This is a genomic window from Pseudomonadota bacterium, assembly GCA_039028155.1.
Classification (GTDB): Bacteria; Pseudomonadota; Alphaproteobacteria; order SP197; family SP197; genus JANQGO01.
In genome coordinates, this window is the sequence record JBCCIS010000041.1 from 1 (window position 1) to 46,151 (window position 46,151).

At 62.3% G+C, this 46,151-nt stretch carries 37 protein-coding genes and 3 tRNA genes; 22 read left to right on the plus strand and 18 right to left on the minus strand.

Going from position 1 to position 46,151, the window contains the following annotated elements:
- Both AAF563_18540 and AAF563_18545 read right to left on the minus strand, forming a co-directional pair.
- Nucleotides 1-676 (minus strand): ATP-binding cassette domain-containing protein (locus AAF563_18540; GenBank protein ID MEM7123287.1); only part of this gene is annotated, 676 nt, incomplete at its 3' end.
- Entirely contained in the window at nt 676-1,812 is a 1,137-nt protein-coding gene (locus AAF563_18545; GenBank protein ID MEM7123288.1) for an MlaE family lipid ABC transporter permease subunit, read from the minus strand. The genes AAF563_18545 and AAF563_18540, both read right to left, overlap by 1 nt.
- A gap of 146 nt (nt 1,813-1,958) precedes the next feature.
- Here AAF563_18545 and AAF563_18550 point away from each other — a divergent pair, with 146 nt between their 5' ends.
- Together AAF563_18550 and AAF563_18555 are read left to right on the plus strand one after the other, a co-directional pair.
- Complete coding sequence (locus tag AAF563_18550) at nt 1,959-2,387, plus strand: DUF1636 family protein (protein ID MEM7123289.1); 429 nt, start codon at nt 1,959-1,961, stop codon at nt 2,385-2,387.
- 4 nt (nt 2,388-2,391) lie between these two features.
- The gene (locus tag AAF563_18555; protein ID MEM7123290.1) at nt 2,392-3,957 is read left to right on the plus strand and encodes an FAD-binding oxidoreductase; all 1,566 of its coding nucleotides are present in this window, start codon (nt 2,392-2,394) and stop codon (nt 3,955-3,957) included.
- Between the two features lie 33 nt (nt 3,958-3,990).
- Here the strand turns inward: AAF563_18555 and AAF563_18560 are convergent, their stop codons facing one another.
- Nucleotides 3,991-4,956 (minus strand): succinylglutamate desuccinylase/aspartoacylase family protein, encoded by a 966-nt coding sequence (locus AAF563_18560; GenBank protein MEM7123291.1) that lies wholly within the window; start codon nt 4,954-4,956, stop codon nt 3,991-3,993.
- A gap of 33 nt (nt 4,957-4,989) precedes the next feature.
- Nucleotides 4,990-5,757, minus strand: a complete 768-nt coding sequence (locus AAF563_18565; GenBank protein MEM7123292.1) for an NAD kinase — start codon at nt 5,755-5,757, stop codon at nt 4,990-4,992.
- A gap of 139 nt (nt 5,758-5,896) precedes the next feature.
- On the opposite strand from AAF563_18565, the gene AAF563_18570 reads away from it, so the two are divergent.
- Together AAF563_18570 and otnI are read left to right on the plus strand one after the other, a co-directional pair.
- Entirely contained in the window at nt 5,897-6,403 is a 507-nt protein-coding gene (locus tag AAF563_18570) for a molybdopterin-guanine dinucleotide biosynthesis protein A (GenBank protein MEM7123293.1), read from the plus strand.
- Between the two features lie 3 nt (nt 6,404-6,406).
- Nucleotides 6,407-7,180 (plus strand): 2-oxo-tetronate isomerase, encoded by a 774-nt coding sequence (otnI, locus tag AAF563_18575; GenBank protein ID MEM7123294.1) that lies wholly within the window; start codon nt 6,407-6,409, stop codon nt 7,178-7,180.
- Here the strand turns inward: otnI and moaA are convergent.
- Together moaA and AAF563_18585 are read right to left on the minus strand one after the other, a co-directional pair.
- On the minus strand, nt 7,177-8,172 hold the full coding sequence (gene moaA / locus AAF563_18580; protein MEM7123295.1) for a GTP 3',8-cyclase MoaA: 996 nt from the start codon (nt 8,170-8,172) through the stop codon (nt 7,177-7,179). The genes otnI and moaA overlap by 4 nt on opposite strands.
- A 95-nt stretch (nt 8,173-8,267) precedes the next feature.
- A complete protein-coding gene (locus AAF563_18585; GenBank protein ID MEM7123296.1) occupies nt 8,268-8,903 on the minus strand; it encodes a methyltransferase domain-containing protein in 636 nt (211 codons plus the stop codon).
- 242 nt (nt 8,904-9,145) lie between these two features.
- Here AAF563_18585 and AAF563_18590 point away from each other — a divergent pair, with 242 nt between their 5' ends.
- From AAF563_18590 to AAF563_18605, 4 genes are read left to right on the plus strand one after another with little or no spacing between them, the layout of a single operon-like run.
- Complete coding sequence (locus tag AAF563_18590; GenBank protein ID MEM7123297.1) at nt 9,146-11,248, plus strand: acetate--CoA ligase family protein; 2,103 nt, start codon at nt 9,146-9,148, stop codon at nt 11,246-11,248.
- 38 nt (nt 11,249-11,286) lie between these two features.
- Nucleotides 11,287-12,162, plus strand: coding sequence for a formate dehydrogenase accessory sulfurtransferase FdhD (locus tag AAF563_18595; protein ID MEM7123298.1), 876 nt, complete (start codon nt 11,287-11,289; stop codon nt 12,160-12,162).
- The gene (gene mobA, locus AAF563_18600; GenBank protein MEM7123299.1) at nt 12,152-12,793 is read left to right on the plus strand and encodes a molybdenum cofactor guanylyltransferase MobA; all 642 of its coding nucleotides are present in this window, start codon (nt 12,152-12,154) and stop codon (nt 12,791-12,793) included. The genes AAF563_18595 and mobA overlap by 11 nt, the downstream gene beginning before the upstream one ends.
- 12 nt (nt 12,794-12,805) lie before the next feature.
- Nucleotides 12,806-13,552, plus strand: a complete 747-nt coding sequence (locus tag AAF563_18605) for a sulfite exporter TauE/SafE family protein (protein MEM7123300.1) — start codon at nt 12,806-12,808, stop codon at nt 13,550-13,552.
- Between the two features lie 13 nt (nt 13,553-13,565).
- Here the strand turns inward: AAF563_18605 and AAF563_18610 are convergent, their stop codons facing one another.
- From AAF563_18610 to AAF563_18630, 5 genes are all read right to left on the minus strand, one after another.
- A complete protein-coding gene (locus AAF563_18610; GenBank protein ID MEM7123301.1) occupies nt 13,566-14,618 on the minus strand; it encodes a hypothetical protein in 1,053 nt (350 codons plus the stop codon).
- Nucleotides 14,619-15,175: 557 nt separating this feature from the next.
- Nucleotides 15,176-15,979 carry a class I SAM-dependent methyltransferase gene (locus AAF563_18615; GenBank protein ID MEM7123302.1) on the minus strand — a complete coding sequence of 268 codons (804 nt, stop codon included), beginning with the start codon at nt 15,977-15,979 and terminating at the stop codon, nt 15,176-15,178.
- A 68-nt stretch (nt 15,980-16,047) separates the two neighbouring features.
- Nucleotides 16,048-18,816 carry a formate dehydrogenase subunit alpha gene (fdhF, locus tag AAF563_18620; protein ID MEM7123303.1) on the minus strand — a complete coding sequence of 923 codons (2,769 nt, stop codon included), beginning with the start codon at nt 18,814-18,816 and terminating at the stop codon, nt 16,048-16,050.
- Nucleotides 18,813-20,516 carry an NAD(P)H-dependent oxidoreductase subunit E gene (locus tag AAF563_18625; protein MEM7123304.1) on the minus strand — a complete coding sequence of 568 codons (1,704 nt, stop codon included), beginning with the start codon at nt 20,514-20,516 and terminating at the stop codon, nt 18,813-18,815. The genes fdhF and AAF563_18625 overlap by 4 nt, the downstream gene beginning before the upstream one ends.
- 209 nt (nt 20,517-20,725) lie before the next feature.
- Nucleotides 20,726-20,908: a DUF3553 domain-containing protein gene (locus tag AAF563_18630; protein MEM7123305.1), complete on the minus strand. Its 183-nt coding sequence runs from the start codon at nt 20,906-20,908 to the stop codon at nt 20,726-20,728.
- 138 nt (nt 20,909-21,046) lie between these two features.
- Between AAF563_18630 and AAF563_18635 the strand changes: the two genes are divergently transcribed.
- Complete coding sequence (locus tag AAF563_18635) at nt 21,047-21,619, plus strand: histidine phosphotransferase family protein (protein ID MEM7123306.1); 573 nt, start codon at nt 21,047-21,049, stop codon at nt 21,617-21,619.
- Between the two features lie 209 nt (nt 21,620-21,828).
- Here AAF563_18635 and AAF563_18640 read toward each other — a convergent pair whose 3' ends face one another.
- Nucleotides 21,829-22,536, minus strand: coding sequence for a response regulator transcription factor (locus tag AAF563_18640; GenBank protein ID MEM7123307.1), 708 nt, complete (start codon nt 22,534-22,536; stop codon nt 21,829-21,831).
- A 215-nt stretch (nt 22,537-22,751) separates the two neighbouring features.
- On the opposite strand from AAF563_18640, the gene dksA reads away from it, so the two are divergent.
- From dksA to alaS, 5 genes are all read left to right on the plus strand, one after another.
- Nucleotides 22,752-23,174 carry an RNA polymerase-binding protein DksA gene (gene dksA, locus AAF563_18645; GenBank protein MEM7123308.1) on the plus strand — a complete coding sequence of 141 codons (423 nt, stop codon included), beginning with the start codon at nt 22,752-22,754 and terminating at the stop codon, nt 23,172-23,174.
- Nucleotides 23,175-23,448: 274 nt separating this feature from the next.
- Entirely contained in the window at nt 23,449-25,539 is a 2,091-nt protein-coding gene (locus AAF563_18650) for an ATP-binding protein (GenBank protein MEM7123309.1), read from the plus strand.
- 156 nt (nt 25,540-25,695) lie between these two features.
- The gene (gene recA, locus AAF563_18655; protein MEM7123310.1) at nt 25,696-26,799 is read left to right on the plus strand and encodes a recombinase RecA; all 1,104 of its coding nucleotides are present in this window, start codon (nt 25,696-25,698) and stop codon (nt 26,797-26,799) included.
- Between the two features lie 298 nt (nt 26,800-27,097).
- The gene (locus AAF563_18660; protein ID MEM7123311.1) at nt 27,098-27,514 is read left to right on the plus strand and encodes an ester cyclase; all 417 of its coding nucleotides are present in this window, start codon (nt 27,098-27,100) and stop codon (nt 27,512-27,514) included.
- Nucleotides 27,515-27,690: 176 nt separating this feature from the next.
- Nucleotides 27,691-30,354, plus strand: coding sequence for an alanine--tRNA ligase (gene alaS / locus AAF563_18665; protein ID MEM7123312.1), 2,664 nt, complete (start codon nt 27,691-27,693; stop codon nt 30,352-30,354).
- Between the two features lie 7 nt (nt 30,355-30,361).
- Here the strand turns inward: alaS and AAF563_18670 are convergent, their stop codons facing one another.
- From AAF563_18670 to AAF563_18680, 3 genes are all read right to left on the minus strand, one after another.
- Entirely contained in the window at nt 30,362-31,204 is an 843-nt protein-coding gene (locus AAF563_18670) for an alpha/beta fold hydrolase (GenBank protein MEM7123313.1), read from the minus strand.
- A gap of 30 nt (nt 31,205-31,234) precedes the next feature.
- Nucleotides 31,235-32,449 carry an NADP-dependent isocitrate dehydrogenase gene (locus AAF563_18675; GenBank protein ID MEM7123314.1) on the minus strand — a complete coding sequence of 405 codons (1,215 nt, stop codon included), beginning with the start codon at nt 32,447-32,449 and terminating at the stop codon, nt 31,235-31,237.
- 106 nt (nt 32,450-32,555) lie between these two features.
- Entirely contained in the window at nt 32,556-33,113 is a 558-nt protein-coding gene (locus AAF563_18680) for a TIGR00730 family Rossman fold protein (protein MEM7123315.1), read from the minus strand.
- Between AAF563_18680 and AAF563_18685 the strand changes: the two genes are divergently transcribed.
- Nucleotides 33,112-33,483, plus strand: coding sequence for a hypothetical protein (locus tag AAF563_18685; GenBank protein ID MEM7123316.1), 372 nt, complete (start codon nt 33,112-33,114; stop codon nt 33,481-33,483). The two genes, AAF563_18680 and AAF563_18685, sit on opposite strands and share 2 nt — an antisense overlap.
- 93 nt (nt 33,484-33,576) lie before the next feature.
- Entirely contained in the window at nt 33,577-34,878 is a 1,302-nt protein-coding gene (locus tag AAF563_18690; GenBank protein ID MEM7123317.1) for a LysM peptidoglycan-binding domain-containing protein, read from the plus strand.
- A gap of 38 nt (nt 34,879-34,916) precedes the next feature.
- Here the strand turns inward: AAF563_18690 and AAF563_18695 are convergent, their stop codons facing one another.
- Nucleotides 34,917-37,535, minus strand: coding sequence for an AsmA family protein (locus AAF563_18695; GenBank protein MEM7123318.1), 2,619 nt, complete (start codon nt 37,533-37,535; stop codon nt 34,917-34,919).
- 424 nt (nt 37,536-37,959) lie between these two features.
- On the opposite strand from AAF563_18695, the gene AAF563_18700 reads away from it, so the two are divergent.
- The 3 genes from AAF563_18700 to AAF563_18710 all read left to right on the plus strand — a co-directional run bounded on the left by AAF563_18700 (nt 37,960) and on the right by AAF563_18710 (nt 44,465).
- Complete coding sequence (locus tag AAF563_18700; GenBank protein MEM7123319.1) at nt 37,960-39,786, plus strand: autotransporter assembly complex family protein; 1,827 nt, start codon at nt 37,960-37,962, stop codon at nt 39,784-39,786.
- Nucleotides 39,783-44,141 carry a translocation/assembly module TamB domain-containing protein gene (locus tag AAF563_18705; GenBank protein ID MEM7123320.1) on the plus strand — a complete coding sequence of 1,453 codons (4,359 nt, stop codon included), beginning with the start codon at nt 39,783-39,785 and terminating at the stop codon, nt 44,139-44,141. Before AAF563_18700 ends, AAF563_18705 begins: the two co-directional genes overlap by 4 nt.
- An 87-nt stretch (nt 44,142-44,228) precedes the next feature.
- Complete coding sequence (locus tag AAF563_18710; protein ID MEM7123321.1) at nt 44,229-44,465, plus strand: I78 family peptidase inhibitor; 237 nt, start codon at nt 44,229-44,231, stop codon at nt 44,463-44,465.
- Nucleotides 44,466-44,623: 158 nt separating this feature from the next.
- Here the strand turns inward: AAF563_18710 and AAF563_18715 are convergent.
- Both AAF563_18715 and rlmB read right to left on the minus strand, forming a co-directional pair.
- A tRNA-Thr gene (locus AAF563_18715) sits at nt 44,624-44,699 on the minus strand.
- Nucleotides 44,700-44,760: 61 nt separating this feature from the next.
- Entirely contained in the window at nt 44,761-45,561 is an 801-nt protein-coding gene (gene rlmB, locus AAF563_18720; protein MEM7123322.1) for a 23S rRNA (guanosine(2251)-2'-O)-methyltransferase RlmB, read from the minus strand.
- Between the two features lie 163 nt (nt 45,562-45,724).
- Between rlmB and AAF563_18725 the strand changes: the two genes are divergently transcribed.
- From AAF563_18725 to AAF563_18735, 3 genes are all read left to right on the plus strand, one after another.
- Nucleotides 45,725-45,809, plus strand: a tRNA-Tyr gene (locus AAF563_18725).
- 56 nt (nt 45,810-45,865) lie between these two features.
- Nucleotides 45,866-45,939, plus strand: a tRNA-Gly gene (locus tag AAF563_18730).
- A gap of 71 nt (nt 45,940-46,010) precedes the next feature.
- On the plus strand, nt 46,011-46,151 hold a 141-nt coding region (locus AAF563_18735; protein ID MEM7123323.1), incomplete at its 3' end, for a GTP-binding protein.

The following is a 46,151-nucleotide window of genomic DNA, read 5'->3' on the forward strand; positions in this document are numbered from 1 at the left end:
CGATCAGACTGTCCAGATCATGCGTGACCATAAAGACCGTCAGGCCAAGGCTTTCGCGCAAACTGCCGATTAACTGGTCGAAGTTTGCGGCGCCGATCGGATCCAGTCCTGCGGTCGGTTCGTCGAGAAAGAGAATGCCCGGATCAAGCGCCAGCGCACGGGCCAGACCGGCGCGTTTGCGCATGCCACCGGAAAGCTCGGACGGGAACTTCGCCGCCGTGTCGACCGGCAGGCCGGTCATGGTGATCTTGACGCGGGCCAGTTCGTCCATCAGCCGAGGCGACAGTTTGGTGTACTCCTTGATCGGCACCTGGATGTTCTCGGCGACGGTCAGCGAGCTGAAGAGGGCGCCGTCCTGGAAAAGTACGCCCCAATGGGCGCGCAGGGCTTTCGCTTCGCGCGCCGACAACGTTTTGGTGTCCTGGCCCAGAACTTCGATGGTGCCGGCCTGCTGCTCGCGCAGGCCGACGATCGTGCGCAGCAACACCGACTTGCCGGAGCCAGAGCCGCCAACGACGCCGAGAACTTCGCCCTCCAGCACGTCCAGATCCAGATTGTCGTGCACAACCTGTTTGCCGAACTGATTGCGCAGTCCGCGCACCCGAATGACCGGCTCGCCCTTCGGCGTATGCAGATCACTCGGGGAGTCAAACTCCTGCTCGTCTCGTAGTGCCATCAGATCCCCAAGAACGAGAAGAGGACGGAGAAGAACGCGTCAAGGACGATCACCAGGAAGATCGCCTGGACGACCGCCTTGGTCGTCATTTTGCCGACGCTCTCGGCACTGCCGGCAACCTTCAGACCGTTGTAACAGCCGATCATGGCGATGACGAAAGCAAAGAACGGCGCCTTGATGATGCCGACCCAGAACGCCCACATCGGCACGGCGCTGTTCAACTGATCGATGAAGCGCGTCAGCGAGATGTCGAGAACAATGATTGACATGATCGCGCCGCCGATCAGGCCGAGGATATCGGCATAAAAGCCCAGCAGCGGCAGCACGATCATGAGCGCGACAAGACGCGGAATGACCAGCAGCTGTATCGGGCTCAGGCCCAGCGCGCTCATCGCGTCGATCTCTTCGTTCACCTTCATGGTGCCGATCTGCGCGGTAAACGCGCTGCCGGATCTGCCGGCGACAATGATCGCTGTAATCAGGATACCGATTTCACGAAGGAAGGAGACGCCCAGCAAGTTGACGGTGAAGATCTCCGCGCCGAAACGGCGGAGCTGGTCGGCGCCCTGAAACGCAATGACGATACCGATCAGAAAGGCCAGAAGACCGACGATCGGCAGGGCGTTGAATCCGGTCTGCTGCATCTGGTTGACGACGGGTACCAGTTTGATGCGTCGCGGATGCACCAGCATGTGACCGACGGAAACACAGATCTCGCCGAAGAACGACAAGAGTTCGGCTGCCTCTTTGCCCGCCTGAACGGTCCGGTAGCCGACCTGTTCGACCATGCCCAGGATGGGATGGAACGGTCGTTTCTCCAGGTCCGGCTTTTCCTGACACGCGACGATATGGTCGAAGAGATGCTGGAACTCCGGCCTTATGTTCTCGAACGCGGTGTCGTAGCCTTCGTCAGTCAGGCGTTGACGCAGGCGGAACAGCACCCATGCGCCGGCGGTATCCAACTTCTCGATACCCGCCAGATCGATCCGCACCGTGGCTCCGCTGGGCGGGCTGATGGCGCGCACGGAATCGTCCAGGGCCTGCACCGTGGTGATATCCCAGACCCCGTCGACGGTTACGATACAGCGGCCGTCACCCCCCGAAAGGGCAAGCGTACCCTTGTGCAACACAGCCATAAGGCGCGCGTTTCCCCGTTCTGTAGCCCCTAACTCACGCCGCGGAGTATAGCGACCATCGCGATTGTCACCAGCCCCGTCATTCTCCCTTGATGTTGAGCGCTTCTGCGGCCAGCATCCCGCGCCCAATTGGTGCGGGAAGGCCGATGGACAGTGAAAGCGGCGGCAGGCGCCGCGGAAGGCGAAGCAGCCAGCCGACACTCAGGGTGTGCGTGACCTGCCGCTGGCAGGGCCTGGAGACGCTGGGCGAGCCGGATGTGCGCCCCGGTCAGCACTTGCACGACCTGGTCGTCGCCCGAGCCAGGCCCGACCAGCGCGACCGTGTTCAAGAGATTGTCTGCCTGACCCATTGCTTGAATGCTTGCAACGCGGTGGCGATGCAGCGCGGCAAAGCGCCGCTCTTGATGACTCAGATGGCGCCCGACGAGGCCTCGGCCGACGCCTTGCTCGCCATGCTGGACGCTTATGGCGAGAGTTCCGATGGCACCGTTGACGACAACGATGTGCCGGAGGCCATCCCGCTTGCCCGTCCGTTGGTGCCACCGCGCCGGCCGGGCCGGGGCGATGAGGAGTAGGCCGGTGTCGAAGCGCACCAGTGAGCATCGAAAAGCCAAGCATCGCCGGATCGAGTCCTGGTCTGGGTTCAAACATCCGGAGCTCGCGGCATTCGGTATCGCGGCGCAAGACGTCATCGATTTGGAGCACGCCGTTTATGGCCAGACCGTGCTTCCAGAAGATGTCGACTACGATCTCGCGCGCCAGGTCCATGAGCCGGCGTTCCAAAACTTTCCGCTTCTGATCGCCTATTGCGAAACGCCGGGCGATGTCCGCCACTGCCTTGCCTTTGCCAGGCGTCACGAACTGCGGGTGACCTGTCGGTCCGGTGGCCACAACACGGCTGGATATTCGGTCGGCAACGACGCCATGGTGATTGATACCAGCCGGATGCAGTACGTTCATCTATCGCACGATGACGGTGGGGACGGGCTGCCGATCGCCCATGTCGGCGCCGGCAGCCAGTGGGGCTATGTGGCCGCCGTCCTGGATAGCCACGGTTTTCATGTCCCCGGCGGCGCGTGCGAGAGTGTCTGTGTCGCCGGCTACATGCAGGGCGGCGGGTACTGCTTCACCTCGCGCATGTACGGCATGAACTGCGACAATGTCGTCGCCGTAAAGGTGATGCTGGCCGATGGCCGTATTGTAATTGCCAACGAACAACAGAATGCGCCGTTGTTCTGGGCAATTCGCGGCGGCACCGGCAACAACTTCGGCGTACTGCTGGAGATCAGTTACCAGGTCCAGCGGCCCGACCCTCTGTGGGGGTTCAGCATACGCTGGGAAATCGATGATGCGCCCCAGGCGATCGTCGCCATGCAGGACGGCTTCATGAAGACCAACCCGTCACGGCGGATCGGCTATGAGACGCAGGGCATCACGATCGACGGTCGGCAGATCCTGCAGATGCGCGGCATGATTCGCGGGTCCGAGACCGAGGCGCTGGCTGATCTCCGGCCCATGCTCGCAACACCTGGCGCCCAACTGGAGTATGGTTTTCCGAGCAGCTACTACGAGCTCAACAGGCGCCATGACATCGGTTTCCCCGGTCCCATGCCGACCGGCATCAAGGAGGACAAACAGTCGGGTTATCTGCGCGCGCCACTCACGTTCGCCGAGTGGGAGCAAGTGATCGACATGTTCAAACGCTCGCCCAATCCCTACAGCATCTTCAACATCGAGGCCTATGGCGCGGCGATCAACGATGTCGCGTTGGGCACCAACGCGTTCATGCACCGCGACGCCTATTGCGACTTCTATCTGGATGTCTTCTGGGTCGAAGAGAGCGAACGCCAGACCTCGGTCCAGTATCTCGACGACTTCATGGCCATGATGCAGCCGTTCTTCGAGCGGCCGGATGGGCGCGCGCAGTCCAATCAGAACTATCCGCGCGCAACCTTGACGAACTACATGGAGCTCTACTTCGATGGGTTTGTTCGCGATTTGGTGACGGCAAAACGCCTCTACGATCCTGAAAACCGTTTTGGCTTCGAGCAGGGCATTCCGCTTGAAGTCCCTGCGGACGCTCGCGTCGATCCGGCATCGCCCGGGTTCACCGGCAACGAAATCATCATCGCCGAAGACATCTAGGTTTGTGATTAAGTCGGCCAGACCGACCCGCACCTAGCCGCTGACCAGCCTGCCCAGACGAACGGCGGTCTTGCCCTTAACGGGTTCGCGCGCCGGCATCACCATGACGCAATTGTCATAAGGCGTCTCGACCGGATTGCCGCCGTCGGTGCCGATCAAGGTGCCGGCGTCCGGCACGATCTCGAAACCCTCGAAGATACGATCGAACACGAACTCGTCGGTCTCGATGGTGACCGGTCCCGTCACCTCGATGAAGAGCTGGTCGGGCTGTGGCGAGCGGTCGAGATGCTTGTCCCGCGTCGCGCCGTCGAGGGCGTCGTAGAAGTCGAGGAACCTGAGCGAGGTCTGGATGGCGATGTCACTGGCCTCAGGAAAGAAGTGATAGCCGCATTCGACCAGCATGGCCGCGTTGGGCAGGTCGGGGTCGTCGAACGCCGCATAATCGCGCAGCCGCTTGCCGGCGGCGTGGCCGGCGTCGATCACCACGTGGGCGGGGGCGCCGATGCCCTTGGCAAGCGCTGCGCCTTTCTTGCAGGTGCCGGCCAGCAGCATGCCCGGCTGCGGGATTTCGACCGAGTGGATGTCGAGCAGATGGTCGACCTGATCGACCACCGGCCGGAGCTCCCTGGCACGGGTGAGATCCCGGCTCTGGCGCGGACCGTCAAGCGTTTCCTCGTTCCACAATCGGTTGAAGTCTTCGTCCTGATACCTTGAAACAAAAGGATAATTCGGATCGAACTCCTCATAGGCTCCGACATTTGCGAAGGACAGTGTCAGTTTGCCTTTGGTGGCGCGGATGTCTTCGTCAAACAGGAACTTCAGCGCATGAGCGCCGCACATTTCGTTGCCATGTGTGATCGCGTTGATCATCAGGTGCGGACCCGGCTTGCCGCTGTCGAATGTGGTGACGTAGTCGACGCCGGTGTTGCCGGCCCGGTAGGGCGTGATGTCGCAGGGCATCAGGTGAACCCCGTGCGGGGCGATGGGCGATGCGGTCATGGATTCGGATCAAGCTCCAAGGGATTGGACGGATTAGTAGGAGAACTGCTCCTTCAGGATGCGCTCTTCAAGATTGTGTTCGGCGTCAAACAGGACGCGGACGCTGCGTTCGGGGTCTTCGATGATTCGTACGGCCACGACATCGCGCACCTCGGTGAAATCGGCGACGGCGCTGACCGGCCGCTTGTCGGGCTCCAGGACGGTCAGGTCGACCGTCGTGCCGAAGGGCAGCAGGGCGCCGCGCCACCGCCGCGGCCGGAAGGCGCTGATCGGCGTTAAGGCCAGAACCTTGGCGTCGATCGGCACGATCGGACCATGCGCCGAGAGGTTGTAGGCTGTGCTGCCGGCCGGGGTCGCGACCAGGACACCGTCGCAGATCAGCTCGTCGATACGCACGACGTCGTCGATGGCGATGCGGATCTTCGCCGTCTGACGGGTCTCGCGGAACATGGCGACCTCGTTGATGGCGATGGCCTCGGTCACGTTGCCGTCTTCGGCGGTGGCCATCATGCGCAGCGGGTTCAGCTTCGTCTCAACCGACTTCTCGATACGCTCGGGCAGCTTGTCGGTGTGGAACTCGTTCATCAGGAAACCGACACTGCCTCGGTTCATGCCATAGACCGGGATGCCGCGATCCATGTACGCGTGCAAGGTCTCCAGCATGAAACCGTCGCCGCCCAACGCAACGATCACATCGGCGTCTTGGGGGTCGCAGGTGCCATAGCTGGCACACAGTTCGTCCAGCGCACCTTGCGAGTTGTCAGTCGGGCTGGCCACGAAAGCGAGACGTTGCGTGGTCACGATCGGCGCTCCGGGATGGCAGGGGAGAGAATCACGCTGGCGTTACTATAGACGAGCCGGCGACGGCGCGCGATGAGGTGACATCGCCCGGCTTGGCGGGCACACTTGCGCCAGCGCGCCGCCATGGAGGTTATTGCTCATGTCACCCATTCGCCTGTTGTTTCCTGCCTTCACGGTGGCCCTTTTAGTCGCGTTCGCCGGACCGACACTTGCCCAGGACGAGGGCGAGGAAGGCGGCGACCGTCACGCCGGCTATTACTATCCCGAGCCCCAGTCGGAAGAAACCTATGTCGCGCGCGCCGTCACGCTGCCCGACAGCGATCGGTCAAGGCGCCTGGGCTTCGTGACCTTGCTGACCCAGCAGCAGCTCACCGCGCCATACTCCCCCTCGATCGCCATGTTCGCCAAGGGCGAGGAGGCCGAAAAGCTGATCATCGTCGGCCTGCGCGACGGGCCGATGGACACGATCTATCGCGCCCGCGGCGTCCTCGCCATGCTAACGGCCTCGGCGCGCACGTCCGAGCTGTTCCGCCAGTATCAGGTCCAGGACATCTTTACCTTCTTCGATCTGCTCAAGCTCCTGGGTTTCGAACGGTTGACCGTGACCAACGGCAAAGACTTCGCCCACGTGATCTACATTGAGTAGGTCATGACTCGGTTTTCGGCCAACCTGGGCTTCCTGTTCACCGAACTTCCGTTTCTCGATCGATTTGATGCGGCTGCCCGGGCCGGTTTCAAGGCGGTCGAATTTCCGTCGCCCTATGACCATGGTGCCGAGGATGTCGCGCGTGCGGCGCGCGAGGCCGCGGTCGAGGTGATTCTGATCAACCTGCCAACCGGCGATGAGGACAAGGGCGATGTCGGCCTCACCGCTGTGCCGGGCCGCGAGGCGGACTATGCCGAAAGCCTCGAAACGGCCCTGCACTATGCGGCCGTGCTCGACTGTCCGCGCCTCCACACCATGGCGGGCATCGTGCCCGATGGTCTGCGCGACGACGACTGCATGGCCGTGTTCGCCGATAACCTTGCCAAGGCATGCGCGGCGGCGGGAGAACAGGGGCGCGATATCATGATCGAGCCGATCAATCGCGTTGATCTGCCCGGCTACGTCCTCTCCTACCAGGATCAGGCGCGGCGCCTGATCGAAACGGTGAGGGCGCCCAACCTGAAGCTCCAGTTCGACGTCTATCACTGCCAGATCATGGAGGGCGACCTGGCGCGCAGCTTCAAGCGCCTGTTGCCGCTTATCGGCCACGTGCAGATCTCCGATAATCCGGGACGCCATGAGCCGGGCACCGGTGAGATTAACTACCGCTACCTGATCCCCGAAATGGCTCGGCTCGGCTATGACGGCTGGGTTGGGTGCGAATACGCACCGAAGGGCAAGACCGAAGACGGGCTGGGCTGGATAGAGGCCTTTTAGCCGCCGGTGACGCTCATGTGGCGTCCGACCGCGGGCTTGTTCTGGCGCCGGTCGATGACGAAGTCGTGGCCCTTCGGCTTGCGCGCGATGGCCTCGTGAATGGCCTCGATCAGCGGACCATTGCTCTCGCTTGAGCGCAGCGGCGTCTTCAGGTCCGCCGCGTCTTCCTGGCCCAGGCACATATAAAGCGTGCCCGTGCAGGTCAGCCTGACGCGGTTGCAGCTTTCGCAGAAGTTATGGGTCATCGGCGTGATGAACCCCAGCTTCTGGCCGGTCTCGCTAATCTCCACGTAGCGCGCTGGTCCGCCCGTGCGGTAGGGAATGTCGGTCAGTGTCCAGTTTTTCTTCAGGCGGCTTCTGACGACCGAAAGCGGTAGGTACTGGTCGGTACGATCACCGTCGATGTCGCCCAGCGGCATGGTTTCGATCAAGGTCAGGTCGAAGCCGTTGTCGCCGCACCAGGCGATCATGGTGTCGTACTCGTCCTCGTTGACCCCTTTCAGGGCGACCGCGTTGATTTTGATCGCGAGGCCCGCTGCCTTGGCCGCATGGAGCCCTTCCATGACCTTCTCGAAGCTTCCCCAGCGCGTGATCGCCTTGAACTTCGTGGGGTCGAGCGTGTCGAGGGATATGTTCACGCGTCTCACGCCAGCGGCAAAAAGTTCCTCGGCGAAACGGGGCAGCTGGGTGCCATTGGTCGTGACGGTCAACTCCTCCAGGCCGTTGCCCAGATGGCTGCCGATGCCATGGAACAGCTGCATGATCCCCTTGCGCACCAGGGGCTCGCCGCCTGTCATGCGGATCTTCTCGACGCCCAACTCGATAAAGGCCGCGGCGACCCTCTCTAGCTCCTCCAGTGTCAGCAGGTCCTTTTTCGGCAGGAACGTCATGTCTTCGGACATGCAGTAGACGCAGCGGAAGTCGCAGCGATCCGTCACCGAAATGCGGATGTACGAAACCTCACGTCCAAAAGGGTCGACCAGTCTGCTCATCTACCGCCCTGTCAGGGGATTAACGACATCGTTGGCTTTCTTATATATGCGAGCCCTTCCGGCCGCACAACCAGACTGTTTTTGGGGATTTGACCTCACGAAACCCGCCAAACCCAACAACGATGGCGGATGTGGGGTTCGGACCCGATGGATGGGAACGGTTCGCCGGCCTCGACCAGCCGCCAGCTGCCCGCCTGCTCGAGCTCAAGGTGCTTTCCGGCGAATTCCGGCGGCTCCTCATCGGCCCGCAAGGTGTAGAGGATCAGGCCACCAGGTTTTGTGATCCGCACGAGTTCGTCCAGCGACGAGGCCGGCGCATGATTGGGTGTGAAGACGCCGCATACCGTCACGGCATCATAAGTGTTGCTCGCATAGGCAAGTGACTTGCCCAGTTCCATCAACTGGCAATCCCGATAAATGCCTTTGGTCTTCGCGATCTCAAGCATGCCCTCGGAGAGATCGTTGGCGTCCATGGTCGTGAAACCCCGCTCGGCGAGCTGATCGCCCAGCATGCCGGTGCCGGCACCGGCATCGCACAAGGTGGCGGTGGGGTCGACGAGGCGGGCGACGACGTCGGCAAGCGCGAGGTGCCCGCGCCATCCGACATCGCTTTCCATCGCCGCGTCGTAAACGGTCGCGGCGTCGTCATAGCGCTCGATCAGCTGGTCCTGGTCCTCGGCGAGATAAAACCCTTTCGGATCGGCCTTGGTATGTTTCGGGCTGATGGCCATGGCGCTCTCCCGTGGCTCGGTGCGTCTGCCAACAGTTTTGGGCGCGCCATCCGTTATTGCAAATTGCTTTTGCAACCAGCTCCTGCTTAGGTTCTCCCGCCGCAAGGGCAGGGACGAGCATGACAGCGAAAAACGAGACCACGGTCGGCGGACCGCGCGCACCAGACAGCGGTTTTCTGTTCCGCCAATAGGCGGTCCCAAAACGACCCACCCCCCATATCGAGACATTACGAGACACCTGCATGTCGACCGTAAAAGACGGCACGTCCCGGCTTGATCATCACTGGATGGCGCCACTCCTGGCGCCACGCACCATCGCCATTGTCGGCGCCTCCAACCGAGCGGGCAGCGTTGGCGCCAACGTGATGGCCGCGCTGCAGTCGGGCCGCTACGACGGTCAACTTTGGCCGATCAACCCGCGCTACGAAAAAGTCGCCGAGCTCGATTGCGTGGGATCGATGGCCGACCTGCCGTCGCCGCCGGATCTCGCTGTACTGTCGGTGGCGTCCGAACGCATGGAGAGTGTGTTTGCCGATGCGATCGAGCAAGGCGCGCGGTCGCTCGTCATCTTCGATCCCTGCATGATCGAAAACGACAGCGAACCCAAATTGCTCGACCGTCTGAAAGCGCGCGCGAAAGAGGCGCGCATCCCCGTATGCGGCGGCAATGGCGTCGGTTTCTATAACTTCGTGTCTCAGACTTTCGCCTGTTTCTCGCGACCGATTGTGAACGAAGTCGGACACATCGCCGCATTTTGTCATTCCGGTTCCGTGTTCGGCATGGTCGGCAAGTTCGACCCCAGGTTTCGCTTCAACTTGCTGACGTCACAGGGCCAGGAAATCAATGGTTCGGTGGCCGAGTACATGGACTATGCGCTGGAGCTCGACTCGACGCGGGTCCTGGCGCTGTTCCTGGAATCGGTGCGCGATCCCGAGCGCTTTCTGACCGTGCTGGAAAAAGCGCGGGACAAGGACGTGCCCGTGGTCGCGACCAAGGTCGGGCGGACCGCACGCAGTGCCTTTCTGGCGACCACGCACTCCGGCGCCGTAGCCGGCAGCGACAGCGCGTTTGATGCGGTGTGCGACAAGTTCGGCGTGCTGCGAACCGATGACCTTGACGGTCTGATGGCGACCGCGCAGATCCTCGCCATGCCGCATCGCGTCGGACCAGGAGACCTGGCCGCCGTGCTTGACTCCGGCGGTCTGCGCGAACAGTTGATCGACATGGCCGGCGACATGGGCGTGCCGCTTGCCGATCTGACAGATGACACCACCAAGAAACTGCGCGGCCGGTTGCCGCACATGTTGGAGGCGGTCAACCCGGTTGACGCTGCGGGGCCGCTGCGTGACGACTATGAGGACATCATCATCGACAGCGTCGGGTTGGTTGCCGGTGATCCCAATGTCGCGATCACGGCGCACGAGATCTATATCACCGATACGATCGACGCTGATACGCCGCAGGCCGATGCGGCGCTCACCATGGCCGAACGGTTCGGCAAGCCCTTCATCGTCATCAACAGCTTTGGCACAACATCGAATGCCCAGGTGGCGAACCGGCTTATGGACGGCGCTGTGCCATTGATCAATGGCCTGCGCCCCGCGTTGACCGCTATTCGCCACGCCTTTGCCTACCGCGAGAGCAGGAATGCCGAGGATGCGCCGCCAGAAACAGTCGATGGCGCTATTGTCGCGGCATGGCGCGAAAGGCTCGGCGGCGGCGCCATCGACGAAAGCGCGGGACTTGCCATGTTGAGCGACTTCGGCGTGCCGGTCGCGCATTCGACGACGTGCGCGACATTTGATGAGGCCAAGGCGGCCGCCGCGGCAACGGGCTATCCGATTGTCATGAAGACGGCCGAGCCCGGCATCGCGCACAAGTCCGATGTCGGCGGCGTACGTTTGGGAATCTCTGATGAGGACGGACTGGCCGAAGCCTATGGCGACATCTCCGGCCGATTAGGGCCAAGCGTCACGGTCGCGGCCATGGTGCCGCGCGGCGTCGAGCTCGCGTTCGGCATGGTGCGTGATGTCCAATTCGGTCCGATCGTCATGGTCGGGGCCGGGGGTACGTTGATCGAGAGTCTCGATGACCGCTGCTTCGGCCTGCCGCCGTTTGGCGAGGCGACGGCGCGGCGTCTGCTCGGCCGGCTGAAACTGGCGCGGCTGCTTCAGGGCGTACGCGGTGCGGCGCCTGCGGACATGGATGCCCTGGCCTTCGCATTGTCGCGGTTTTCCGTTCTGGCCGCCGCGCTCGGTGATCTCGTGCCCGAGATCGACGCCAACCCGGTGATCGCCGGTCCTGATGGCGCGGTTGCCGTCGATGTCCTGGTCGAGGTTGGCTGAGCCTTGGCGTCGGCGCGACGGGCTCCCATACTCTCACGATGACCGATTATCTGGTTCGCCCCGATCCCGCCGATCCGCGCCTGACACGCCGTGTCAGCGGCCGTGACCACGAGGGCAAGGATATTGAGACCGCCGTCACCATGGAACGGCCCTTGACGCTGTTCCTGAACGGCCAGGAGATCGTCACCATGATGACGATCGGCGACTACCCGGAGTACCTCGCGGTCGGGTATCTCCTGAACCAGAACATGCTGCGGCCCGATGACGAGATCACGGCGATCGATTACGACGACGATGTCGAAACTGTGGTCGTCAGGACCGCGCGGAAGACCGATTTCGAGGACAAGCTGAAGCGCAAGACGCTGACCTCTGGCTGTGCCCAGGGAACCGTGTTCGGCGATCTGATGGAAGAATTCGACGACGTGACGCTGGACGCCGACGCGCGGATCAAGACGTCATGGCTCTACACGCTATCCAAGACGATCAACACGACGCCGAGCCTTTATCTGGAGGCCGGCGCCATCCACGGCTGCGTTCTCGCGCACCAGGACCGGCCGCTTGTTTACATGGAGGATGTCGGTCGACACAACGCGGTCGACAAGATCGCCGGCTATATGATGACCGAGAACATCGCGCCAGAAGACAAGATCTTCTACACGACCGGGCGGCTCACCAGCGAGATGGTGATCAAGACGGTCAAGATGCGCATCCCGATTCTGGTGTCGCGCTCGGGTTTTACCGCGTGGGGTGTCGATCTGGCGCGCCAAGCCGATTTGACCTTGATCGGCCGCATGAAGGGCAAGCGGTTTCTGGTGTTGTCCGGCGAGGAGAGGGTGGTCTATGACGCCGATCCCGCTAGTCTAGGCGAGGAACCATCACGTCATCGTCGCAAGGGGGCCGAAGATGACAACTGACGACGTGGCGGGCGACACACCGGAGGTGGTTGCGGTCGTGCTCGCCGGTGGCTTGTCCCGGCGCATGGGAGGCGGCGATAAGGGGCTTCTGGAACTCGACGGCCGGCCAATCCTGGATCACGTGATCGATCGTGTGGCGGCCCAAGTTCGCATGGTGGTTATCAACGCGAACGGCGATCCCGAGCGGTTCGCGCGCTGGAACCGGCCGGTCGCCGCCGATGTCCTACCCGACAATCCCGGCCCCTTGGTCGGCGTCCTAACGGGCATGGAATGGACGGTGGCAAACATCCCGGGCGTCGAATGGATCGTCACGGTGCCGACCGACTCGCCGTTTCTGCCGGGGGACCTCGTCGGACGTTTCCTCGAAGCCGTTGCGCGAGAGAAAGCCGACATGGCATGCGCGGTGTCAAACGGGCAGCGCCATCCTGTCTGCGGTCTGTGGCCTGTCAGCCTGCGCCTGAATCTAAGGCGCGCCCTGGTCACGGACGGCATACGCAAGGTCGACAAGTGGACGGGTCAGCACACGGTCGCCGACGTCGACTTTTCGACCGATCCCATCGACCCTTTCTTCAATGCCAACGAGCCGGCGGACCTCGACGAAGCCCATCGTCTGCTTGCCACAGAAGCCTGACCGGCCAGCGCCATGGCCGAGACGGCCGTCATCCTGTTCGTCACTTTCCTTCTTGCCGGCACGGTCAAGGGCGTCGTCGGCTTGGGGTTCCCGACGGTCTCGTTGGCGCTTCTGACGCTTGCGTTCGGCTTGAAGGACGCGATGGCGATGCTGATCGTGCCGTCGCTCCTCACCAACATCTGGCAAGCCGGTGTCGGTGGTCAACTTGGCGCGATACTCAAACGGTTTTGGCCGCTGCTGATCACGACCTGCATCGGCGTTTTTGCCGGCGCATGGGTCCTTGCCGGTTCCGACGCTGTCGGGCTGACCGTTCTGTTGGGCGTTCTCCTGATCGCCTACGCCGTCTACGGCCTGGCAACGCCCGTCTTCCCGTCGCCCGGACGGCATGAGACTTGGCTCTCGCCGGTGGTCGGTCTCTTGAGCGGCGTCGTGACCGGCCTTGTCGGCATCTTCCTGATGCCAAGCGTGCCTTATCTGCAGGCCATCGGTCTCAAGCGCGATCACCTGGTGCAGGCGATGGGCGTGTTCTTCACCGTCTCGACGGCGGCGCTCGGTGTCGCGTTGGGCGGTTTCGGCGTCATGACCGGCGATCTCGCCGTTTGGTCCGTAGCCGGCATTGTGCCCGGTATCCTCGGCATGGCGATCGGCCAGCGCATCCGCCAACGTCTCGACGAGAACCGGTTTCGACTGGTGTTGCTGGTCGCGATTCTGGTGATGGGCCTGGTCGTTGCCGTAAAGGCGCTTGCTTTGGAATGGTAGTCAGCACCTAGGCCTAATCTGATGCCAGTTCGAAACGTTCCGGCAAACTCTCGATCTGTTCATTCACATCTCGTTGCAGCCGGAAGAACATTAGACCAATTGCCTCGGTTATGGCCGTGGATGCCAGACCAACAATACCGCTTGCAAACATTTCTTGAGTATTGTCTGCAGAAAAAACAAAAAATAGTGTAACAACAAAAACAATCACACCAAGAAAGATGCACAAGACCCCTAACGGAAATGTCCACCTTTTATCCCTAACAACTGTTTCAGTAAGAGTCCGAACGACATTCTCTCTGAATAGTTTATCTTCTATTGCCGCTTCTCGCTCCAGGCCGGCACCGCGAACGAGGCGTTGATACTCCATTGGAATGTCGTCAATCTTTTTGTCTATGCTTCTGAACTTGAGGTAGCGATTGATTATCCAAAACATCACAGCGGCGCCATAGATAGAGCCGGCAGTTAGAAGGTAATGAGTAGGGGACTGTTGGTATGAACTTGCACCAGATTTTGCAATCGAGCTTGAATTGACAAAGGCGTACAGTAGTAGAGAAACAAAAGCGAATGCAATGATTAGGGAGTATGCCAACCACTTACTAGCATTATGTTTTTGGATCTGCAGTTTCTGAGCGGTTTCGTCAATGTACACCCTAAGAATTCGAACCATTTTCTCGGCGTCATTCTTGTCATCTGATGCAAGTATTGGCTGCATGCGAAGGTCCAAAAAATCGACGCTGTTAATGTAACCTTCTCGTGTTCGACTAAGGATTCTGTGTCTTACCAGTGAAAATACAAAACTGATTGCAAACATGTTTGTCAGAAATCTTACATTAAAGTCATTATACAAAGAAACAATTGGTTTCCCAGATACAACCAAAGGATATGCAACAAAGAAAGCATATACTATGAAGAGTATTGTGATTGACCAGGCGGCAAGAACACAATACTGCTGACGCTTAAAGCGGTGTCGCCAAATCTCTTCGCGCCTCGCTAAAAATCTCTGTGCAAGTGCGCTTGCGCTACCAGTTTCATTGGCGTCTGGGATCTCAATTTGGCCTGATACCATGGAAAGCCCCAATGACTAAATCTCTTGCAGACATGATGTAACACGCGCAAATCAACTTTCTATCGAACTCGTACTAATGACCAGCCTTTGGCTAACTTAGTCGTTTGTCGGTACTTTTCGTCGGTCAACGAGGCGATAGTTCATTTTGTATACGGAGGCGGAGTACAAAATCTTAAAGACGGAAATGACCTCCTACCCTCTCTTTTATCTTGCAAGTGTAGCGGGTCGGGATCTCGGTCGTTCGCTCCCCACATGCGTTTCATTTGGCGCAGTTACACTAAAACTGTTTGTATTTTGTAGCAAGTTTATCACGCAACGATATGTTTGTCGCCTGTGTATCGCGCATTGATTGTTGTTCTGAGTTCACAATACAAGGTAGGCGTCGCGGTCGAGCCGCGGCTCTTGACAGCGCTTGCATAGATGCGTTGTGAGGAGCCAGATTGGTCGGTTGTGTTACTTGCATCACAATGTCTAGCACCTTCGCCACGTCACACTCGGCGCCATTCTGGTGATGGGTCTCGTCGTCGCGGTAAAGGCGATCGGCTAGTCCGTCAACATCAACCGAAACGCGCCATCGTCACAACGGACTGGTAGTCGACATGCAAGACGCCATCGTCGGACGCTTGGGGGTGAAGTGCATCTTTCAGATGCGCCATGACCTCGGACTCGCTGCGCTCGCGCACGGCGACCTTGAAGTGGGAGGTCGAGCGGACGTAGCCGATGAAATCATCGACGGTGCGCCGCCACGTCCAGACGTCGACAAGCTGTCGGACGTTGCGGGCGGCGGCGTGTCGCTGTAGCTCGCCCTCGCAGTCGAAGTCGCGATAGCCGCGGTGGTAGCCGGGCGCCAGCCTTTTCAAGGCACCTTCCAGCGCGAGAGCGACCGGGCGATCCATGATGCGGTTATTGTAGAGAACCGCCAATGCGCCGTCCGGGCGCAGCACGCGGGCACACTCGTCATAAAAGGCGCTGCGATCGAACCAGTGGGCGGCCTGGCCGACTGTGATGAGATCGAGTGAACCATCCGCGACGGGCAGGCTTTCGGCGTGCGACGCGAACCACGAGAGATCCAGCTCGGCAGGGGTTGTGTCGGCCGCTGTGCGCAGCATGTCCGAACCCGGTTCGCCACCGACGATGACGGCGTCCGGAAACTGCCGACGCAACGCGCGGGTCAAGATGCCTGTGCCGCTGCCCAGATCGAGCACATAGCGCGCATTGCCGGTGTAGCTGGCTAGGGCCTGGAGGGCACCTTCGCTGTAGTGCGGTCGGAACTGATCGTAGTCGTCAGTCAGTCCGTCGAAGATCTTCCTTGGGTCGGCCCAGTGCTGCGACCAGACGTGCTTGCCATGAGGCGCGGTCACGGCGCGTTAACCGTTGCAAGAACAGGACCCGGATCATCTGCGGTGACGATCCGGCGGGCCATCGCTGCTTACTCAGCCGCCTCGGGAACGGTCGCCTTATCGACGCGCACGGCGCAGAACTTGAACTCCGGGATCTTGCCGTAGGGATCGAGCGCCTGATTGGTCAGCATGTTGGCTGCGGCTTCGGCGTAGCAGAACGGCACGAAGATCATGCCGGGCTGGATGCCGGCATCCAGACGCGCCTTGGCTTCGATGACGCCGCGCCGCGTCGAGATGCGGATCGGTTCGCCGGGTGCGATGCCGAGACGTTCCATGTCGACCGGGGCCATGGTCGCGATGGCTTCCGGTTCCAGCGAGTCCAGATAGGTCGCGCGCCGTGTCATGGCGCCGGTGTGCCAGTGCTCCAACTGACGACCGGTGGTCAGCACCATCGGATAATCCTCATCGGGCAATTCGTCCGGCGACACGATGTTCGCGGGAACCATTTTGCCGCGACCCGACGGCGTCGGGTATTCCTCGGAAAAGACGATCGGCTGACCGGGATCGTCTTCGGAGAGGCATGGATAGGTGACCGCGTCCTCGCGCTCCAGGCGCTCCCAGGTGATGCCGGTGATCGAGTGCATGGAGCGGCGCATCTCGTCATAGACGTCGGAGACGTGATCGTAGCGCCAGTCAAGACCGATGCCGCGCGCCATCTGCTGAATGATCTCCCAGTCCTGGCGCGCCTCGCCAGGCATCTCGACGGCTCTTCTGCCGCGTTGCACTTGACGGTTGGTGTTGGTCACCGTGCCGTCCTTTTCCGGCCAGGCGCTGGCCGGCAGGACGACGTCGGCATGCATCGCCGTCTCGGTCAGAAACAGGTCCTGGACGACCAGAATGTCGAGCTTGGCCAGCGCGTCGCGCGCGTGGTTGGCGTTGGGGTCCGACATCGCTGGGTTCTCGCCCATGATGTACATGCCCCGGATCGCACCCTCGTGGATCGCGCCCATGATCTCGACCACGGTCAGGCCCGGTTCCTTGTCCAGAACCGCGCCCCAGAACTCGCTGAACTTGTCATGGACTTCTTCACTCGCGACCGGCTGGTAGTCGGGATAGACCATCGGAATCAGACCGGCATCGGACGCGCCCTGCACGTTGTTCTGGCCGCGCAGGGGATGCAGACCGCTGCCCGCGCGGCCGGTCTGTCCGCACATCAGCGCAAGCGCGATCAGGCAGCGCGAGTTGTCGGTGCCGTGTACGTGCTGGCTGATGCCCATGCCCCAGAAGATCATCGCCCGTTCGGCCGTGCCGTAGAGGCGGGCGACTTCGATCAGAGTATCGGCCGGAATGCCGCAGATCTCTTCCATCGCCTCGGGTGAAAAGTCCTCAAGATGCTCTTTGAGCGCCTCGAAGCCTTCGGTCATGCCCTGAATGTACTGCTCGTCGTAGAGTTTCTCCTTCACGATCACATGCATGATCGCGTTCAACATCGAGACATCGCCGCCCGGTTTGAACTGCAGCATGTGTGTCGCGTGCTTTCTGAGCGCCTGGCCGCGGGGATCCATGACGATCAGTTTCGCGCCGTCCTTGACCGCCTGCTTAAAGAAGGTCGCTGCGACCGGATGGTTCTCGGTCGGGTTGGCGCCGATGACGATGAAGACGTCGGACTTTACAGCGTCGGTAAAGGGTGCGGTCACGGCGCCCGATCCAATCGTCTCCATCAGCGCAGCGACGGAGCTGGCATGACACAGCCGCGTGCAGTGGTCGACGTTGTTGGAGCCGAAACCGGTGCGCACCAGCTTCTGGAACAGATAAGCCTCTTCGTTCGAGCCTTTCGCCGAACCGAAACCGGCCAAGGCGCGTCCGCCATGCTCGTCGATGATCTTGCGCAGGCCGCCGGTCGCTTTGTCGAGCGCCTCGTCCCACGTCGCCTCGCGGAAATGGGTCAGCGGGTTGCCGGGGTCCATGTCGAAGTCGCCACTTTTTGGTGCGTCATCACGCCGGATCAGTGGCTTGGTCAACCGATGCGGATGGTTGATGTAGTCGAAGCCGAAGCGGCCCTTGACGCACAGGCGGCCGTGATTGGATGGGCCTTCCTTGCCCTTGACCGCGACAATACGGTTGTCCTCGATCTGATAGGTGAGCTGGCAGCCGACGCCGCAATACGGGCAGACGCTGTCGACCTCCTTCTTCGGCTTGGCCTTACCGACGCCCTTGGCGTCGACCATGGTCGCGGGCATCAGCGCGCCGGTCGGACACGACTGCACGCACTCGCCGCAGGCAACACAGGTCGATTCGCCCATGGGGTCGTCGAAGTCGAAAATGATCTTCGCGTGGTGGCCGCGATTGGCCATGCCAATGACGTCGTTGACTTGGATCTCGCGACAGGCGCGGACGCAGCGGGTGCAGTTGATACAGGCGTCGAGGTTGACCGCCATCGCCAAATGGCTGAGGTCGGGCAGGTGCGTGCCTCGCGCCGGGAAGCGGCTTTCGTGAACCCCCATCTCGTCCGACCAATGCCAGAGCTCGGACTCCTGTGTGTGCGCGACATCGCGCTCCGGCTGATCGGCGACCAAAAGCTCCAGCACCATGTTGCGTGATGCTTCCGCGCGATCCGAGCCGGTCTTGACCACCATGCCCGGATTGGGTTCGCGGATGCAGGACGCGGCCAGCGTTCGTTCGCCTTCGATCTCGACCATGCACAGTCGGCAATTGCCGTCGGCGCGGTAGTCGGCCATCTCGGTGAAACAGAGGTGAGGGATCGTCTTGCCGTGACGCTTGGCGACTTGCCAAATGGTTTCGCCCGGTTCAGCGGTCACCTCGTTTCCGTCGAGGGTGAAGGTGATCGGATCGCTCACGATACGTCCTCCGGAAAATACTTCATAACCGTCAAGATGGGGTTTGGCGCCGCCTGGCCCAAGCCGCAGATCGACGCATCGATCATCGTCGTCGACAGCTCGCCCAAAAGGGCTGCGTCCCAAGGACCTCTCGACATCAGCTTCACCGCCTTCTCGCAGCCGACCCGGCACGGCGTGCATTGGCCGCAGCTTTCGTCCTCGAAGAACTTCATGAGGTTGATCGCGGCGTCCTTCATGTTGTCCTGGTCGGACAGAATGACGACGGCGGCCGAGCCGATCAGCGCGCCGTGGGGCTGCAGCGTGTCGAAGTCGAGGGGCACGTCGCCCAGCGAGGCCGGCAGGATGCCGCCCGACGCGCCGCCGGGCAGGTAGCCCTTGAACGTATGGCCGTCGGCCATGCCGCCACAGTATTCGTCGATCAGTTCCTTCACCGTGATGCCGGCGGGCGCCAGCTTGACGCCCGGCTCCTTGACCCGGCCCGACACCGAAAAGCTGCGTAGACCAACCCGCTCATGGCGGCCGTGCTGGGTGAAACTCTCCGGGCCGTTGTTCAGGATATCGGTGACCCAATAAAGGGTCTCGACGTTATGGACCAGCGTCGGCTGGCCGAAGATGCCGATCTTGGCGACAAACGGCGGACGGTGACGGGGCAGGCCACGCTTGCCCTCGATCGATTCGATCATCGCGGACTCTTCACCGCAGATGTAGGCACCGGCGCCGCGCCGCAAATGGATCTTTGTGCGCTGATCGAGGCCCGCGTCGCACACCTTCTGGAGTTCCTTTTCTAGGATCTCCAAGACGGACGGGTACTCATCGCGCATGTAGATATAGACCGCCTCGGCCTCGACGACCCAGGCGGCGATCAGCATGCCTTCGATGAACTGGTGGGGCTTGCGCTCAAGGTAATAGCGGTCCTTGAACGTGCCGGGCTCTCCTTCGTCGCCGTTGACCGCCATCAGTCGCGGCGTCGTTTCCATGCGCACGAACTTCCACTTGCGCCCGGCCGGGAAACCGGCGCCGCCCAGGCCGCGAAGGTTGGAGGCCTCCATGGTGGCAATCAGGTCGTCGGGCTCGTGCTTGCCCGCCAGCACGTCACGCAGGAAGGCGTAGCCGCCGTCAGCGACATAGGCGTCGTAATCCTGGTAGTCGGGGATCGGCGCATCGAGGTCGCCGGCTTTAACGGCCGCTTCGATCGTCGCCCTGTCGGCGTGATCGATATCGTTGCGTCCGACTTTTGCGACCGGCGCCGTGTCGCAGCGTCCCATGCAGGGCGCGCGCACGACGCGGACATCGGGGCCGAGGTTGCCGTCAAGCGAGTCGATCAGGGTATCGGCCCCCATCATCTCGCAGGTCAGGCTGTCGCAAACCCGGATGGTGATCGGCGCGGGCGGTGTCTCGCCTTCCTTCACCACGTCAAAGTGATGATAGAACGTCGCGACCTCATAGGCCTCGGCCATCGGGATGCGCATCAACTCGGCCAACGCCTGCAGGTGACGCGCGGAGATGTGTTTGTAGCGGTCCTGGATCAGATGCAGATATTCAATCAGAAGGTCGCGGTCGCGCAGGCGGCCGTCCAGCAGCGCGCCGATTTCGGCGAGCGCCGTCGGGTCCGGTTGCCGGCCCTTGGCCGTTGTCCGGGTCTTGCGTTTGCCGGCGCCGGGATGGCGTCGTCGTCTTAGTTCGCCGGTAGCGGTCGTCATCGACCTCACTCGTCACATCATAGCTTGTACGCCAGACGGCTACGTGGCCGTGGCGGCGACCGATACAAAGTGCATGTTTTGCGCTGTGGCAATCGGAATCATGCGTTTTGCGGTTTCTCAACCAATAACAGACCAATTTTTGCCCCGAATCGTTAGGATTGGGGACGAATTGGCCCTGAAAAACCGGCGGGAACCTGCCAGACGAAACATCAAAAGTCACGCTCTGACGCGACAATCTGCAGCGTCACGATGTCGCTATTGATCAAGCGCTTGCCGGCGTTCTCGAAATTGACCGTGACACGCGCGCCGATGACGCTCTGCACCTGTCCGATACCCCAGTCCGGCTCGGCCGGATGGCGAACCAGCGTGCCGGGTGCGAGCAAGTCGTGCACATCAATCTCCCAATCAGCGTGGTGACAACAAGCGGTTAACTTGCTGCGGCGTCAAAATAGAACGATGTTGTGTGGACGACCATGGCGCTAATCGGAGGCACCCAGGCAGGTATGATGGATGACAACGACGCCTTGCGGTTGGCAGCGCTGTTGTGTTCGCGTTTGGCGCATGAACTGGCTGGTCCGGCCGGTGCGGTTGCCAACGGTCTGGAACTCAGCGCCGGAGACCATGGCATCGATGATGCCAATGATCTGACGCGCGACGCGTGTGCACAGCTTACGCGTCGGCTGACGTTTTTCCGGCGCGCCTACGGCACGGGCGAGGGAATGACGTGGCACGAGGCGCGCAAGGTCACAGCGGATTACCTGGCAGAGACCCGATATCACCTGAACTGGTCCGATTCATGTGTCGAAGGAACCAGTTCGGGCGCGCGTTTGGTGCTGAACCTAATCTTGTGCGCGATGGAAACAACCCCGGCCGGCGCTGTATTGGAGATCTTGGATACTGGCCATCCAGCGGTCGCGGCAAAGGGCGAATTGGCCGAGATTGCCCTGCCAACGGAGGGGAACATTTATCAAGCGATGAGTCCGCGCGATGTGCAGCCCGTGTTTACGGCACAGTTGGCTTGGTCAATGGGGTTGGATTTGGATGCAGAGGTGCGCGATGCCGGCCACATAGTCTGGCATGCGCGCCCGATCGAGCATGGTTGATCCGCTGCATTAGGTTCCCCGACCCGCGAAGGCACCCATCGTTTACACGCGCTGTTGCGTCGTCGCGCCCCTGAGCGCTAACCAAGGTCCAGAACACAGGTTTCCCTGCCGCATCAAGCGGACTTGGTCTCGAACTCGACCTCGACATAAAAGGGCCGGCGCATGCGGTCTGGCATGCCCGGCCCTTTGCTTAAGCTTAAACGACGCGGTCAGCTTGCCTTGCGCTCGACGTGGGCGCCTGGCTCCGGCTCACGCAGCGAGTAGCCGCGGCCCCAATCGGTCTCGATATAGTGGTCGCCGCCGGTTGCCTTGGCGATCTTACGGCGCAGCTTGCACACGAAGACGTCGATGATCTTCAGTTCCGGCTCGTCGACGCCACTGTAAAGGTGGGTCAGGAATTGGTCCTTGGTGACCGTGGTGCCCTTGCGCAATGCCAGAAGCTCGAGAACACCGAACTCCTTGCCAGTCAGCGAGACCGGCACGCCATCGACCTCGGCCCGGCGATCGGTCATCTTGATTTTCAAGCGTCCGACCTCGACCTCGGACTGGGCGTGGCCTTCCGAGCGCCTGACGATCGCATGAATGCGCGCGACCAACTCCTCGCGGTCGAAGGGCTTGGTCAGATAGTCGTCGGCGCCCTGGCCCAGACCACGCACCTTATGGTCAAGCTCCGCGAGACCCGACAGCATGAGGACAGGCGTCGTTACCCGCGCGTCGCGCAATTGGCGCAGAACACCGTGGCCCTCAACGTCCGGCAGCATGATATCCAGGATGATCAACGAGTAATCGTAGGATCGTGCCAGCCCCAGGCCTTCCTCGCCGGTCGCGGCGACGTCAACCGCGCACCCTTCCGCCTCCAAGATACGGCGGACGGTTTCGGCTTCGAGCTCGCTGTCTTCAATCAGAAGCAGTCGCATACCTTTAACCCCGACTCTGTGGGCTAAGTTTACGGGAAGTTAACCAATTCCATCAAAAGCGAACGCGACGAGATGTGACGACCGTCAACCGATTTTCCACAATTTGTGACAATTCCTGGCAACCCACCTTTGAGGGACTTGCGGAATCCCCCGCTTCCGACCTATAAGCGCGCCCGCAATCAAGGCTTTGCAACAACATCCAGCAAGAGGGGTGCATGGCCACCGAACTTGAACTCCCTGATGGTTACCGACCCACCAAGAGAGAGCCGTTCATGAACCCCGTTCAGCGGGAGTATTTTAGGAGAAAACTCCTCAATTGGCGGGAAGAACTGCTTAAAGATTCAACCGAAACAATCCGTCATCTGCAAGAAGAAACGTCGCCCGAGCCGGACCTGGCCGACCGGGCATCCACCGAGACCGACCGGGCGATTGAGCTGAGAACCCGTGATCGCGAACGGAAGTTGATCTCGAAAATCGATGCCGCGCTGCGCCGGATCGATGATGGTACTTACGGTTTCTGCGAGGAAACCGGTGAACCAATCAGCATCAAGCGCCTGGAAGCCCGCCCGATTGCCACCCTGAGCCTGGAGGCCCAGGAGCGACATGAACGTCGTGAGCGTGTGTATCGCGACGACTAAGATAGAATAGCGCGCCCGCCCGACGTCGCGGGGGCCTCGACAACCTGCCTGAGGGGTTCGGACACTGTCCGGGTCCCTTTTTTGTTGGCGGTTGGCCTTCGCGTGATCGTGTTGACGGTCACCAGAAGGGCAGCCAATTGGGGTCGCGCAAAGGCGGTAAACTGGTTTATGATACGGTCCTAAGGCATTGAAGTAGAGTTGGATTCGCGGGTTGGGTGCTACCGTCCGGGCGGGTTCTGACGACTTTTGTGCCCGGTACTTGGGGATCCCGGCCATGGCCGATGCGAAGTATGCGGCGCTTGAGGAGCGTGCCGACCGGCAACGCCGCCGCCGCCGCGCGGCCATTCAGATGGCTGTCGTCAACGGCCTCTTGTTCCTGCTGGGCGCGGCCGCTGCGTTCCTGGCGCTTCGCTCGTCGTCAGGCCAGATGGTCGCGCTGATCGCCGCCATCGTGGTCGTTGCCCTTGGCATTCTATCCGCGATCTTCATCGTCCTGAGTGCTCGGTCGCAGGCCCGCGCCCTGCCGGTCGACGTGCTGGATGCAGTGGTCGATGGTCCCGTCGGGATGTTTCATGTCGACGATCGTGGCGCCGTCACGTTCATGAACTCGAGCCTTTGCGACTGGCTCGAGGCCGACGACCGGGAGGAGTTCGCGCGCGGGCTATTCCAGCAAGCCCTGGACGGGGCGGATAGTGAGCCGCGTTTGGAGGTCAGAACCACGACTGGTCGCCTTTTGCGTTTGACCGCCAACATCATGGACATCGATGGCGGCGGGCGTATGGGGCTGGTCTGGCGCCGGCATCCGTTCCCCGCCGCGGGGCTGACGGCGCCGCCCGAGACGCTGGCGCGCCACTTTATCGATTTGCTGGACGAAACGCCGCTTGGGGCCGCCGTCGTCGATTCGACGGGCAAGCTGGTCACCGCCAACCCGGCTCTCGTCGCCATGCTCGGCGACCAGCACATCGAGGGCCGCTATCTGGCCGACTATGTCGCGGTCGAGGATCGCTGGGGACTGATCCGGCTTTTGGCCGACGCTGCCCAGTCTGGCTCCCAGCGCGGCGCCATCGAGGTGCGCCTGGCCAACGACAGCGAGCGAAGCACGACCATGATCCTGACCCCGTTGCGTCAGCCCGGCAGCGCGGTGCGCGGTATCCTGCTTCATGCGGTCGACACCACGGCAAAGCGGCACCTGGAGCAGCAGTTCGAGCAGTCCCAACGTCTCCAGGCGGTTGGCCAACTGGCCGGCGGCATCGCCCACGATTTCAACAACATCCTGACCGCCATCAAGGGCTTCTGCGATCTGCTGCTGCGCCGCCACCAGGCGGGCGACCCGTCGTTCGGCGAGATCACCCATATCCGGCGCGAAACAGACCGGGCGGCGGGGCTGGTGCGCCAGTTGCTCACCTTCTCGCGCCGCCAGACGCCTCGGCCCCAGGTGCTCTCCCTGGACCGAACGATCGATGACCTGTCGCAGCTCCTTCGGCGTCTGATCGGTGAGGACGTGACGCTTCATGTCGAGAGCGACGCCGACCAAAGCTCGGTCCGGGCCGACCAGGGGCAGCTAGAGCAGATCATCACCAATCTGGTCGTGAATGCGCGCGACGCCATGCCCCAGGGCGGCCGCATCTTGCTTCGGACATCCGAGGTGGAACTGCGCGAGCCGCACGCGACGGCTCACGGTATGGCGCCGGTGGGACCCTATGTCTGCCTGGAAGTGGTGGACGAGGGCTGCGGTATCGCTGAGGCGGATCTGGCCAAGATCTTCGAGCCTTTCTTCACCACCAAAGACGTCGGCAAGGGCACAGGACTGGGGCTGGCGACCGTCTACGGCGTGCTGCAACAAAACGACGGCTTTATCGAAGTCGAGAGCGAGGTCGGCGCGGGCACGGTCTTCCGGGTCTATCTGCCCCGCGTTCGCGCGATCGGCGTGCCGCTGGAACCGATTGCTGTGGATAACGTCGCCGAACCCGCCGTCTCGGTGCCGCGGGACAAGGGAACGGTGCTCTTGGTCGAGGACGAGGACACCGTGCGCCAGTTTGCGGTGAGGGCGCTCAGCGCCAGTGGCTACAACGTCATGTCGGCGGAATCGCCCGCCGTGGCGCTGGGTTTGTTGGACGGCTATCAGGGTCCGCTCGACCTAATCGTCAGCGATGTCGTCATGCCCGGGATGAGCGGACCTGAGTTTGTCGCCGCGGTAACCAAACAGCGCGGGCCGCTCAAGGTAATCTATATATCCGGCTATGCGGAAGACGCCGTCGGTTCAGACGCGATCGACGATGCCGCCTTTCTCGCCAAACCCTTTGATCTGGCGCAGCTTTCCGCCAAGGTCGGCGAGGTTTTGAACCAGCACGGTACGGCCGCCTGATCCGGCTCGCCAGACGTCGTCGTTAACCTTTTCACGCCCAGCGTTGTTCTAATCTCCATGGTTTGTTCTATTTTAGTTCTTGCTATGTGAGAACAAAAACGGTACCAGGATGTTTCGTTGCGCCGCCCCCGGCGCCGTGGAATAAGGAGACCGTCGATGGATTCGAGTGCTGCGTTACGGCTGGTTGAGGGAAACGGAATGGAACGGGACAAGGCTCTGGATGCGGCGCTTAGCCAGATTGAGCGGGCTTTTGGCAAGGGCTCGGTCATGCGGCTGGGCCAGCAGGACCAGGCTGTCGAGATCGAGGCGATTTCGACCGGGTCGTTGGGCCTGGATATCGGCCTCGGCATCGGCGGCCTGCCGCGCGGTCGCATCGTCGAGATCTACGGTCCCGAAAGCTCCGGCAAGACGACGCTGGCGCTCCATGTCGTCGCCGAGGCCCAGAAGGCAGGCGGTGTCGCGGCCTTCGTCGACGCCGAACACGCGCTTGATCCGATCTATGCCAGAAAGCTCGGCTGCAACATTGAAGATCTCTTGATTTCCCAGCCCGACGCCGGCGAACAGGCGCTCGAGATCGCCGACACGCTGGTGCGTTCCGGCGCTATCGACGTCCTGGTGGTCGACAGCGTCGCCGCGCTCGTGCCGCGCGCCGAGCTCGAGGGCGAGATGGGCGACACGCATGTCGGTCTGCAGGCGCGCCTGATGAGCCAGGCGCTGCGCAAGCTGACGTCCTCGATCGCCAAGTCGCGCTGTCTGGTCATCTTCATCAACCAGATCCGCATGAAGATCGGCGTCATGTTTGGCAATCCGGAAACGACCAGCGGCGGCAACGCCCTCAAGTTCTATGCCTCCGTGCGCCTCGACATCCGCCGGATCGGCCAGATCAAGGATCGCGACGAGGTGGTCGGCAACCAGACCCGGGTCAAGGTGGTCAAGAACAAGGTCGCCCCACCGTTCAAGGTCATCGAATTCGACATCATGTACGGCGAGGGCATCTCGAAGACCGGCGAGATTCTCGACCTCGGCGTCAAGGCCGGTGTTGTCGAGAAGTCGGGCTCCTGGTTCTCCCATAACGATCAGCGGATCGGGCAGGGCCGCGAGAACGCCAAGCAGTTCCTGGCCGACAACCCCGAGATCGCCAAGACCATCGAGCACGCCATCCGCTCGAACGCTGGCCTGGTCGCCGAGAACATGATGGGCGACGAGGTGGAAGAAGGCGCCGAAGACGACGAGGCGCCTGTCGCGGACAAGGCAAGCTAGAGCGGATCATGGTTAGGTGGAACCGTCTTACGGTTCCACCTAACGATGTGAATCCGCTCTTCATCTATGAATAGAGCAGATTCACCTGTCTCGTCGGAATCGCGAAGCGATTCCACCAAAACAGGATCTGCTCTAAGACAAACGTTCAGCCCGACCTCCCTGAGCGTGTCCGTCGCGCCGGTGTTCCCCACGCACCGGCGCGATGGGTGTTGCGGACGACGCATCGGCGTCAGCAACGCCTTGACGGCGCCAGGTCGATCGCGTCCCCTCATCGCCGTGGCAAGCGGGAGTAGGGGCTATGGCCGACCGAGCGACGAACGAACAGACCCTTCGCGATCTGATCGATGTCTTCTGGAACCAGCAGGCGTTTGATCAGTTTGACAGGTTCTTCCACGAAACCGCGGTCCGGCATTCCGGCATCACCGACTACCCGGGATCCGAGGGCTTGTGCGATCGTTTCGCCGTGCCCTTCGTTCAGGCGTTCCCGGACTTGAGCCACGAGATCGTGTTTCTTGTGGTCGACGGTGACGTGGCGGCCATGCGTTACCACGGAACCGGCACGCTGAAGGGCGACTACGGCGGCTTGAAAGCGGCGGAACAGAAGCTGGACTACCACGGCACCGTGATCTTCCAGATGCGCGATGGGCGCATTGCCGAAGTCTGGGGCCATTCCGACCTCGCCGACTGGGTGGCCGCCCAGGACAATAACGCCTGAGGGGCGCTGCCAAGCAGTCTTGACCGGCCGGTTTGAACCGCCACATCTCCTGGCGGGCCAGTGCCGCCTGCTGGACAGCGGCGGGGCCCGGCGTTAAAAGCGCGCGGCTCGGGCGTTTCCGGCGATTTTCGTCCGTCCGATGGTAGCCTGAGCCCTGATATCATGAGGAAAAGACCATGACCGGTGTCAACGAGGTCCGCACGACGTTCCTCGACTACTTCCGAGATAACGGGCACGAGGTTGTCGCCTCGAGCCCGCTCGTGCCGCACAACGACCCGACGTTGATGTTCACGGCAGCCGGCATGGTGCAGTTCAAGAACGTCTTCACCGGCGCCGAGACGCGGCCCTATAGCCGCGCCGTCACGGCGCAGAAATGCGTGCGCGCCGGCGGCAAGCACAACGATCTCGACAATGTCGGCTATACGGCGCGCCATCTGACGTTCTTCGAAATGCTCGGCAACTTTTCGTTCGGCGACTACTTCAAGGAAGAAGCGATCGAGCTCGCGTGGAATCTGACCACCAGGGAGTTCGGCCTGCCGGCCGACAAACTCTTGATCACCGTCCACTCGTCGGATGAGGAGGCGGCGGCGCTGTGGCGCAAGATCGCCGGTTTCAGCGACGACCGGATCATCCGCATTCCGACCTCCGACAACTTCTGGTCGGCCGGCGACACCGGGCCGTGCGGGCCGTGCTCGGAGATCTTCATCGACCGCGGCGAGGATATCCCCGGCGGACCGCCCGGCAGCGCGGACGAGGACGGCGACCGGTTCCTGGAGTTCTGGAATCTCGTCTTCATGCAGTTCGATCAGATAACGCCCGACGAACGCATCGACCTGCCGCGCCCGTCGATCGACACCGGCATGGGGCTGGAGCGCATGGCGGCGATCCTGCAGGGTGTCGACAGCCTGTTCGACACCGATCTCTTCCAGGCGCTGATCCATGCCTCCGTCGATCTGACCGGCCAGCCGGCCCATGGCGAGCACCGCGCGTCGCACAACGTCATCGCCGATCATCTTCGCGCGTCGAGTTTTCTGATGGCCGACGGCGTCTTGCCGTCGAACGAGGGCAGGGGCTATGTGCTGCGCCGCATCATGCGCCGCGCCATGCGCCATGCCCAGTTGCTCGGCGCCGAGGAGCCCTTGATGTACCGCCTGGTGCCGGCGCTGGTCAGCGAGATGGGACACGCGTTCCCCGAACTCGGCCGCGCCGAGGCGCTGATCACCGAGACTTTGAAGCTTGAGGAAACCCGTTTCCGCGAGACGCTGGCGCGCGGCCTGAAGCTGCTCGATGAAGCGACTGCCGACCTTCCGCCTGACGGCGAACTTGCGGGCGATGTCGCGTTCAAGCTTTATGACACCTATGGCTTCCCGTTCGACCTGACCGAAGACGCGCTACGCCGTGAAGGGCGCACGGTCGACCACGCCGGCTTCCAGGCTGCGATGGACGAGCAGCGCGCCAAGGCGCGCGCGGCGTGGCAGGGCTCAGGCGAGGCGGCGACGGATACGCTGTGGTTCGAAGTGCGCGAGCGCGTCGGCGCGACCGAGTTCCTGGGCTACGAGACGGTCGAGGCCCAGGGCCGCGTCGTCGCGCTGATCGTCGACGGCAAGGAAGTCGAGGAGGCGGCGACGGGAACCGAGGTTCTCGTCATCACCAACCAGACGCCGTTCTATGGCGAGTCCGGCGGTCAGGTCGGCGACGAGGGCGCGATGTTCGCACCCGACCTCGAGGTCCGCGTGACCGACACGCAAAAGCAGGTCGGCGACATGCATGTGCATGCCGCGTTGGTCAAGCACGGCACGCTTAGCGTCGGTGACGACGTGACGCTGAGTGTCGATGACGTGCGCCGCGACAAACTGCGCGCCAACCATTCGGTCACCCATCTGCTGCACGAAGCGCTGCGCCAGGAGCTTGGCGATCACGTGACGCAGAAGGGTTCGCTGGTGGCGCCCGGTCGCCTGCGCTTTGACATCAGCCATCCCAAGGCCATGACCTCAGACGAAATCGCGACGGTCGAGTTGATGGTCAACAGCGAGATCCGCGGCAATGCCGAGGTGCGCACCCGGCTGATGACCCCGGACGAGGCGATCGCCGCCGGCGCGCTCGCGCTGTTCGGCGAAAAGTACGGCGACGAAGTCCGTGTCGTCTCCATGGGCACGCCGACTGGCGACCAGACCGGTGAGGCCTATTACTCAACGGAACTGTGTGGCGGCACCCATGTGCGGCGCACCGGTGATATCGGTCTCTTCAAGATCGTTTCCGAAGGCGCGGTCGCGTCGGGCGTCCGGCGGATTGAGGCGCTCACCGGTCAGGCGGCGCTCGAGTACCTCAATCGTCAGGACACGCGCATCGAGGAACTGGCTGGCGCGCTCAAGACGACACCGGCGGATCTTGTCGACCGTGTGCAGACGCTCGCCGACGAGCGGCGCAAGCTGGAGCGTGAGGTCTCCGACCTCCGTCAGAAACTCGCCACCGGTGGTGGCGGTGGCGCGGATAACGACGTGCGCGATATTGGCGGCGTCAAGGTCGTCGCGCGCCATGTCGACGGTGTGCCCGGCCGCGAGCTGAAGGGCATGGCCGACGGCTTCAAGCAGCGCCTGGGCTCCGGCGTCGTGGCGCTGGTCGCGACCGATGACGGCAAGGCCGCCGTCGTGGTCGGCGTCACCGACGATCTGACCGAACGATTCAATGCGGTCGATCTGGTCAAGACCGGCGTCGCCGAACTGGGCGGCAAGGGCGGCGGCGGCCGCCCCGACATGGCCCAAGGCGGCGGCCCCGACGCCAGCCGCGCGGCCGACGCCATCAAGGCGATCGAAGCGGCATTGGATAGCGCTGCCGCCTAGGTCTGCGCTATGCCGTCTCGACGATGTCGCGGATCCGGGCGGCGATCAAATCCGGGCGGTGGCGCATCTTGGAGACGTGGCCGAGGCCGGGTATTTCGTAGAAGTGACCGTCCTTAGCGAGGTCCGACACGACCTTGCACATGGCGGGCGCCGTCTGCACGTCCTCGGAAAACGAGATGACGTGGAACGGCACCGGGCAGTCGGGCAGGGCGTCGCGGCAATCGAAATCGAGGCAGGCCTGCCACTGATCGATGGTGTCTTCCGGTGCGCGCCCGCCGAACCGCGCCGAATAGGCGTCCTTGATCTGCGGCCACAGCGCGGGATCGTGCAACGCCTTGGCGGGATAGGCATAAACCGCGTAGTGCACCGGCAGGAAGTAATCGGGCAGCTCGACGCCTTCGCGCCTTAACCGGATCTCGGCTTCCATCCAGTCGCGCGTGAAGCCGTCGATATAGGCGGCGGTTCCCATGGGGATCGCCAAGCGTACCTTGTCGGGAAAATCGATCGCGACCTGTTGGGTGATCAGCCCGCCCATGGAGAGGCCGCATACGACGACCGGGCCGTCGCAGCATGCATCGATCAGTGCCGCGCAGTCCGCCGCGAAGTCGGCCATGGTCCACGGGCCGGCCGGCGACGTGGTGCCGGGAATGCCGCGGGGGTCATAGGTGATGCAGTGGAAGGCATCGGTCAGTTCGTTGAACAGGTGCAGATAACTCTCGGCCGGTGCGTCGCCGCCGGGGACAAAGACGATGTCGGGTCCCGAACCTTCGTCGACGACGCGCATCGAGACGTCACCGGCGCTGATCTGGCGCACGCGCGCATTGGGTCCGAAAGCCGGATAGCCAGACATCGTCGTCTCCCGTCTTGCCGTGACGCCTTGTTAGCCGATCTTCTTCTGCAGGTTCTCGTCGAGCTTGGCGAGGAACTGGTTGGTCGTCATGAACGGCTGGTCCTTGCCGATCAGAATGGCGAGGTCCTTGGTCATGTCGCCGGCTTCGACCGTTTCGACGCAGACATCTTCCAGAGCATGGGCGAAGGCCGTGACGTCAGGCGTCTCGTCGAACTCGCCGCGATAAGACAGGCCGCGCGTCCAGGCAAAGATCGAGGCGATCGGGTTGGTCGACGTCTCCTTGCCGGCCTGATGCTGGCGATAGTGGCGCGTCACCGTGCCGTGGGCGGCTTCGGCTTCAACCGTCTTGCCGTCCGGCGTCATCAGGACCGAGGTCATCAGGCCGAGCGAGCCGAAGCCTTGCGCGACCGTGTCGGACTGTACGTCGCCGTCATAGTTCTTGCACGCCCAGACGAAGCCGCCGTCCCACTTGAGCGCGGCGGCGACCATGTCGTCAATCAGGCGGTGTTCGTAGGTGATGCCGGCGGCGTCGAACTTCTCCTTGAACTCGGCGTCGAAGACTTCCTGGAACAGGTCCTTGAAGCGGCCGTCATAGGCTTTCAGGATCGTGTTCTTGGTCGAGAGATAGACCGGCCATTTGAGGTTCAGGCCATAGTTCATGCAGGCGCGGGCAAAGCCGCGGATCGATTCATCCAGGTTGTACATGGCAAGCGCCACGCCGCCGCCGGGAAAGTCGAAGACGTCGTGGGTGATGGGCTCGCCGCCGCCCTCGGGCTGAAAGGTGATGGTGAGCTTGCCCTTGCCCGGAACGACGAAGTCGGTCGCGCGATACTGATCGCCGAACGCGTGACGGCCGATGACGATCGGTTTCGTCCAGCCGGGCACCAGGCGCGGCACGTTCTTGCAGATGATCGGCTGGCGGAAAACGGTGCCGCCGAGGATGTTACGGATCGTGCCGTTGGGCGAACGCCACATCTTCTTCAGACCGAATTCCTCGACCCGCGCTTCGTCGGGCGTGATTGTCGCGCACTTGACGCCGACGCCGTGCTTCTGGATCGCGTGCGCGGCGTCCACCGTGATCTGGTCGTCGGTGGCATCGCGGCTTTCGATGCCGAGGTCATAGTAGAGAAGATCGACGTCGAGATAGGGCAGGATCAGCTGGTCCTTGATGAAGGCCCAGATGATCCGTGTCATTTCGTCGCCGTCGAGTTCGACGACGGGGTTCTTGACCTTGATCTTCGCCATGGGTGCCTCCGGATCAGCGTATCTGCGTGGTGGATTGGGCCGTCATTGTGCAGCGCAACATAAACCGCGCATCGTCCGGTTCAAGGGAAATTCCCGCACCCATCGCCTAGGCCGGCCGAGCGACGCCGAGAGCCGGCAGGACAGCCTCGGCATCAGGCACGAGGGAGTAGAAGTCGTGGATCGTCTCAGGCGCGAAACGGTGCGCGATCAGGCCATCAAGCATCGTCGTCAGATCGGACCAGTACCCGTCGACATCGACCAGCACCGATGGCTTGGCGTGCAGGCCCAAAAGGCGCAGCGTGACGACCTCCATCATCTCGTCGACCGTGCCGATACCGCCGGGCAGGCTGACAAAGGCGTCGGCGCGCTCGATCATCACCGCTTTGCGCGCGAACATGGTCTCGACCTCGATCATGTGGGTCAGACCCTCATGCGCCACCTCGACCCGGCGCAGCATGGTGGGGATGATACCGGTGACGACGCCATTGGCGGCGAGCGCCGCGTCGGCCACGATGCCCATCAAGCCGACATGGGCGCCGCCATAGATCAACTCGATATCGTGCTTGGCGATGGTTTCGCCTAGTATCTGGGCCTGCTGGCGATAGATCTCCCGATCGCCCAGGCTTGAACCGCAGAAGACGCAGATGGACCGGATCTCAACCATGATGGATCGTTTCGTTCTTATGTTGCTGGTGCTGGCGGTCGTGGCCGGCATCCGGCCGGCGACAGCCGGCGAGGCGGATGTGGTTGCGGTTGAGGTAATCGAAACCGCCGAGCGCGTCTATACGTTCCACGTGACGGTGGCCCATGCCGATACCGGCTGGGAGCACTATGCGGACCGGTGGGATGTCGTCGCGCCTGACGGCACGGTCCTGGGGACGCGGGTGCTGTTTCACCCCCATGTCGAGGAACAGCCGTTCCGGCGCAGCCTGTCAGGCGTCGAGATCCCCCAAGGCATCACCGAGGTCGAGGTGCGCGCCCATGACAGCCAGCATGGCCTGGGCGGCGCCGTCATGACCGTTACCCTGCCGTGAATCCTGGGCAATCCGGGTGATTTGTTGCCTTCTTGACAATCATGCTACACCGGGGCGCTTGGACCGCACCGTGAAGAAGTCGACGCTACTGACATGAGGACCGTTCTCGCCCTTGTAGTGCTGCTTGTGCTCGCCGCTCTCGTGTTCTTTGTGATTGAGCCCGACGATGCAGAGCAGAACGCAGAGATTACCACCGAGACCAGTGACGTCTCCGGCGGTGATGATGACGATGGCAACACCGCGACGACGACCGGGGGCGACGAGGGCGGTGAAACCGCCGCGTCGGACGCCGGCGCCGATGACGCCAGCACGGCAGCTCAGACATCGGACACGGACGAAAACGCCACAACCGAGGACGCTGCATCCGCGGATGCCACGACCGAGGAGCAGGCTGGAAGTGACCAGGTCGACACGAACCAGACCGATACGGACGACGGTACCGAGACCGCGGCGCTCCAGGACGACACCTCCGGCGATATGACCGGGGTCGAACCGGTCACGCCAAGCTTCGATATCGTGCGTGTCGAGACCACCGGAGACGCGGTGATGGCAGGCCGCGCATCACCCGGCGCGACCGTTCAGATCTATAGCCACGACGGTCTGGTCGCGGAGACAACGGCGGACGATCGCGGCGACTGGGTCATCGTTCTCGACGAGCCGCTGGAAGCGGGCAGCCATGAGTTGTGGTTGAAGTCCGAAGACACGAACGGGACGGTCAGCGAATCACGTGAAAGCGTGGCGATGCTGGTGCCCGAAGCCGACGATGCGCCTTCGGACGACGGGGCTGCATCGGCATCAGGCACGGCGTCGGCCGGCAGCGATTCCGCGCCGACGGAAACGTCTGCGGACGATATCGATGAGACCATCGCCGTCCTGGTGCCACGTGACGACGACGGTCAGGTCGAGATCCTGCAGGAGCCGGAAGACGGTGTGGGTCTTGCCGGCGGTGACGGCCTGTCCCTCGACACGCTGAATTATGATGAAGCCGGCGAGGTCTCGCTTTCCGGCAAGGCCGAGGCCGGAGCCGAGATCCGCGCCTATGTTGACGGCGAACTCGTCGGGCGCACGCTGGCCAATAGCGCCGGCGAATGGCGCATGATGTTGGAGAAGCCGGTCGCCGAAGGTCTGCACGCGCTCAGGATCGATCAGGTCGACGAGGGCGGCACCGTTCTGGCGCGTGTTGAAACACCTTTCGACCGCGAGTCCCTGCAGCTACCGGCGAGCGCGGAGCCGGTTGTGATCATTCAGCCGGGCAACAATCTTTGGACCATCGCGCGCCACTCCTATGGCTCCGGCGTCCACTACACCCATATCTTTGAGGCCAATCAGGGCCAGATCGCCGATCCCCACCTGATCTATCCCGGCCAGATCTTCGTTCTGCCGACCATCAACTAAGGCCGCCATCTACTGAGGCGATCGGCGTGATCGATCGTTCAGGAGGCGGCCGGGCAGGTGACCGCATGCTGCACATGGCGGCCGAACCGCACGTGGCCGTTATCCGTCCACGGCTGCGGCCGCGCGCAGTTGCTGGCGACCGGCTGGGCGGCGTTGCTGGCGCCGCGATCGGGATCAAGGGCCGCTTTGCACGGTGAGTCGTCGTCGCCGGTCAGGCCCAGAATCGGCATCAACGCCTTGACCGGCGCCAGGATCGAGGAGAGCAGGCTGCCGCCAACGCCGGTTGCCACGTCAAGTGGGCCGACGGAGAGTTTGGGGTCGTCGATCGGCCCGGTTATCTTCACCGCTGAAGCCAGACTCAAAAGCGTCGCGTCCTTCGGCGTCGGCGCCAGGCGCAGGTTGAACGTCTCCTCCAACATGTTGATGTAACCGCTGCCGGCGACCGTCATGGTCGAGGTGTCAAGCAGGGTGACTTCGCTCGTCGCCTTGCCGTCGGCGAGATCGTAGCGCAGCACAAGGCACTCAACGACGCTTGGATCTTTCTTGTTGCGCCATGGCGCCAAGAGATTGACGAAACTGTCGGCCTTGCGCAGCACGTCGCTGCCGACATAACCATTCTGCAACACGATGTCTGCGTGGCCGGTGACGTCTTTCAGCGTCTCGTTGACATTGGCGATATCGCTATCGGCTTCGATATCAATGTTCAGCGGCCCGCGAACGTCACCCGGCAAATCAAACATGGTCGAGATATCGGTGGTCGATGCGTCGGCCAGTTTTAGGGTGCCGTTGATCGGTGGGTTTTCAATGCTGTGCGCAATCTTGAAATCCGTTGTCAGCTTGCCGGACGCGAACAACGCGGTCAGGCCATAGACGCCGACTTCCCGGTCGTCGGTACGGACGCGCAAGTGCGCGTTCTGAAACTCCAGGTCGTCGATGGTGACCTTCGTACTCTGTAGGGTGATGTCCAGGTCGATCCCGGGATCGGGGATGATCAGAGGTTCGTCCTCGGCCAGGTCGTCGGCGGCCATGGTATCGGCGATGTCAGCCACATCGAGCTCATTGGTCGACAGGTTGCCGGCGAAGGCTGTTCGCTCGCCGCTGTCGTCGATGTCCAGGGAGCCGGTCAGGGTGTGATTGTCGATCTGGGCTTTCAGGCTGCTCAAGGTGTAATGGTCGCCGTCCTTCTCGATCAGGTTGGACGACATTGTGAAGGGCAGGGCAGGCAGGTCGATGTCGTAGAGGTTGCCGATCGCCTGCAGATTGTCTGTTGTCGCCTGCAGCGGCATCGGCTGGCCCAGGGGATCGTCCAGATTGGCAATCGTCGCGCCGAACGTGGCATTCGCCGAACCGGATGCGGCGATGCCGTCGGTAATCACAAACTTCCCGTCGGTATCGGTTCCGGTCAGCGACATGGTGAAGGCGGCTGCGGGCAACTCGATGTCGAGCCAGTCGCCAAGGCGCGACATATCGGGGCCGGCAAGCGACAGTTTAATCGACTGCGGCGGTATGCCGTCCCACGTCGCGTCGGTGACGTCGAATGAGATGTCGGTTTCGCCCAGCTTGCCACTGCCCTTCGCCTGAAGCTTGTCGGTCACGCTGAACTCGGCTTCCATCGTGTAACTCTCCGACGGCAGATCGACCGTCGCGAGCTTCGCAATCCATGCGGGGTCGTCGCCGGATACTGAAACCTTGCCGGAAACCGAAGGCGGCGACACGTCGGTTCCGACCGTCACGTCGAGCTTGACTGTCGTGTCGGTCAGCGTCGCATCGCCCTTGGCGACAATCTGATCGCCCGTGACACTGGCATTGCCGGTGAAATGAAGCGGCTGTGCCGGTAACGGCACGCCGGCCAGTGGCGACAACGATGAGATGTCATCGCTGTCAATCGTGATATCGGCCGAGCCAGCGGCGTTACCGTCATCGTCCAGACCGACGTCTCCGTCGATGGTCACCGTTAGCCCCAGGGCGACGACGTTGCCTTTGACCGGCGTATCGAGGTCCGGGTCGACCACCGCCTCTAGGCTCGGCAAGTTGAGGTCGATCGAAACCGGCGTATCGTCGATCTGGCCTGTCGTGGTGATGTCCAGATTGTTCGACGATGACGCCAGATGCACATCGTCGAACCAGCCCGACAAACTATCGCCTGCGGCCCTGTCGTCGAATGTGACGTTCAGTCGTTTGATGCTGAGATCGTCCGGCAGCGTGATTGACATGCCGCCGCCGCCACTGTCGCTGGCCGTTTCCAGGTTCCAGTTGGCCTCGCCATCACTCGACATCTCAAGATTGGCGTCGACCTGTTCGGCATCCAGTTTGTCGAAGACAACGTTGCCGGTGAACAGGGGAAACAACTGAACCGTCGCGTCGAGTTTGCTGATGACAAGCATGTCTTCCGCACTGGCCCACGTCGCGTTCTTCAGTTTGACGTCGGTGGCGGTGATCTCCGGCGTCAGCGAAATCGAGACGCTGAGGGTGCCGTCGATATCCAGGCGCCGGCCTAGGCTCTCCTCCAACCGGTCGGCCAGGATCTGGTCGAACATGTCCTTGTCAAATTGACTGACAGCCACCACCAGTCCGACGAGTACGGCGATAACGACCAGTCCGGTCAGCTTAAGCAGGCGCCGCCGCCATGATTTGCGGCGTTGACGACGTTTAACCATGATCGCACTGTAGACTGAATTTCCGGCGCGGTAACCCGTCACAACCATGGAGCGCGCCGGCTTGGTAGGATGGGTCGCTGATGGTTTGGAGGCGAAGTTAGGTCACGTGTCTAAATCTGATGAGCCTCTGAGCGAGGCCACATTGTCTCTTTATCTGCGACAGTTGGTCCAAGACGAGATCGACCGATCGTTCAAGCTCGGGCTGTCGGCGCCCAAAAACGGCCGCCACCGGGCTGATCACCCTAAGTCCGACCCACAGCCGGCACTTGGTCCGGCACGGCGTGGCAACGGGGGGCTATGACCACCCTAAGCGTGGGGTATGGCGAAGCCGCGTGACCGGCTATACCAAGTCGCGATGGCGTGCGTGACATCCTACCGACACTGTTTGACGTGCTTGATCGCGGTGCTTTTGCTTGTTTCGTCCATGGCCTGGGCCGATGAGCAAGAGCCCGTTGATCAGCCTGAGACGGAAGAGGAAGGGCCGCACGTCGACTACGACGTTATCCTGAACATCCCCAACATTGAGGGCCTGCGCGGCCAGATCGAGGAAAGCTCACAACTGATGAGCCTTTCCGATGACCCGCCGGCCAGCCTGAGTGGCCTCAGGCGGCGTGTCGACGCGGATGTCGAGCGATTCGACGCGGTCATGCGCTCACGCGGCTATTACGACAGCGACATCATTTCGCGGATCGACACGGAAACGGAACCGGTGACGGTCGAGATTTCGGTGACGACCGGCGAGCAGTACCTGATCGCCGCTTACGACATCGCCTATTTCGGCGGAGCCCCGGCGCACGAGGCAGCGCGCGTCGACCTTGATGATATCGACATCACACTGGGCGAGTCGGCGATGGCGGAGGCCGTGGTCGGCGCGGAGTCCCGGGCGGTCCGGCATCTGCGCAACAACGGCTATCCGTTTGCCGCGGCGGACGATCGGCTGGTTCTCGCCGATCATGCCGACAAGACGATCTGGGTTCAGGTGACGATCACGCCCGGTCCCTTCGTACGCTATGGGCCGACGTCGCTATCGGGCCTTGACCGCACCGAATCCAACTACTTTTTGCGCCGTGTGCCCTGGCAGGAAGGTGAGATCTACGATCAGTCGGTGGTCGACCAGTACCGCCAGGACCTCGTCGACACCGGTCTCTTCAGCCAGGTCACGGTCAAACCGGACGAGGACACGGACGAGGAGACCCGCACGGTCGAAGTCACCATAGAGGAGGGGCCGCCGCGCACCGTCCGCGCAGGTATTTCCTACTCGACCGAAGACGGTGTGGAGGTCCGTTTCGGATGGCAACACCGCAACATCTTGGGTGAGGCGGAATTGCTGGATCTTTCGACCACGCTTGGTCTGATCCGCCAACGACTGGATGCGACCTATCGCCAGCCCGGTTTCCGGCGTCTGGAACAGGATCTCGTCGTGACTGGCGCCGTGCTCAACGAGGAACTGGAGGCGTTCCGGCAGACCGGTGCGACTGGCTCGGTCGCCATCGAGTGGCCGGTCAGCGAGTACTGGACGGGTTCCATGGGTATCGCCGCGGAGTTCCTGGAGATCAATGAGGAGCAGATTGGCGAGGAGGACCAGACGGTCTTTCTGGTCGGGTTTCCGGTCTCCTACAGCTACGACGACACCGACGATCTGCTGAACCCGACCGAGGGGTTTCGTCTGAACCTGGCGACAACACCATGGACTGGGCGGATCGGGCCGGTCTTCAACGTCGTTTCATCGGCCGTCGGCGCGGTCGAGACGGACAGCAGCGCCGCCGTATCGTTCCTGTCGTCGGAGATTTCTGGTTCAACGTACTATCCGCTCGACGAGTATGACGACTACATCATCGCCGTCAGGGGACGCGTGGCGTCGGTCGGTGGCGAGCCGACTCAGACCTTGCCGGCGAACAAGCGGCTCTATGCCGGTGGCGCCGGTTCGGTGCGCGGGTATGAGTTCCAAAAGGTCGGTCCGTTGGATGCGGAGAACAATCCGGTCGGCGGACGCTCGTTGATCACCGTCGGCGCAGAGCTCCGCGTACGCTTCCTCGACGACTTCGGCGTTGTCCCGTTCATCGACGGCGGCAGCGTCTACGATTCGACAATCCCCGATTTCGAGGAGGAGTTTTTCTGGGGCGCCGGTCTGGGCGTGCGCTACTACACGGATTTTGGGCCGCTAAGGCTGGACGTCGCGGTGCCATTGGATCGCCGCAAGGATATCGATGATCCCTTTCAGTTTTACATCAGCCTGGGTCAGGCGTTTTGAAACGGCGCATCCTCATCATCACCGTGGCGGTCGTTGGACCGCTTGTCGTCCTGGCGCTGGCCGTTGTCGTCGGCGGTCTGATCTATATCGACTCCAACAGTGGCCGTGCGTGGTTGGCCCGAACGATCGAAGACGCGGCACGCGACCCCGGCGTCATGGAGGTCGAAATCGGCTCGATTGCCCCGGGGCTACCGGGCACGATCGCCATCGATCAGGTTGTCGTGTTGGACGGCGAGGGGCCTTGGTTGACCTTGGAGAACGTCGCGGTCGCCTGGGACCCTTGGGCGCTGCTCACACGCAATCTGACCATAGACTCCTTCGAGGTCGGCGAGGTCGTTGTCAGTCGTCCCCCCGCTGCCGTAGGAACCGAGGACGATGTCTCTTCCGATGATGACGCCACGGCAATCCCGGAACTGCCGGTCGGAGTGACGGTCGACGAGATTTCCGTGGCGCGCGTCGATCTGGACGAAGCGCTGTTTGGTGTTGCGGCGACCCTGAAGGTCGAAGGCATGGCAAGCGCCTCGCGCGCAGGCGAGGTCACGCTCGACCTTGGCGTCTTCCGTACCGACGGTGTCGGCGGGGCCGTGCAGACCAAGGCGGATGTCGATTTGGCCGCTAACCGGTTGTCACTGTGGGCCAACGTCTATGAGCCCGCCGGTGGCGTCATCGTGCACATGCTGGATCTGGAGGGTGCGCCGCCATTCGACCTGACGCTGGAGGGTGACGGCCCGGCGAGTGATTGGTCGGGTACGCTTAACGCGAACGCCGGTGACGATCTTGCCGTTGATGTCGGCCTGCGGGTTCAAGCTGGTGACACGCTGATGGTGGCGCTCGACGGCGACGCAAGCCTGAACCCCCTGATGCCGGCTGAGCTTCAGCCGTTGATCGGCGCGCCGGTAACCCTTGATACCGCCCTGGTGATCGATGGCGATCTCTACCGTGTCGAACGCCTGATGGTAGAGGCGCGTGCCCTCGCGATTTCGGCGACAGGCCAGGCAGACCTGGCGGCGAACACGGTCGACCTCGCGGCAACGCTGGAGGGCCGCGACAATGCACCGATCGAGGCTCTGGCCGACCCGGTAAGTTTGGGCGCCTGGCAAATCAATCTGACCGCCATGGGCGATCTCGCCGCGCCAGATGTGACCGTGGCGGGTTCGGTCGATGGGCTGGACGTTCCCGATGCGCTCGCCGGGGATGTCACGCTTACAGCCACGCTGTCACCAGACGGCGCTCAGGGCTGGGAGGGCGAGGGGCAGATCGTCGTCGACAGCCTGGTCGCCGGCGAGCCCGCCGTCGGCACGTTGCTGGAGGAGAAGGCCCAGATCGACTTCGCCGTCGGCATCGACGGTGACTTCGCCGAATTCTCTGTCGCAACCCTAGAGGTCACGGGCGCCAATTTGAATGTCGCCGCCCAAGGCATCATCGATCTCAACGACCTGTCGGGCGAGGTCGATGCCGATATCGACGTTGCCGACCTTTCAGGCTTCAGCGACATGGCCGGCTTGCCGCTCAGCGGCGGCCTGACGGTACAGAGCAATCTGACGTTGGCGCCCGATCTTTCGCTCGTCTCCGGCCCTGTCGCGATCGACGGCATGGGGCTTGAGGTCGCCATGAACAGTGTCTCGCCCTTCATTGGCGACAGCCTGTCCGTGACGACGGAATTGGAGAGCGATCTTGCGACCTACGCGGTTCTCGACGCTCTCACCGCAACCACCCAGTCCGTCAATGTTGCCGGACGGATCGACCTGATCGATGGTTTCGCGGTCCTGGACGGCAACCTGGCGGGCGACCTCACGGTCACACCGGCCGTTGCCGGGATGCTGGGTGCCGATGCCGGCGGCAGCGCCTCGTTTCAGGCTCAGCTGACCGGGTCCGTCGAAGACCCCGTGATTCGCGCGGAGGCGGTACTCAACGGGGTCAGCATGGCCGGCGTCTCGGCCGATGGCGTCACCGCCGCCGCTGAAGTCGGCGACCTTTCTGGCGCGCCGAGCGGCAAGGCTCTGATCACCATGCCGCCTCAATCGGGGTCTTTGAAGATCGCGCTGTCCTTTGTCGAAGAGGGCGAGGATATCAACCTGCCGGTGATCGCGCTGAACGGCCCCGGTCTTGTTGGCAACGGCTCGCTTCGGGTCGATGGTGCCGGTGTTGTCTCCGGTGTCATCCAGACGAGCGATGCCGATATCGGACCGCTCGCCGGTCTGGCCGGCATGGAAGGCGCCGGGAGCTTGTCGTTTCGGATCGATGCCCGGGTCGGTGCCAATGGCGGACAGGATGCCCAGATTGCCCTGAGCGCCGGCAATCTAACCCTGGCGCTCGCCGATGGCGGCCTTCTGACGCTGGGCGACATACGCGTCAACGCCGACCTCAGCGATCTGGAGGGCGAGCCAGGTGGTGTCGCCGACATTTCGTTGAGCCAGGCCGCGTTCGATGCCTACACGTTGGACGGGGCGGTCGTGCGCGCCGAACTGGCCGGCGACCTTGCAACGGTCGACGCGCAGGCCAGCGGCAATGCCGGCGTGCCGGTCAGCGTCGACACGGCGTTTCAGGCTGACTTGGCCAGCGAAGAACTTGAGCTTTTGTTCGACCGTCTGTCCGGCAGTGTGAGCGAGCAGGACTTCGCGCAGAACGGTCCGCTTCGCCTGCAACTTGGCGACGGCACCGTGGTCGTCGAGAACATCGTGCTGGAGATGGGCGGCGGCACCGTGTCGGGCGATTTCGTGCGCACGGCCCAATCGCTTGAGGCGGGCCTGGAGATCGAAAGTCTGCCGTTCGAGCTGATCAGGATCGTTGCGCCCCGATCGCGCGCGACCGGTCTGATCGAGGGCACGGCCCAGATGACGACCCGCAACAACGTTGTGGTCGGGTCTGTCGCGCTGGCGGTCAACGACCTCGATCTTTCCGAACGCACCGGCGAGGAAACGATGGTCGCGGACATTCGGTTCAACGCCGAACTGGACGAGAACCAGATGACGGCCGATCTGGAGGTCTCGGGTCTGCCTGGAAGCCAGCTCTCCGGTCAGGCACGGATTGGCGCCGCGTTGAACGCCACCACGTTGGAAGTGGCGAACGCGATGTCGGCGCCGCTGGACGCGGCCGTCGACGTCAACATCAAGCTGGCGGAGATATGGGAAACCCTGCCTGCGAGCGACCAGCGGATGTCGGGCAACCTGGTCGCCGCGCTGACCGCGCAGGGTGTCGTCGGCAATCCGGATGTCGCCGGTCAACTGACCTTGCGCGACGGCACCTACGAACACCTTGTCTACGGTACCCTGATTGACCAGATCGCCCTGACAGTCACCGGCGACAGCACCGAGAGCCTGGCCATCACCCTTCAGGCCAGGGATGGCGCCGATGGCCGCATCGAGGCCAATGGTGACGTGAACCTGGCCGGCGAGGTGGACATTCAAGCGGCCCTGTCACTCAGCAGCGCCACACTCGTTCGCCGTGACGACGTCATGGCGACCGCCAGCGGCAACATCACCTATGCCGGCACGCCGTTGCGCGGTGCCATCCAGGGGGCGATTACAACGGACGTCGTTGAAATCAATCTGGTCAACTCGCTACCGCCGTCGGTCGTGGTGCTGGATGTCCAGGACGTCTATGGCGGCCGCGGCAACGGCACGTCGGCCGACGGATCCGGCCTGTGGCTCGCCGATCTTGATGTCACGATCGACATTCCCCGCCGTTTCTTCGTTCGCGGCCGTGGCGTTGAGACCGAATGGTTCGGCAACATCGCCATAACCGGCACCACTGACGAACCGGTCGTGAACGGCAAGATCGAGGTGCAGCGCGGCCAAGTCCTACTCGTCGGCCGGCCGTTCGAGATTACCCGCGGCATCGTGGAGCTGGATCCCGAGCAGATCGATAACCCGATTCTGGACGTTTCGGCGCAAAGCAGCCGCGAGGAGGTGACCGGGATCATCACGATCAGTGGCCGCGCGCTTGATCCCGAGATCGAAATCACCTCGAACCCGCCTTTGCCCCAGGCCGAGGTCCTGCCGCGCGTCCTCTTTGGCAAGAGTTCGTCCAATCTCTCGGCGTTCGAGGCCTTCGAGGTGGCCTCGGCCGTCGCCGAACTGAGCGGCGTAACCGGCGGTTCGGGCATTTTGGACCAGACCCGTCAGACGCTTGGGATCGACGTGCTGCGCGTCTCGTCCGACGATGAGGGTGATACCCGTGTCGGTGCCGGCAGCTACGTTACCGAAGACGTCTATGTCGGCGTCGAGCAGGGCACCCAGACCGGGTCCGGCGCCGTCACCGTGGAGGTCGAACTGACCGACAGCCTGTCCGTTGAGACCTCGACAGGGACCGATGCCAGCGCCAATGTGGGCGTCAACTGGCGATGGGACTATTAATCTAGTCGGCGAATCGAGACCGCGCGTCGACGCAGGATGTGTCCGAAATCGCGATTGACCGAGAACGCAGCTTACGGGGAGGCGAAGATGGACAGATCGACATTGGGGCGGCGCGCGCTGCTGCAGGGGGCCGCACTGGTCGGCGCTGCCGGTTACGCCCAGGCCGGCGGCGACGACGGCGAGGCGGGCCTATGTCCTGAACTGGTCGGGCTGACGCTGCGCGTCGTGCGACCCGGTGACATGGTGACCATGGATTACCGCGAGGACCGGGTGACCGTTCATGTCGACGAGAACGGTGTAATCGAGCGGCTGGAGATCGGCTAGGGCCGATGCCGTATTCGATCGACAGGATATGTGCCGACATGGCACATCCGGTGCCATGAGGGTCGCCAATCGGGCATGTGAACGCCGTTCACGCTGGCGTCGTAACTTCCTGTTACGAAAAGGAAAATCGTCGAAGCATGGCAGGGCTGCTGGAGAACTGGTGCCGGATGTCTGACTCGAACAGACGACCTACCGCTTACAAGGCGGTTGCTCTACCAACTGAGCTAATCCGGCGCCGCGGCTCACCTAGCATAATCCAGGTTCATGCAAAACCGATTGTGAGACACTCGGGCTGTTAACCCTTGGATCGCGTCGTTTCGAGGCTCGAGCGGAGGGCATAAAGCGCAACCGCCGCCGCGTTGGAAACGTTCAGGCTCGCCATGCCCCCGGTAAAGGGGATCTGCGCCAGCACGTCGCAGGCCTCGCGGCTCAACCGGCGCAAACCCGGCCCTTCGGCGCCAAGAACCAGGGCGATCGGCCCGCTTTCGGCCACGCGATCAAGCGATGCCGGCGCTTCGGCGTCCAGCCCGACAATCCAAAATCCCATCGTTTTGAGCTCATCCAGCGCGCGGGCCAGGTTCACCACACGCACCATCGGCACCTTTTCGACGGCGCCGGAGGCGGCTTTCGTGAGCGCGCCGGTGGCGGCCGGCGAGTGCCGGTCTTGGAGCACCACGGCGGATGCGCCAAAGGCCGCCGCAGAGCGCAGAATGGCGCCGATGTTGTGCGGATCGGTCACCTGATCGAGGACCAAGACCAGATCGTGCCCGGAACACGCCGATTGCAGGTCTTCGTCCGGCAGCGGATCGGCTTGCAGCGCCAGGCCCTGGTGGACCGATCCTGGTCCCAGTTGGCGGTCGATTTCCTGGCGGTCGGCGGTTTTGACCGTGAGATCACCGGGCAAATCGACCTCTTTTTGGAGGTTTCTAAGCGCATCGGCGGTCGCCAGCAGCAGGCGGCAGCGTCGCGCCGGGTTGCTGATGGCGGCCAAAACGGGATGATGGCCATACATCCACAGCCCCTGGTTGCCGGTTTTGCGGCTCTCCGAGCGTGATTTGCGGGGGCCGGATCGTGGGCGGTTCTTGCGATTCATCATGCCGATGTTATATGTTCAAAAACGACAAGCAGACACATCAATGACGTGCCGACGTGACGGACGCGGAGCGCGAAGTGGCGTTCGCGCTTCGTTTTCGTTGACAATATAGGAGAATTCCCATAGTTCGCCTGCCTCCGGCGGCGGCGATGGACATACTAAAACTGGAGGGATGCCTGAGTGGTTAAAAGGGACGGGCTGTAAACCCGTTGGCTATGCCTACGGTGGTTCGAATCCACCTCCCTCCACCACCATTTCGGCATCGCCGACGCGACGTTTGGAACGGGACAGGAATCGCGGATCGAGCGCGGGTGTAGCTCAATGGTAGAGCCCCAGCCTTCCAAGCTGGTTATGCGGGTTCGATTCCCGTCGCCCGCTCCAAATGGTGTGACAGACACAACGAAAGCCCGGATTGGCGGGTCAGCTTAAGTCTAAGTAGGAGACGGCGCAGGATGGCGAAGGAGAAGTTTGAGCGTAACAAGCCGCATGTGAACATCGGCACGATTGGTCATGTTGACCATGGTAAGACGACGCTGACGGCTGCGATTACGAAGGTTTTGGCGACGACGGGTGGTGCGACGTTTACGGATTAC

Excerpts from the sequence above, each read along its gene's own strand:
- AAF563_18545 (MEM7123288.1), bottom strand. The coding sequence starts at position 1,812 with ATGGCTGTGTTGCACAAGGGTACGCTTGCCCTTTCGGGGGGTGACGGC.
- AAF563_18550 (MEM7123289.1), top strand. The coding sequence starts at position 1,959 with ATGGACAGTGAAAGCGGCGGCAGGCGCCGCGGAAGGCGAAGCAGCCAG.
- AAF563_18560 (MEM7123291.1), bottom strand. The coding sequence starts at position 4,956 with ATGACCGCATCGCCCATCGCCCCGCACGGGGTTCACCTGATGCCCTGC.
- AAF563_18570 (MEM7123293.1), top strand. The coding sequence starts at position 5,897 with ATGTCACCCATTCGCCTGTTGTTTCCTGCCTTCACGGTGGCCCTTTTA.
- otnI (MEM7123294.1), top strand. The coding sequence starts at position 6,407 with ATGACTCGGTTTTCGGCCAACCTGGGCTTCCTGTTCACCGAACTTCCG.
- moaA (MEM7123295.1), bottom strand. The coding sequence starts at position 8,172 with ATGAGCAGACTGGTCGACCCTTTTGGACGTGAGGTTTCGTACATCCGC.
- AAF563_18585 (MEM7123296.1), bottom strand. The coding sequence starts at position 8,903 with ATGGCCATCAGCCCGAAACATACCAAGGCCGATCCGAAAGGGTTTTAT.
- AAF563_18590 (MEM7123297.1), top strand. The coding sequence starts at position 9,146 with ATGTCGACCGTAAAAGACGGCACGTCCCGGCTTGATCATCACTGGATG.
- AAF563_18595 (MEM7123298.1), top strand. The coding sequence starts at position 11,287 with ATGACCGATTATCTGGTTCGCCCCGATCCCGCCGATCCGCGCCTGACA.
- mobA (MEM7123299.1), top strand. The coding sequence starts at position 12,152 with ATGACAACTGACGACGTGGCGGGCGACACACCGGAGGTGGTTGCGGTC.
- AAF563_18605 (MEM7123300.1), top strand. The coding sequence starts at position 12,806 with ATGGCCGAGACGGCCGTCATCCTGTTCGTCACTTTCCTTCTTGCCGGC.
- AAF563_18610 (MEM7123301.1), bottom strand. The coding sequence starts at position 14,618 with ATGGTATCAGGCCAAATTGAGATCCCAGACGCCAATGAAACTGGTAGC.
- AAF563_18625 (MEM7123304.1), bottom strand. The coding sequence starts at position 20,516 with ATGACGACCGCTACCGGCGAACTAAGACGACGACGCCATCCCGGCGCC.
- AAF563_18640 (MEM7123307.1), bottom strand. The coding sequence starts at position 22,536 with ATGCGACTGCTTCTGATTGAAGACAGCGAGCTCGAAGCCGAAACCGTC.
- dksA (MEM7123308.1), top strand. The coding sequence starts at position 22,752 with ATGGCCACCGAACTTGAACTCCCTGATGGTTACCGACCCACCAAGAGA.
- AAF563_18650 (MEM7123309.1), top strand. The coding sequence starts at position 23,449 with ATGGCCGATGCGAAGTATGCGGCGCTTGAGGAGCGTGCCGACCGGCAA.
- recA (MEM7123310.1), top strand. The coding sequence starts at position 25,696 with ATGGATTCGAGTGCTGCGTTACGGCTGGTTGAGGGAAACGGAATGGAA.
- AAF563_18660 (MEM7123311.1), top strand. The coding sequence starts at position 27,098 with ATGGCCGACCGAGCGACGAACGAACAGACCCTTCGCGATCTGATCGAT.
- alaS (MEM7123312.1), top strand. The coding sequence starts at position 27,691 with ATGACCGGTGTCAACGAGGTCCGCACGACGTTCCTCGACTACTTCCGA.
- AAF563_18670 (MEM7123313.1), bottom strand. The coding sequence starts at position 31,204 with ATGTCTGGCTATCCGGCTTTCGGACCCAATGCGCGCGTGCGCCAGATC.
- AAF563_18675 (MEM7123314.1), bottom strand. The coding sequence starts at position 32,449 with ATGGCGAAGATCAAGGTCAAGAACCCCGTCGTCGAACTCGACGGCGAC.
- AAF563_18685 (MEM7123316.1), top strand. The coding sequence starts at position 33,112 with ATGATGGATCGTTTCGTTCTTATGTTGCTGGTGCTGGCGGTCGTGGCC.
- AAF563_18680 (MEM7123315.1), bottom strand. The coding sequence starts at position 33,113 with ATGGTTGAGATCCGGTCCATCTGCGTCTTCTGCGGTTCAAGCCTGGGC.
- AAF563_18690 (MEM7123317.1), top strand. The coding sequence starts at position 33,577 with ATGAGGACCGTTCTCGCCCTTGTAGTGCTGCTTGTGCTCGCCGCTCTC.
- AAF563_18695 (MEM7123318.1), bottom strand. The coding sequence starts at position 37,535 with ATGGTTAAACGTCGTCAACGCCGCAAATCATGGCGGCGGCGCCTGCTT.
- AAF563_18700 (MEM7123319.1), top strand. The coding sequence starts at position 37,960 with ATGGCCTGGGCCGATGAGCAAGAGCCCGTTGATCAGCCTGAGACGGAA.
- AAF563_18710 (MEM7123321.1), top strand. The coding sequence starts at position 44,229 with ATGGACAGATCGACATTGGGGCGGCGCGCGCTGCTGCAGGGGGCCGCA.
- rlmB (MEM7123322.1), bottom strand. The coding sequence starts at position 45,561 with ATGATGAATCGCAAGAACCGCCCACGATCCGGCCCCCGCAAATCACGC.